This window comes from Ralstonia sp. NFACC01, assembly GCF_900115545.1.
In the GTDB taxonomy this organism is placed as follows: Bacteria; Pseudomonadota; Gammaproteobacteria; order Burkholderiales; family Burkholderiaceae; genus Ralstonia; species Ralstonia mojiangensis.
Genome location: NZ_FOWV01000007.1, coordinates 55,177 through 112,847, shown reverse-complemented (window position 1 = coordinate 112,847; position 57,671 = coordinate 55,177). Strand labels below are relative to the sequence as shown.

Here is a 57,671-nt window from a genome sequence, read left to right as displayed (position 1 = left end):
CACCGGCATCCTGCCCTCCACCGACTGGAAGCGCAAAGCCTACAAGCGCCCCGAGCAGCAGAAGTGGTACGACGGCGAAACCATCTCGCTGGGCATCGGCCAGGGCTACAACAACTTCACCATCCTGCAGCTCGCGCATGCGATATCGACGCTGGCAAACAACGGCGTGGTGATGAAGCCCCACCTGGTGAAGGCGGTCGAAGATTCGCTGTCCAAGTCGCGCTCGCTGACGGTGCCGACGGAAAGCTACAGGATCCCGCTCAAGCAGGCGAACATCGACGTGATCAAGCGCGCCATGGTGGGCGTGAACCAGGCCGGTACGGCGGCCAAGGCGTTCATCGGTGCGCAATACGTGTCGGCAGGCAAGACGGGGACGGCGCAGGTGTACTCGCTTGGCAAGAATGAGAAGTACAACCACCACGCCATTCCCGAAAACAAGCGCGACCACGCGCTGTTCGAGGCGTTTGCGCCGGCGGATCATCCGAAGATCGCGCTGGCACTCATCGTGGAAAACGCCGGCTTTGGTGCCGCGTCGGCGGCGCCAATCGCACGTGCGGTCATGGACTATTACCTGACCGGAAAGTGGCCCACCGAGCTGGCCGCCACCGCGCCCAAGCCCCAGCAGCAACCGCCGGTGGATACGCCCAGCGTGTTCTCGACCGGCAAGACGGCCACCATCGCCAGCGCGACGGCTGCGCCGCAAGTGGCTGCAGAGGCGGCGTCCGGGGTGGCTGCCACTTCTGGCGTAGCAGCCTCCGCTGCCAGTGCTGTGGCCACGGCTTCGGCGCCGGCCGCATCGTCGGTGGCATCAGGCGCCACGCACGGCACGCCGCCGCTGTCGCCCGACCTGGTGGCGCCGGTCCTGCGCGAGGCCGGCACCAGCGCCGAAGCCGTCGCCCCGGCCACGCTGGACGCCCAGGTGCTGCAAGCGCTGTCGCATGCACAACCGGCCCCCGAACTGCCACCGCGCGGACGTGGCAACGCTGCCGCGCCAGCTTCGGCTCCAGCAACCTCGCCCAAGGGTGCGAAGGATGCCAAGCCGGGTAACAAGCCGGCGCCGAAGCCCGCGCAGAAACCGGCCGCCAAGCCGGCCGCGCCCTGATATTTGCGCTTGAGGATCTCGCCATGGACAAACTGGACAAGCGCCGCATATTCAACATCATCAAGTCGCTCTTCACCGGCTTCGATGGCCCGCTGGCGCTGATCGTCTTCCTGCTGCTCGGCACGGGATTGGTCGCCCTGTATTCGGCCGCCATCGACATGCCGGGTCGGGTGGAAGACCAGGTCCGCAACATCCTGCTGTCGTTCGTGCTGATGTGGATCATCGCCAACTTGCCGCAGCAAACGCTCATGCGCTTTGCGGTGCCGCTCTACACCGTCGGCGTGGCGTTGTTGATTGGCGTGGCGGCGTTCGGGCTGATCCGCAAGGGCGCGCGGCGGTGGCTCAATATCGGCGTGGTGGTCCAGCCTTCCGAGATCATGAAGATCGCCATGCCGCTCATGCTGGCGTGGTACTTCCAGAAGCGCGAGGGCGTGATCCACTGGTATGACTATCTGGCGGCAGCCATGCTGCTGCTGATTCCCGTCGGGCTGATCGCCAAGCAGCCGGACCTGGGCACCGCGCTGCTGGTGCTGGCAGCGGGTATCTACGTGATCTACTTTGCCGGCCTGTCGTGGCGGCTGATCGTGCCGGTGCTGGTGGTTGCCGTCACCGCGATCACGCTGGTGGTGTCATTCGAGTCGCGCATCTGCGCCCCGGGCGTGAACTGGCCGATCCTGCACGACTACCAGCAACACCGCGTGTGTACGCTGCTCGACCCGACCACCGACCCGCTGGGCAAGGGCTTCCACACCATCCAGTCGATCATTGCCATCGGCTCGGGCGGCGTGACGGGCAAGGGATGGCTGAAGGGCACGCAAACCCACCTCGAGTTCATCCCCGAGAAACACACCGACTTCATCTTCGCGGTGTATTCGGAGGAGTTTGGGTTGGTGGGCAACGGCGTGCTGCTGTTCCTGTATCTGCTACTGATCTTGCGCGGGCTCTTCATTGCAGCCAACGCGGGGACGCTGTTCGGGCGCCTGCTGGCCGGGTCGATCACGCTGATCTTCTTTACCTACGCTTTCGTCAATATGGGCATGGTGAGCGGCATCCTGCCTGTGGTAGGCGTGCCGCTGCCGCTCATCAGTTATGGGGGGACGGCGCTAGTCACGCTGGGCATGGGCATCGGCATCCTGATGAGCATCGCCCGACAGAAGCGCTTCGTGCAAACCTGACAAAACGGCCGCCAGAACTTGGCGGCCGTTTTGCTTTCAGGCGGCGAGCGCTTCTTCGCGCAGCAACCTTCGCAGCACCTTGCCCGTCGCGGTGGCGGGCAGCGCATCATGGAACTTCACGCGCCGCGGCACCTTGTACGGCGCCATGTTGTCGCGCGACCAGGCAATCAGCTCGGCTTCCGAGAGCGTCACGCCGTTCATCGGCACCACGTGCGCGCAGACGACCTCACCTTTGTCGGGATCGGGGATGGGGGTCACGGCCACTTGGCGGATGCCCGGGTGGCGCGAAAGGAGCGACTCGACCTCTTCCGGAAACACGCTGTAGCCCGACACCTTGATCATCTCCTTGATACGGCCCTGCCATTGCAGCCAGCCGTCGGGCGAGACCTGGCCGATATCCCCAGTGCGCAGAAAGCCGTTGTGCAGGACAGCGCGCGTGGCCTCGTCGCGCTGCCAGTAGCCGCGGAACACGCCGGGGCTGCGGATGGTGATTTCGCCAGCCTGGCCAGGCGGCAGTTCAGCGCCGGTATGCGGGTCGACGATGCGTATCTCGGTCTGTGGGACGATCTTGCCGTGCCAACCCCAGCGCGGGGCATCGGCAGGCGTGATGGCGTCGCAGGTGTGGGTTTCCGACAGGCCATAGGCGGCTTCGTAGATGCGGCACTGCGGGCCGGCAAAGGCACGCCACTGCTCGGCAATCGCTTCGGTCAGCGTGACGCCGAAGCTGGTGCACGGGTTGGCCACCAAGGATTCCATGCGGTACTGCGCCGCGTCCGGATGCGCCATGACCGCCAGGTTCATTGGCGTCATGCTGTACCAGCGTGTCACGCGGTAGCGGTCGATGGCCTGCAGCACGGCCAGGGGATCGAAGCGATAAAGCAGGATGGTCGTGGCACCGGAATACAGCATCACGTTCATGCCCATCAGCATGCCGGCGATATGAGACAGCGGCGCCACCGCCAGCATCACGTCCGAGGCATGGATGCCACTGACCTGCACCGTAACGGCGGTCTTGTACAGCGCGTTGCGGTGCGTGAGCATGGCGCCCTTCGGCCGGCCGGTGGTGCCAGACGTGTAGACCATCAGCGCAACGTCATCCAGGCTCACCTGAATGGCGGCCACGGCGTTGCGCTCGGCCACATCGACGGGCTCGGCCATCAACTGCATGAGGTCGAGCTGCGCGGCACCCGGCTTGTTCTTGAGCGGCGGCGCAGACGAGGCATCGGCGGCAATCAGTTCGGGCGGCACGGCCAGCGCCTTGCGGCACGCGGGCTGCGCGGGCTGAAGATCGGCATAGCGCGTGGTGATAACGGTCGTGACCGCCGTGCCGGGCCTGGCGGCCTCGACAATCGGCATCAGATCGGCCGCCGCCACCAGAATCTTGGCGCCGCAATCGGCCAGTTGGTCGCGCAGTTCGTGCTGACGCGACAACGGCCCGCAGGGCACGACGATGCCGCCCAGCTTGGCGGTGGCCAGATGGGCCACGATGGCTTGCGGACAGTTGTGCAGAAACAGCGCAACGCGATCGCCGCGTGTCACGCCCAGCCGCTGCAACTGCACCGCCAAGCGCGTCGAGGCCTGATCCAGTTCGCGCCAGCAGATCGTACGGCCGTACCACAGCAGGGCGATGCGCTCGGGCGTCTGCTGCGCATGATGGGCGCAATACCGGTGCAGCGGCATCTCGCCCGCCAGATAGTTGACCGGTTCGCGGTTCTGGATGGTCATGTGGTGTCTCCTCGGCCGCCAGCATCGCGGGGCGACACATCGGCCGTGATGGCTGCCCTCGTTGCGGGGCGCTCATGCGGGTCAGGGTTCGCGGCATCCATCGTTCGAGTATGGCGAAGCCATCTGGCCACCGCCGCACCGATTTGCGCAAGACCGCGTTCCACCCACGATTCGGGCCAAACATGACCTCGCGCAAGACGAATCCCACAAAAATCTACCGTTCGGTATAGAGTCTCGGCGCAAATCTGCTGTTGCGTCAATCGGTGAGAAGTCGGATACGCAGCCCTGGCAATAAAACATCGCAAACACAACTGGGGCGGCATTCTCACATGAGCGTGCACTCACATTCAAGGATCGCCCCTAGGCAGTGAATTGCTTGTGCCACTATTAAACATTTGCTGTCACGACAGATTTGTTCTATTTTTGACAACAAATTATGTGAGAGGCTGGAATGGATCGTTTGCAGTCGATGCGGGTGTTTTCCAAGGTGGTGGAGCTTGGCAGCTTCGCCCGGGCGGCCCAGCATCTGTCGATGAGCAATGCCGTCGTCACGCGCTACGTGGCCGACCTTGAGGCGCATCTCGGCACGCGCCTGCTCAACCGCACCACGCGCAGCCTGTCGCTGACCGACGTGGGCGAAACCTACCTGCAGCGCTGTGCGCAGATCCTGCTCGACATTGACGAGGCGGAGTCGCTGGCCACCTCGCGCAGCCAGGCGCTGGTCGGTGGCCTGCGCATCGTCGCCCCTGTCATGTTCGGGCTGCACGTGCTGCCGATGCTGCTCGCTCGCTTCCAGCAGCTTTATCCCGAGGTGACGTTTGACGTGGCGCTGTCCGACCGCCCGATCGACATCGTCGAGGATGGCCGCGACGTCGGCATCATGGTGTCGGAACTCGGCCTGGGCTCGCACCTGGTGGCGCGCCGCATGATTTCCGCCGAGATGGTCATGGCAGCCACCCCCGCCTATCTACGCCAGCATTCCACGCCGCAGCGCGCCGAAGATATTGCCGAGCATCGCGTCATTGCGATGTGGCACCCGCAACTGCGTCACGAGTGGGAGATGAGCACCGCCGACGGCCAGTCGATTTCGGTGCCGGTGCAGCCCTCGCTTGTCACCAGCAATGCCGAACTGATGCACCGCGCCGTGCTCGCCGACATGGGCATCGCGATTCTGTCGTCGTATATGGCCCGGCCCGACCTGGAGTCCGGACGGCTGGTGCGCGTGCTGCCGCAATACAAGCTGCCGCATCGGTCGCTGTCGCTGGTGTATCCGAGCCGCAAGTTCCTGCCGACAAAGGTGCGCACGTTCATCGACTACATGCTGGCCCAGGCGATGGAGGTCAAGCACAGCGAGGCGCGCGCAGGCCGTGGCCTGAGCGAAGCCGCATAAGCCACGCCCCATCGCCAAAGCAAAACGGGAGGACAGTGTCCTCCCGTTTGCGTTGGTGCCTGCGAAACCAGGATCAGGTCTCGCTGGTGCTTTCCTCGTCGGTCTCGGCTTCAGCAGCCTTCTTGCGCGCCGGGGCCTTCTTGGCAGCCGTCTTGCTAGCGGTCTTGGCAGGCGCCTTCTTGGCGGCAGGCGTCTTGGCCGCAGCGGTCGTCTTCTTCGCCGCGGTCTTGGCGCCGGGCTTGCCTTTGCCTTCGCCGCGCGGCTCGAATTCGAAGCCGATCTTGCCATCCGGCTGCTTGACCAGGAACGCCTTGAAGTTGCGGCCCGTGCGCGCCGACTTGAAACCGGTCAGCAGATCGGTCTTGCCCTCGGCCAGCAGCTTGCCCAACTGCTCGCGGCTGATCTCCTGCTGCAAGATGATCTTGCCGGTGGTGAAGTCGCAGGTCTTGGGCTGCGCCACGGCGTTTTCGCAGACGTACTTCAGGCCGTGCTCGTAGACGCTCCCGTTGCACTTTGGGCAGTGGCCGACGCTTTCCTGACCCGAGAAATCGACCGGCTCGCCATCGTCTTCGTCGTTCTGGCCGAAGTCGAACTCCATCTTCCAATGACCATCTTCTTGCGCCAGCTTGAGGATGGCCGCAAACGGACGGCCCATTTTGCTGCGGAAGCCCTGCAGCGGGCCGATGGTCTTGTTGGTCAGCAACTCCTCCACCTCGTCCAGCTCGAACTGGCGGCCCCCCGGAATCTTGCTGATCGAGAAGTCGCAGTGGCTGCAGGCGAAGCGGCGGTAGTTTTCCTTGACCACGTGGCCGCATTGCGGGCACGGCGTGGAAAGCGTTGCGTAGTCGCCGGGAATGGTGTCGCTGTCGTATTCCTTGGCGCGCTTGACGATCTGTTGCGTCATCTGCGCGATCTCGCGCATGAATTCGTCGCGCTCCAGCTGGCCACGCTCGATGAGGGAAAGCTTGTGCTCCCAGCCGCCGGTCAACTCCGCCTGCGTCAGTTCTTCCACACCGAGGCCACGCAGCAGCGTCATCAGCTGGAACGCCTTGGCGGTGGGGATCAGCTCGCGGCCTTCGCGCACGAGGTACTTTTCCGTCAGCAACCCTTCGATGATGGCCGCGCGGGTGGCTGGCGTGCCCAGGCCCTTGCCTGCCATGGCTTCGCGCAACGCATCGTCGTCGACGAGCTTGCCGGCGCCTTCCATGGCGGAGAGCAGCGTCGCTTCGTTGTAGCGTGCGGGCGGCTTGGTGGTGAGGCCCACCGGTTCGATCTTGTCCGTCTTGACCTTCTCGTCCTTGGCGACCGGCACGAGGTTGGCATCTTCGCCCTGCGCCTCGCGGCCGTACACGACCAGCCAGCCCGGGTTCACCAGCACCTTGCCCTCGGTCTTGAAGTGATGCCCGGCCACCTCAGTCACGCGCGTGGTGATCTGGTATTCAGCCGCAGGGAAGAACACCGCCAGGAAGCGGCGCACCACCAGGTCGTACAGCTTCTGCTCCGGCTCCGACAGATTCTTCGGTGCCTGCAGCGTCGGGATGATGGCGAAGTGATCGCTGATCTTGCTGTTGTCAAAGATTCGCTTGTTCGGCTTGACCCACTGATTGGCCAGGATCTTCTTCGCGTGCGTCAGATAGTTGGGTGAGCTTTCGCCCAGCATATCCAGCGTCTGCTTGACCGTGCCCAGGTAGTCTTCGGGCAGCGCGCGCGAATCGGTACGCGGGTAGGTCAGCACCTTGTGCTTTTCATACAGCGCCTGCGCCAGGCCCAGCGTGTTCTTCGCCGAGAAACCGAAGCGGCCGTTGGCCTCGCGCTGCAGGCTCGTCAGGTCGAACAGCGCCGGCGACATCTGCGTCGACGGCTTCGATTCTTCCGTCACGGTGCCCGGCTTGTCGCGGCACGCGGCAACGATGCTCTTGGCCTCGGCCTCGCTCCACAGACGCGAATCGCGCTGCTCGGGATCGAACTCGTTCTTCTTGAACTTCGGGTCGAACCAGCGGCCTTCGTACAGGCCGGCCGCCGCGATGAATTCAGCGCGCACTTCCCAGTAGTCTCGCGGGACGAAGCGTTTGATCTTCTCTTCGCGCTCCACCACGATCGACAGCGTGGGCGTTTGCACGCGGCCCACGGTCGTCAGGAAGAAGCCGCCGCCCTTGCTGTTGAACGCGGTCATGGCGCGCGTGCCGTTGATACCGACCAGCCAGTCGGCCTCGGAACGGCAGCGGGCGGCATCGGCCAGCGGCATCATGTCTTCGTTGCTGCGCAGCTTGCCAAAGCCATCACGGATGGATTGCGGCGTCATCGACTGCAGCCACAGCCGCTTCACCGGCAGCTTGGTGTTCGCGTGTTGCGCGATCAGGCGGAAGATCAGTTCACCTTCGCGCCCCGCGTCACAGGCGTTGATCAGGCCGGTCACGTCCTTGCGCTTGATCAGCCGCGTCAGCACCTTCAGACGCGATTCCGACTTGGCGATCGGGCGCAGGTCAAAGTGCGGCGGGATCACGGGCAGATGCGCGAAGCTCCATTTGCCGCGCTTGACTTCGTATTCATCGGGCGCAGCAATCTCGACCAGATGGCCGACCGCCGACGAGAGGACGTAGTCGTCGCTCTCAAAGTACTCGTCGTGCTTGGTGAAGCCACCCAGCGCGCGCGCGATATCAGCGGCGACCGACGGTTTTTCGGCAATGATGAGGGCCTTGGACATGTGAGCGGATCCTGGCGATCGCAAGTAATCGGGTAAAGAAGAAGTCGCTTTTCTATAGCGACCGTTCGCGTATTTTTTTAGAGTCTTATGGCAACGCCTGCCGACTTCAAGTGCCGCGGGCGCTTGTCAGCGTGCCCGTCAGGGAGCCATCAACCAGCAGTCGGCCCCAAATTTGGCCGCCAATCATAAGCGCGGTTCCTTTTCAGGCGCAATAGAGTGGCGCATGCATCGCTTAGTGTTGTCAAGGCCGGCGATCATGCCGATTCCAGCAGCCAGCCTCGCAAGTCCGGGGCCGCTGGCACTGCGGGAGCAACGCCCAGATCACGCGAAAGCAATCCCTCAACAACACCGGCGTGAGGCAAGACGGGGCCGAAAAACAACACATCGCTCCCACGCTGCACCAGCAAGGTCGGAAAGTTTTCAACGTCGTAATCGCCAAGCGCATCGGCGTGATCTTCCACATCCACCCACACAAAGCAGCATTCCGGATGCCGCTCGGCGAGCTCAGTGAAGGTCTTGCGATAGCTGCGGCACGTGCCGCACCACTCGGCGCACAGGCACGCCACCAGCAGTTGCCCCGAGCGAATGCGCGTGTGCAACGTGGCGGCGTCGGTGTCAGGCGAGAGCAGTGGCATGAAAAAAGGCGCTAGGCGACCAGCGGAGTGACGGAGGGGTCGCGCTTATTGTAGGCACGCTTTCACGGAAGCCGCAGGAAGCGCCCGCCGGGCTGACGCTCCACGCGGCCATCCAACTCCAGCGCCAGAAGCTGTGCAGAGAGGGCGGCAGCAGCTTGGCCGGTGCGTTCACATAGGGTATCCAGATCGACTGGATCAAAACCGAGCGCATCGAGCAACGCGGTTTCGGCGGCACTTGCCGCCGGGCGCGCGGCAAGAACCGGCGCGTCAGCAGGCGCCTCGACCGGGGCCGCGCGCGTCGCACGCTTAGCCGGCGCGGCAGCACGCCCCCAGCCGAGTTCATCCAGGATATCGGCAGCGGTTTCCACCAGCTTGGCGCCTTGCTTGATCAGCAGGTGGCAACCCTTGGCCAGTGGCGAATGGATCGACCCGGGAATCGCAAACACATCACGCCCCTGCTCGGCCGCCAGCCGCGCGGTGATGAGGGAGCCGGACTGCGCCGCCGCTTCCACCACCAGCAACCCGCGCGCCAAACCCGAGATCAAGCGATTGCGGCGTGGGAAATTCTCGGCGCGTGCGCCCATCCCCAGCGGGTATTCGGAGATGATCACGCCAGCCTCGGCAATGCGATGCGCCAGCGCCCGATTGCGTGCTGGGTAAACAATATCGAGCCCGGTACCCACGACTGCGATGGTGCTCCCCGGGCCTGCAAGCGCGCCTTCATGCGCCGCCGCATCGATGCCGAGCGCAAGGCCTGACACGATCGTCACGCTCGCCGCCGACAACGCCTGGGAAAACGCCCGCGCGTTGTCGATGCCGGCTGCCGTAGCGCTGCGCGCGCCCACCACGCCCACCGCCGCTGCGCGCAGCAGCGAGGCGTCGCCCTTGGTGTACAGCAGGGTCGGCGGGTCCGGCAGTTCGAGCAGACGGGGCGGGTAGCCGCGATCGGCCAGCGTGAAGATAGCGTTACCGGGCTCGTTCACCCAGGCGACGGTGCGCTCGATCAGTGCCGCAAGCGTGTCGTCGGGCTCGGCAAGCAACGCGCGCGCTTGCCGCTCGGGCAACACCTTGGCGAGCACGGCATACGGCTGGGCGAAGATGTCTTGCGGCAACCCGAAGGCCGCTAGCAACTGCCGCGCAGCAACGGGACCAACGCCGGGGGTTTCAGTCAGACGCAGCCACGCGGCCAGTTCAGCCGGATCGCGTGTACAGGACAGGGAAGCTGTGGAATCGGCCGCGGCGGACGCCGCGACCTGAGATGCATCGGTCAAATCAAGGACTGCGTTAGCGCGTAGTTCAAGGTTGCGGCGACATCGGGTTGCTGACGCTGTCGCCCACTTCTACGGCGTTCGATGCGTCCGTCACCAGCGCATAGGCTACGTGCGGGAACACACGGAACACGAAGGCCAGGCCGTAGCGCTCTGCAGGCAGTTGCACGGCCTGATTGCCGGCCGTCGCGTCTTTCACGACGGCGCCAGCGCGCGCCAGCGACAGCACGTGGCCCGGCTCAAGCCCCTGCTGGCTGCCGATGTTCAGCACAACCACCTGGTCGGTGCCGCCGAAGCGCACGCCGCCGGTGACCTTGGCGACCGCGCCGTGCACGTCGCCTTCCGGCGCATGCGGCACATAACGCACCGGCACGCGCGGGGGCAGTGGCATCAGTTGCGAGCCGACGCCCATCTCTTCCTTGGACGACAGCACTTCCACCTTGGTCACTGCCTGCGGCCCGGTCGCTGCGCGCACCACGCGCAGCGTGCCGAGGAAGTCGGCTTCATAACCGAGCACGTTGCCGGTCACCGGGTCCTTGAGCGGCCGGACCGGGCGGTACGCCTGCCATTCGGTGCCGGCCTGGCCGCCTTCGCCTGCGGGCAGACCGCGGGCGTAGGCGTTTTCGCCCTTGCCCAGATAAACACGGCCCTCCGGCAGTGAGAAGATGCGTGCCGGCGTGGCCAGCGTTTCTTCATCCACCACGATCGGCTGGGTCAGGAAGGGCTCGATGGCGGCGGAAGGAATGCTGGAGATGGCATCACCATCCTGCCCCGACACGCGGGTATGCGGCGACAGGCGGACCGTGCTGCCATCCGCAGATGCCGGTGAACTCGACAACCAGGCACGGCCATTGGCGTGATGCAGATACAGGATCTGGCCCGGATAGATCAGATGCGGGTTGCGGATTTGCTCACGGTTCGTACCCCAGAGTTCGGGCCAGCGGTAGGGCCGCTTGAGGTACTTGCCCGAGATTGCCCAGAGCGTGTCGCCACGGCGCACGGTGTACTGCGCGGGCGCGGTGGCGGACAGTTCGGATTCGGGGATGCCCGCTTGGGCAGCCGTCGCGGCCTGCGCCTGTTGCGCCGGCGTCACAGTGCGCTCGGCGGCGTGGGCGGCGCCCATGCAGAAAAGCGCTGCCGCGGCAACCGCCGACAGGGCGCAAACGTAAGGCTGGCGCGCTTTCGTGGCGGTTTGCATGGCGGGCTGAGAGTGCATCTGTGTGTTACGATGGCGCATTATTCTATGAAGAATCGGCGAGTGGTCCGCGTGCCTGTTCGACGCCTCACCGCCGCAGCTGTACGCAGTTCTGCGTCGCAGCAAGAGGGGTATGGCATCCAACATTCGTCAGGCTTTTTCCTAAGCCATGTGGCGGATAGCGCCCCCGATTCTGCATGACATTCCAAGCGATCGCAATTGAAGGCAACCCCTCGTTAGCGTGGCCTTCTGCAACCGTTGTTGCCAAGCATCATGGCCCTACTGAATATCCTGCAATACCCTGATCCGCGGCTGCACAAAGTCGCCAAACCGGTTGCCGTCGTGGATGACCGCATCCGCAAACTCGTGGCCGACATGGCCGAGACCATGTACGAGGCGCCCGGCGTTGGCCTGGCCGCCACGCAGGTCGACGTGCATGAGCGCGTGATCACCATCGACGTTTCGGAGTCGCGCGACGAGCTGCGCGTGTTCATCAACCCGGAGATCATCTGGGCAAGTGACGAGCACAAGGTCTGGGACGAAGGCTGCCTGTCGGTGCCTGACATCTATGACAAGGTGGACCGCCCGGCTCGCGTGCGCGTGCGTGCACTGAACGAAAAGGGTGAAACCTTCGAGCTGGAGGCCGACGATCTGCTGGCCGTGTGCATCCAACACGAGATGGATCACCTGATGGGCAAGGTCTTCGTCGAATACCTCTCGCCGCTCAAGCAGACGCGCATCCGTTCCAAGCTCAAGAAGCACCAACGCGACGCGGTACCGCAGCGTTGAATGCGTTCCCATGCCTGCCGACGTCGGCGCGCGCCCTCGCTCCATCCCGCTGATGCCGATCGCTCCCGCTGACGCAGGCCCGAACACCAGCCCGCGCCGCCTGTCGGCACTGCTGGTGCGGCATTGGCGCGCCGTCGTCCTGCTGATGCTGTGCGCGTATTTTGTTGCGGGCACGTTCTGGCGCGCACCCTGGAAGGCCGACGAGCCGTATTCCTTCGGCATCGTCATCAACATCATCGAGCGTGGCGACTGGGTCGTCCCCAACGTCGCCTTCGAGCCGTTCGTCGAAAAACCCCCGCTGATGTACTGGACCGGCGCGCTGGCCGCCCTGGCGCTGCCCGACATGCCGCCGCACGAAGCGGTACGCGTGGCGGTGCTGTTCTGGATGGCGCTGACGTGCTGGGCGGTCTGGCGCACGGCGCGCCTGCTCCGCAGCGAAGCGCGCGACTGGCGCTTGCGCGTCGGCGCAGACCTTGCGCGCGGACGCCCCGGTCTGACGCTGGCTGTACGCCGGGAAGCCGGGCTCGACGCTGGCGGCGCTGCGCTGCGCGACTATGCGCTGGGCGCGCTGCTGCTGTTTGCCGGCTGCGTCGGACTGGCCGAGCACGTCCACAAGTTCATTGCCGATGTCCCGCAATTGGCCGGCACGGCGATCGCCCTGTATGGCCTCGTGCGCTTCGTCAAAGAGAGCGAAGCCGGGGGCGCAAAGGGCGTCGACGTGCTGCGCCCCGCGCTGTGGTTCGGCACGGGCATCGGTGTGGCGTTCCTGGGCAAGGGTGTACTCGTGCCAGGACTGTTCGCGATCACCCTGCTGGCGGCGATCGCACTGCTGCCGAATTTCCGCAACCGCCAGGCATGGCGCTTCTATGGCCTCTCGCTGCTGGTGGCGTTGCCGTGGCTGGTGATCTGGCCGGCCATCTTCTGGCGCGAATCGCCGGACCTGTTCATCGAATGGTTCTGGGTCAACAACCTCGGCCGCTTCTTCGGCTTCTCGCATCTGGGTGGCGAGAAAGGGTCGCTAGCGACGACCATCCGATCGATCTTCCTGACCGGCACGCCGGCGGTATGGCCAGCGGTGGCCGTGTTGGGCGTGTCGCTGTACAAGCTCGTGCGGCAACGCGGGCACGGCGCGCGCACGGCGTGGCTACTGCCGTACCAGGGGCACTTGGTCGTTGCGTTGTTCGTGCTGGCCACGATTGCTGTGGTGCTGCGCTCGGCCGTGCTGCGCGATGTGTACCTGATGCCGCTGCAACCCGCGTTGGCTTTGTTAGGTGCGCCGATGCTGCTCTTGATTGCACCCGCGTGGCGCGCGCGTGCATGGGGCGCGGCGGTGGTGGTGTTTGGCGCGCTGGGCTTGGTGGTCTGGGCCGTGTGGGGCGCGCTCGTGACCAGCGGTGGGCAACTGTTGCCGGGCTGGCTGGCCAAAATGCTGGGCCGCGTGCTGCCGTTGCCATATGACATGCTGATCCACCCCGTCGCCGTGTTGGCAGCGGGGTGCATTACGGCGCTGTGGGCTGCCTGCGTGTGGCTGCGACCAGCGCGCTCCGGCGTGGTGGCGTGGGCGGCAGGCCTGGGCATGGTGTGGGGCCTGCTCGGCACCCTGCTGATGCCTTGGGTGGATGACGCCCGCAGCTACCGCCCGCTCTTCCAGGCGATCAAGCCGGTGCTCGAATCTGCGCAGATCTGCGTGGCCACGCGCGGCATGGGCGAAAGCGAACGCGCACTGATGCACTACGAAACTGGCGTGCGCCCCGTCAAATGGCTGCTAGGTCACAGCGGTGCCGGCGACGATCACCACCCAAACCCGACCGCGCGTACGTGCGACCTGATCCTGGTGCTCGAAAAACGCCCGGAACACGCCCGACGCCGCCCTCACGGCAACAATTGGGAAATGGTGTGGCGCGGCAGCCGCCCGGGCGACACCAACGAAACCTTCTCGCTCTTCCAGCGGCGCAGCAATGGCGTGCCCGAGGCGCTACCGTCGCCCGAGCCCATCGTGCCGCTGACCGACACCCCGCATCGCGGCCGTCGCTAAACCCAATGCGCTACGCTGTCGTGTAGCGCGCCTCCCCTCGTTTTCGGTTCTCCATCCATGACGTCCACCCTTCGCGTAGCGTTTGCCGGCACGCCTGAATTTGCGCAGATTGCCCTGGCGGCGATCCATCAGGCCGGCTTTCCCGTCGTTGCCGTACTGAGCCAGCCGGATCGCCCGGCCGGGCGCGGCATGCAATTGCAGGCGAGTCCCGTCAAGCAGTACGCCGTGACGCATGGGTTCGCACCGATCCTCCAGCCGCCGTCCCTGCGTCGCACGGGCAAGTATCCACAGGAAGCCGCCGAAGCCATCGACGCCCTGGCTGCCCAGCGTCCTGACGTGATGGTCGTTGCCGCTTACGGCCTGATCCTGCCGCAGGAAGTGCTCGACCTGCCGCGCTTTGGCTGCATCAATATCCACGCGTCGCTGTTGCCGCGCTGGCGTGGCGCTGCGCCCATCCACCGTGCGATCGAAGCGGGCGACGCCGAATCGGGCATCACGCTCATGCAGATGGATGCGGGCCTGGACACCGGCGACATGATCGCCATGGAACGCGTGCCCATCGGCCTGACCGACACGACAGCAACGCTGCACAACACGCTGGCCGCGCTCGGCGGGCGCATGGTGGTAGACGCCCTCGCCAAGCTGGCGCAAGACGGCAAGCTGGCCGCCACGCCGCAGCCCGCCGAAGGCATCACCTATGCAGAAAAAATCGCCAAGGACGAAGCCACGCTGGACTGGTCGCACCAAGCCGCCGCGCTGCTGCGCCAGGTGCATGCGTTCAATCCGTTTCCCGGCGCATCGGCCGCGCTGGATGGCGTGACGATCAAGTTCTGGCAAGCGCAGGCGCTGGCCGACCGGCCGGCGGATGCCGAACCCGGCACGGTCCTGGCGGCCAACGCGGAGGGCGTCACCATCGCCTGCGGCGCCGGCGCGCTACGCGTGACCCAGTTGCAGAAGCCCGGCGGCAAACGCCTGCCCGCACGCGAATTCCTGCAAGGCCTGGCCATCGAGCCCGGCCAGCGCTTCGCATCGCGGGGCTAACCGCGCCATCTATATAGAAGAGGATTTCGCCATGACTGCGCTGGGCATCGTCAATCTGCCGCTCTTCATGCTGGCGGTGTTTCTGCTGAATGTGACGCCTGGGCCCGACACGGCCTACATCGTCGGGCGCAGCGTTTCGCAAGGACGGGCAGCGGGGCTGCTGTCGGCGCTGGGCGTATCGGCGGGCTGCTGCGTGCATGTGCTGGCGGTCGCCTTCGGCCTGACGGCGCTGCTGGCGGCTTCCACCGTGGCGTTCACGGTCATCAAGGTGGTGGGCGCGGCGTACTTGATCTACCTGGGCGGCCGCATGCTGCTGGCGCCGCCCGAGCGCGACGACGCCCCCGTCCAGCAAGCGGAAGCTTCTGCCGTCAAGCGCCCACGTCCGCTCAAGTCGCTGTTCATGCAGGGTTTTCTCACCAATGTGCTGAATCCGAAGGTCGTGCTGTTCTTCCTGTCGTTCTTCCCGCAATTCGTCGATCCACACGCCAGCCACAAGGCGCTGGCATTCCTGGCATTGGGCGCGGTGTTCATTGTCATGTCGACGATCTGGAACAGCCTGGTGGCTTGGGTGGCTGCCAGCGTCACGCGCCGCGTGGCGGGCAAGCCGGGCATCAAGCGCTGGCTCGATCGCGTGGTCGGCACGGCATTCATTGGGCTTGGCGCGCGGCTGGCGTTCACCACCCGTTGATGCGTCAAGCGACATCTGCGGCGAAATATCGCGCAAGTCCCGCGCAAACCCTTGAATTTTCAGCGATTATCGCGATCTAACGAACTCGTCAAACCCTAGACCCACAGGAGCCACGCCCCTATGTTCAACTGGATCAAGACCTTCATGTTGATGGCAGCGATCACTGCGCTGTTCATCGTCATCGGCGGCATGATCGGCGGACGCAGCGGGATGATGCTGGCGCTGCTGTTCGCGCTGGGCATGAATTTCTTCTCGTACTGGTTCTCCGACAAAATGGTCCTGCGCATGTACAACGCGCAGGAAGTCAACGAGACCAGCGCGCCGCAGTTCTATCGGATGGTGCAGGAGCTTGCCGGCCGCGCCGGCCTGCCGATGCCGCGCGTCTACCTGATCGATGAAGCGCAGCCCAACGCCTTCGCCACCGGCCGCAACCCCGAGCACGCCGCCGTGGCCGCGACCACCGGCATCCTCAATATCCTGTCGGAACGGGAGCTGCGCGGCGTGATGGCGCACGAGTTGGCGCACGTGCAGCACCGCGACATCCTGATCTCGACCATCTCGGCCACGATGGCTGGGGCAATCTCGGCGCTGGCCAACTTTGCCGTGTTCTTCGGCGGGCGCGACAGCGAAGGCCGTCCGGCCAACCCGATCGCCGGGATTGCGGTGGCGATCCTAGCGCCGCTGGCGGCAGCGATGATCCAGATGGCAATTTCCCGCGCGCGTGAGTTCGAAGCCGACCGCGGCGGCGCGACCATCAGCGGCGACCCGCAGGCATTGGCTTCGGCGCTGGACAAGATCCACCGCTATGCCGCCGGCATTCCGTTTGCCGCTGCTGAAGCCCACCCGGCCACCGCGCAGATGATGATCATGAACCCCCTGCACGGCGGCGGCTTGGCCAACCTGTTCAGCACGCACCCGGCCACGGAAGAGCGCATCGCGCGCCTGATGCAGATGGCGCAGACGGGGCAATATCCGGCGTAAAAGCGGCAGCCCGACGGGGCGCTTCCTTTATACTTCCGCAGTCCGCACGAGCCCGCCCACCGCGGGCTCGTTGCATTTTGTCTGCCTGATTTCCTGCTGCCCGATGCGCCTGCCGCCCGATTCCCTCGCCCACGCCTTGTCGCTTGCCGCCGCCGCCCTGGGCAAGCTGCGGCAGGGCATGGCATTGCCCCAGGCCATCGACGCCGTATGCCAGGGCCAGCCCGCCCCGGTGCGGGGTGCCGTCCAGGATCTCGCCTACCGCGCTACGCGCTGGCTCGGCAGCACCGACTGGCTGATCCGCACGCTGATCCCGCGCCCGCCCGCCGAAGGCGCCGCCAATCTGCTGCGCGTGGCGCTCGCACAATTGCTGGACGACCCGCTGCCGTACGCGCCATTCACCGTGGTCGACCAGACCGTGACGGCGGCCTCGGCTGATCCGAAGCTTTCGCACGGCAAGGGCATGGTCAACGGCGTGCTACGCCGCTTCCTGCGTGAGCAAGATGCGCTGGTGGCGGATATGCAGGCGGATCCGTCGGCCGCCACCAACTACCCAACGTGGTGGATCGACGCCGTACGCAGCGCGTATCCTGACGCGTGGCAAGCCATCCTGGCCGCCGGCAACCGCCGCCCACCGATGGTTCTGCGCGTGAACCCGCGCCGCATTGCCATCGACGCGTATCTCGCACGCTTGGCTGAGGCCGGCATCGACGCCGAGCGCATCGGCGAACAGGCCGTACGCCTTGCGCGCGCCGTCCCCGTTTCCGAACTGCCGGGTTTTGCAGACGGCGATGTCTCCGTGCAGGACGCCGGTGCGCAACTGGCGGCAACGCTGCTCGACGTGGCACCCGGCCAGCGCGTGCTCGATGCCTGCGCCGCACCCGGTGGCAAGACCGGCCATCTGCTTGAGCTGACTGACCGCCTGGACGTGACGGCGCTCGAGTCGGATGCCGTGCGCGCCGTGCGCATTAGCGAGAACCTTGCGCGCTTGCACCAGACCGCCACCATTTGCGTCGGCGATGCGGCCCAACCCGACACCTGGTGGGACGGCCGACCGTTCGACCGCATCCTGGCCGATGTGCCGTGCTCGGCCGCCGGCATCGTGCGGCGCCATCCGGACATCCGCTGGCTGCGCCGACCCGCCGACCTCAAGGCGCTGGCCGGGCTGCAGCGCGACATCGTGCGCGCCTTGTGGGCATGCCTGAAGCCGGGTGGCAAGTTGCTTTATGTCACCTGTTCGATTTTTCCGACGGAAGGCGAGGACCAGGCCCGATGGTTTGAACGCCATCTGGAAGATGCGATACGATTGCACGCGCCCGGCCAGTTGCTGCCGGTCTCGCCCGACGCGGCGCAGACCAGCGGATTCGACGCCGGCGCGTCGCCCTTGCCGCTCGATCACGACGGCTTCTTTTACGCGGTTTTCCAGAAACGGCCTTGATGCACCGACCGTTGTGACTGTCATCCTTCGCCCATCGATCCGGCTGCTGCAAACCCGGTTCCGGCAGATTCTGCAACGGCTGGTCGCGCTGGTCGTATTGGGCATGCTGCTTTGGTGGCCGGTCGCGGCGCCCGCACAGTCCATCGAAATCAACCGGGCCCAGCTCGAATACGCCGACGGCGGCTGGAACCTCTCCGCTGATTTCGACTTCGACCTGCCCAGCAACCTCGAAGACGCAGTGAACAAGGGCATCGCGCTCTACTTCCTCGTCGAATTCGAACTGATCCGCCCGCGCTGGTATTGGTTCGATGACCACGCCATCAGCGCCACGCGCGTGGTGCGACTGTCGTATCACCCGCTCACACGCCAATACCGGGTATCGACCGGCGGCCTGCAGGTGCCGTTCTCGCGCCTGAAAGACGCCGTCGACTTCATGCAGCATGTACGCGGCTGGCGCGTGTTCGAACAGCGCGCCGTCAAGGCCGGCGAAACCGTGCAGGCGGAAGTGCGCATGCGCCTGGACGTGACGCAGTTGCCCAAGCCGTTCCAGATCAACGCCGTCAACACGCGTGACTGGAATCTCAGCTCCGAATGGAAGCGCTTCAACCTGCTGGTGCCGAATGAGCCGCCGCCGGCCCCGGCGCCCGTGCCTGCTGCGCCACCGGCCAGCACACCGGCATCGTCCCCGCCGGCTTCCGGTTCGTCTGGCCTGTCGCCCAATCCGGGCTGGGGCATGAGCGCCGGCCCGTCCAGCACCGGCCCGCTGCTGGCTCCCGCCAAATGATCTTCGATCGCAGCTACAAGCGGCTGCTCTATCAGGTGGTGGCGGGCACCATCGTCTTCCTGGCGATCGTGCTGGTGGGCCTGCTGGCTGCCGCATCGGCCAACACCGAGTTCTTCGACCGGTATTTCACGCTGCTCTACAAGGTCAACCTCGTCATCGGGGTGCTGCTGGTGGTCATCATCGGTGGGCTGATGCTGGCGCTCGCGCTACGCGCGCGGCGCGGCAAGTTCGGCACGCGGCTGATGACCAAGCTGGCGGTATTCTTCGGCGTGGTGGGCGTCCTGCCGGGGGTGCTGATCTACCTGGTGTCGCTGCAGTTCGTGTCGCGCAGTATCGAGTCATGGTTCGACGTGAAGGTCGAATCGGCGCTGGAGGCGGGCCTGAACCTCGGCCGCTCGACCATGGACACGGCGCTGGCCGATCTGCAGAACAAGGGTCGCCTGATCGCGGAGCAGGTGGGCGATGGGTCCGCCTCGGCTACGGCCATCACGCTCAATCGATTGCGCGAGCAGTTCGGCGTACAGGAGGCGACTATCTTCACGGCCAGCGGCCGCGTGATTGCCACCGCGTCAAACACCTACGACACGCTCGTCCCCAACCTGCCCGGCCAGGCTGTGCTCGAGCAGGCCCGCGCGCCGGGCGGCTACGCCAGCCTGGAAGGCGGCAGCGATACCGAAACCGATAGCGCCTCCGCGCCGGCCGCCTCCGCACCCACGCCGCGCAACAACGGCCACCGCAGCGATCTTTACCAACTGCATGTGGTGGTGGCACTGGGCACGTCGTCCCGCGACGAGTCCGCGCTGGGGCTGAGCACGCCGGCACGCAAATGGGCCGGCACGGGCCTGCTGGCAGACCGCCGACCGGAAGATGGCGGCAGCACCTCGCGCGGCTTCGGCCTGATCGGCGAGAGCGGCCGCGACGAACGCTTCCTGCAGCTCGTACAACCGGTGCCGCAGGCGCTCGCCCGCAATGCCGATGCCGTCCAGCGCGCCTACCAGGAATACCAGGAGAAAGCGCTCGGCCGCACCGGTCTGCGCAAGATGTACATCGGCACGCTTACGCTCACACTGTTCCTGGCGGTGTTTATCGCGGTGATGCTCGCCCTGCTGCTCGGCGCACAGCTGGCACGGCCGCTGCTAATGCTGCTCCAGGGCACGCGCGAAGTGGCCGAAGGCGATCTCTCGCCCAAGCGGGAACTGCATACGCGCGACGAACTCGGTGTACTCACCCAGCAGTTCAACCAGATGACGCGCCAGCTCGCCGACGCGCGCCGCGCCGTTGAGCAGAATCGGGCGGCACTCGAGCAATCGAAAGCCTATCTTGAGAGCGTGCTGACCAACCTGACCGCGGGCGTCTTCGTGTTCGACCATCGCTTCGTACTGCTGACTGCCAACCCGGGTGCCGAGCGCATCTTCAAACAGCCCTTCGGCGCATGGGTCGGCCAGGCGCTGACCAGCATCACGCCGGTGGCAGCCTTCGCGCCGGTGGTCGAACAGGCCTTCGCTGAACAAGACGCAAGTACAGCCGCCGGCGGCGTAGTGGCCCACTGGCAGAAGCAGGTCGAAATTCCGCTCGAAGACGAAGACGAACCCCTCACGCTGCTGGTGCGCGGCACGCGCCTGCCCGGCCCGTCGGTGGGCGCGCACGGCACCGAGCGCGGCTATGTGGTCGTGTTCGACGATATTTCCGACGTGATCTCCGCGCAGCGCTCGGTGGCGTGGGGCGAGGTTGCGCGGCGCCTCGCGCACGAGATCAAGAATCCGCTCACGCCCATCCAGCTCTCGGCCGAGCGTCTGGAGATGAAGCTTTCACCCAAGCTGTCGGACGCCGACGCCGAGGTGTTGCGACGCGGCGCCACCACCATCGTCAACCAAGTGTCGGCGATGAAGCGGATGGTCGATGACTTCCGCGACTACGCCCGCACGCCGCCGGCCATGCTGCAGGAGCTGGACCTCAACGCGCTTGCCGCGGAGGTGCTGCACCTGTACGGCATCGATCACCCTGACCGCCGCGATCACCCCGTCATCGAGGCCAAGCTGGGCGCCAATCTGCCGCTCATCAAGGGTGACCCGACGCAACTGCGCCAGGTCATCCACAACCTGCTGCAGAATGCGCAGGACGCCGTAGCGGAGAATGAAGCGGCAGGGCGACCCGCTCCGCATGTCACGTTGCAAACTGACACGGTAGAATACGACGACGCTTCGGGCGCGCGGCGGCAGGCCGTGCGGCTTGCGATCGCGGACAACGGCGGCGGGTTCTCTTCCCGCATCCTCAACCGCGCCTTCGAGCCGTACGTCACGACCAAAGCCAAGGGCACAGGATTGGGCTTGGCCATGGTGAAGAAAATCATGGATGAGCACGGGGCGCGTATCGAATTGCGCAACCGCCAATCCAACACAACATCGGGCACATCGGGTACCGACACCGTCGGCGCCCAGGTTTCCATACTATTCGTAAAACTCGCGTAGCGCGGACGGCAATCCCGCCGCACATAGAGGAAAAGCATGGCCACCATCCTCGTTGTCGACGACGAAATGGGTATCCGGGAGTTGCTCTCCGAAATCCTCGGAGACGAAGGGCACGTTGTTGAAGTCGCCGAGAACGCGCAGCGCGCGCGCGAATACCGCGCGAATGCAACGCCCGACCTCGTCCTGCTCGATATCTGGATGCCGGATACCGACGGCGTAACGCTGCTCAAGGAATGGGCGTCGCAAGGTCTGCTGACCATGCCCGTCATCATGATGTCGGGCCACGCCACCATCGACACCGCCGTTGAGGCGACCAAGATCGGCGCGCTGAATTTCCTGGAGAAGCCCATTGCACTGCAGAAGCTGCTGACGGCGGTGGAGCAGGGCTTGTCGCGCAGCAAGGAAAAGCCGCGCTCGGCAACGCCGGCTGCCACACCGGCGGCAGGCCTCGCAGGTGCCATGCCCAACGCCGCAGCAGCAGGTACGCCTGCCGCGCTCGATCGCACCGATATCAATGGCGTACCGACCCGCGCAGCCGAAGGCGGCGGCATGCAGTTTTCGTTCGACATGCCGCTGCGCGAAGCGCGCGATCTCTTTGAACGCGCCTACTTCGAATACCACCTGCAGCGCGAAGGCGGCAGCATGACGCGCGTGGCAGAAAAGACCGGCCTGGAGCGGACCCACCTGTACCGCAAGCTCAAGCAACTGGGCGTCGAACTCTCGCGCAACAAGGGCGAACCAGCCGCGTAATCATCAAAGTGCTCAGAGATGCTTGACGGCAGGGCCCAACCCCTGTCATACTTGCTTTTCTTTGCTTGGCCCGGTAGCTCAGTTGGTAGAGCAGCGGATTGAAAATCCGCGTGTCGGTGGTTCGATTCCGCCCCAGGCCACCAAAATTCTTCGCACTTCAAGATCGATCGATTTTGCAGGGCAACAAAAAAGACCTCCCCGCGAGGTCTTTTTTCATTTCTGCGGTGCAATTCGCCCGCACCCGCCATCTCCCGATATGCCGCGCCAGTCGCCGATCTGCGGCGCAGTGTCGCACTGACAAAAAATGTGCCGCAGCCTCTTGACGCAGCGCAGCTCAGGGTATACCTAGCGGCGTAAACTGCGCCAAACTGTCGCAGGTCTCGGTATAGTGACTCAACGCTATCAAACGGCAAGCACAAGGAGATTCTCCATGGCACTCGTTGGCACCGGTCACCACCACTTCCATTTCCACGCTTTCGACGGCATCAGCCGCAAGACGCGGTTGACGTGGTTGCGCAATGCCGCAGCGCTGACGTGTTTGATGGCTCTGGTCGCGGCCATGTGGGTTGGCGGCAATTTGTCGGCGTTGATGCATACGCCGCTCATGAGCGGGGTGTCGTCCTTGGGCGCGGTCATGATTCTGGCCTGCACGTGCATGGCGCTGAGCCTGCTTGGGCTGATCGGTGCCGGCTTCTTCCAGTTCCGCATGGAACAGCTCGACGCCCCGGCAACCTGAGACGCGCATCACCCACACCTGACGGAGGCTTCGGCCTCCGTTTTTGTTTGCCCACCACGGCCGCACGTCTTGAGGTGCGGCCGTTTTGTTTTCGTGCGCGGCCCCAAGGGTGAATCCGATATTGACTCAACTGTTTCAGTTGCGTAGTTTACGAAACAGTTGAATCAAGGCGATCACCTTATGACGTTCGATGGGCTCATGCAAACGCTGCGCGACCGCGCCGGCGATCTCTCTCCGCAACTGCAGCGTGCCGCCATGTTGCTTGAGACGCACCAGCACGACATCGCCCTGCTTTCGATGCGGGACCTGGCGCGCCGCTGCGACCTGCCGCCGGCCACGTTTTCGCGCTTGGCGCGCGCGCTGGGCTTTGATGACTTTGCCGCGCTGCGTGATATCTGCGTGACCCACCTGCGCCAGCAGGCCGACGGCTTTGCCGGCCGTGCCACTGCGCTGCAGGGCGACGATGGGGCAGGCGCATCAGAGGCCGAGCGCATCGGCATGACCATCGGTGCGCATGTGCAGTCGGCGTTTTCGCCAGCAAACCTCGCGGCGCTGGATAGGGTGGCCGCCGCGCTCGGCAAGGCCCGCCGGGTCTATCTGCTGGGCGCACGCAGTTGCCTGGCGCTGACGCATGCATTCGGCTATGCCGCACAGCTGTTCGACGACAAAGTCACGCTGTGCACCGGCAGCGGCAACACGCTGGCCGACCCTCTGCGCTTTTGCGGCGAGGACGACATCATCGTAGCCGTCACGTTTGATCCATACACCCGCGAAGTCATTGAGGCGATGCAGTACGCGCATGCGCGCGGTGCACGCATCGTGTATGTGACCGACAGCGCCATCGCCCCCGGCGCAGAACTGGCCTGGCAACAGCTCGTCGCGCCCGTCGCCATCCCGTCGTTCTTCCATTCGCTGGCTGCACCGCTTGCGCTGCTCGATGCGCTGCTGATGACATGGTTCCGCCACGCCGGCCCAAGGGCGCTCGCCCACCTGGCCGACAGCGACGCCCAGCTCAAGCAACAAGCCGCCTACGTACGCAGTGCCCGCCGCAGCGAAGCGGCGGTCGCCGTGCCGCCCACTCAACGTTGAACCCTCCCGACCGTCCATGACACCGTCCACCACCTCCGTCTTCCATCGCGACCCGCGCAAGATGTTGCCCACTGCTGTCGGCGGCGAAGGCATGACCCTCATCGATTCCGACGGCAAGCGCTACCTCGACGCCTGCGGCGGCGCCGCCGTTTCGTGTCTCGGTCACGGCCACCCGCGCGTAGTGGACGCCATCTGCAAGCAGGTGCGCGCGCTGGCCTATGCGCACACGTCGTTCTTCACGACGGACGTGGCAGAAGAACTGGCCGCGCGCCTCGCCGCTGCGGCGCCGGGCGATCTGGACCACGTGTATTTCGTCTCCGGCGGTTCGGAAGCGATTGAAGCGGCGCTGAAACTCGCACGCCAATACTTCGTTGAAATCGGCCAGCCGCAGCGCCGGTACTTCATCGCGCGGCGTCAGAGCTATCACGGCAATACGCTGGGCGCGCTGGCGATTGGCGGTAACGCATGGCGCCGCGAGCCGTTCCTGCCGCTGCTGGTGCCGGCTCACCATGTTTCGCCGTGCTATGCGTATCGCGAGCGCCTGGATGGCGAGAGCGACGCGCAATACGTGCAGCGCCTGGCCGACGAGCTGGACGCGAAGATCGTTGAACTCGGCGCAGAAAATGTCGCGGCCTTCGTCGCCGAAACCGTGGTGGGCGCCACGGCCGGCGCGGTGCCGCCGGTGGGCGATTACTTCCGCAAGATGCGGGCCGTGTGCGATCGCCACGGCGTGCTGCTGCTGCTCGATGAGGTGATGTCCGGCATGGGTCGCACGGGCTACCTGTTTGCATGCGAGGAAGATGGCGTGGTGCCAGACATGGTCGCCATTGCCAAGGGGCTGGGCGGCGGGTATCAGCCGATCGGCGCGACGCTGGTGAATCGCCGCATTTACGACGCCATCACGAACGGCAGCGGCTTCTTCCAGCATGGCCACACTTATATTGGTCACGCCACGGCATGCGCGGCGGCGCTGGAAGTGCAAAAGGTGATCGAGGAAGACAACTTGCTCGCCAATGTGCAGGCGCGTGGCGAACAACTGCGTGCGGCGCTGCGCGCGCGCTTTGCAGACCACGCACACGTGGGCGACGTACGCGGGCGTGGGCTGTTCGTCGGCGTGGAACTGGTGGCGGATCGCGCGACCAAGGCGCCGCTGGCACCTGCATGCAAGACGCACGCACGCGTGAAGGCCGAAGCCATGCAGCGCGGCCTGATGGTGTATCCGATGGGGGGGACCATTGACGGCCGGCGCGGCGACCACATCCTGCTGGCGCCGCCGTTCATTGCCAGCGCGCAGGACATCGACGCGATCGTCGAACGCCTGGGCGATGCGGTTGACGCCGCCACTGCCAAGGCCCAGGAGGCCGCATGGTGACCCGGCCTATCGCCATCGCCGTTGCGCCCAACGGCGCGCGCAAGACGCACGCCGATCACCCCGCACTGCCGATCACGCCCGACGAACTGGCCGCCTGCGCGCGCCAATGCGTGGAGGCCGGCGCGGCGATGCTGCATCTGCATGTGCGCCGCCCAGACGGCACGCATAGCCTGGAGCCTGGCGACTACCGCCCGGCCATCGCCGCCGTGCAAGGCGCCGTGGGCGATGCGCTGGTGATTCAGATCACCACCGAGGCCGTTGGCATCTACACGCCCGAACAGCAGATGGCCTCGGTACGCGTGCTGCAGCCGGAGACGATTTCCGCCGCGCTGCGCGAGCTGGTGCCCGATGCCGCGTACGAGGCGGAAGCGGCACGCTTCTTTGGTGAGCTTGCTGCCACGCGCACAGCCATCCAGTACATCCTCTATTCCGCCGACGACGTGGCGCGCTACCGCGACCTGCGCACACGCGGCGTGCTGCCCGATACGCCGCACTGGGTGCTGTTCGTGCTCGGCCGCTACAGCGCAGGCCAGCGCTCAGACCCCACCGACCTGCTCCCGTTCTTGCAGGCGTGGGCCGATGGCGGTGACGTCACCGCCAACGTGCCATGGGCGATGTGCGCATTCGGCCCGCGTGAAGCCGAATGCGCGCTCACCGCAGCGTTGCTCGGCGGCCATGCGCGCCTGGGATTCGAAAACAACATGGCCCTGCCCGACGGCAGCACAGCGCCCGACAATGCGGCGCTCGTCACCAACCTGCGACGGCATCTCGACGCGCTGCACCGGCCGCTGGCCAGCGCCGCAGATCTGCGTAACTGGTTCAAGCGCTAGGACGCAGCGCATTCATCGCATTCATCACCACGAAGCCAAAGCACAGACGGCCGCAACACAACAGGCCGCGCACCACAACCATTGGAGGAAGTATGCGTTTGACCACCCGCTGTATCCGGATCATCCCGCTTGCGCTGACGAGCCTGCTCGCGATCGGCGCGCACGCGCAAGCCCTCGACGGCACGCTCAAGAAGATCCAGGACAGCAACACGATCCTGATCGGCGTGCGTGAATCGTCCATTCCGTTTTCTTACCGCGACAGCAAGAACGAGATCGTCGGTTTCTCAGCCGATCTCTGCTCGCGCGTGATCGACGCCGTCAAGAAGAAGACGGGCAAGCCCAACCTCGACATCAAGCAGATTCCAGTGACCTCGCAGAATCGGACATCGCTGGTGCAGAACGGCTCGGTCGATCTGGAGTGCGGAGTCACCACGCACCTGAAGTCGCGCGAGCAGCAGACCGCTTTTTCGACGACCTTCTTCATCGCCGGCACGCGCCTGCTGACCAACGTGAAATCGGGGGTGAAGGATTTCCCCGACTTGGCGGGCAAGTCGGTCATCACCAACGCCGGTACCACGTCGGAACGCATCCTGCGCAAGATGAACGACGAGAAAAAGATGAACATGAACGTGATCAGCGGGAAGGATTACGGTGAATCGTTCCTCACGCTGCAGAGCGGCCGCGTGGCGGCGTTCATGATGGATGACGTGCTATTGGCGGGTGCACGCACGCTGGCACAGAAGCCGGACGACTGGGTCGTGACCGGCACGCCACAGTCATTCGAAGCCTACGGCTTCATGCTGCGCAAAGACGATCCTCAGTTCAAGAAGCTGGTGGACGACACGATGACCGGCGTGATGAAGAGCGGCGAGATCAAGACGCTTTACGCGAAGTGGTTCGAAAAGCCCGTGCCGCCCAAGAACCTGAACTTCAACTTCCCGATGAACGATCAGTTGAAGGCGCTGTACGCCAACCCGAACGACACGCCGTTCGAGTAAGCGCCCGCACGGCCGGCGCTGGGTGGCAGCTCAGACGCCGGCCTGCGCGACGGCCTCGATGCGCGCCTGATGCACGGCCTGCTTGATGTGCGCCGGGTTGTCGGCATAGCGCTTGGCGACGGCGCCGGCATCGATCGACGATGCGGCCGCCAGCGCGCGCAGCAGGCGTTCCGTCTGCGGATAGCTGCGATCTTCAAACCCGAGCCGGCCACGCGCGTCGGCCTCGCACGCCTGCAGCGCCTGACGGAACCGGTCCGGCTTGCGCAGCGCATCGCAACGCTCGAGCAGACGCACCAGCGCTGCGGCATCGAAACCATCGCAGCGATGGATGTTGCCGTGCTCGCGCGCGACCACCAGCGCCAGTTCGCGGCACTCGGTCGGTACGCGCAGGCGCTGGCACACCGCTTCGATGAGCGGCACGCTGCGCTCTTCGTGGCCGATGTGTCGCGGCAGGATGTCGTCGGGCGTCGAGCCCTTTCCGAGGTCATGCACCAGCGCGGCAAAGCGCACCGGCAGCGACGTCGCCATCGCTGCGGCCGTTTCGATCACCATCATGGTGTGCACGCCGGTATCGACTTCGGGGTGATAGTCGGCGCGCTGCGGCACGCCCCACAGCCGGTCAAGTTCCGGCAGCAGGCGCACCAGCGCCCCGCAATCCCGCAGCACGGCAAACATGCGCCGTGGGTGGGCTTCCATCAGGCCGCGTGCAATCTCCTGCCACACACGCTCGGGCACCAGCGCATCGACTTCGCCGGCCTGCACCATGCGCTGCATCAGCGCGTTGGTTTCTGGCGCGACATGAAAATCGGCAAAGCGCGCAGCAAACCGCGCCAGGCGCAGGATGCGCACCGGGTCTTCCATGAACGCATCAGATACATGCCGGAACGTGCGCGAAGCCAGGTCAGCCTGTCCTCCATACGGGTCGATGACGGGGCCAACCAGGGTGCCGTCTTCCGCCACGCGCTGCGCCATCGCGTTGATGGTCAGATCGCGGCGGATGAGGTCCTCTTCGAGCGTGACGTCCGGCGCGTAGTAGACCGAGAAACCCTTGTAGCCGGCAGTCGTCTTGCGTTCGGTGCGGGCGAGCGCGTATTCGGCATGCGTGGCGGGATGCAGGAACACCGGGAAATCCTTGCCGACGGCGCGAAAGCCACGTGCCTCCATGGCTTCCGGCGTGGCCCCGACCACAACGTAATCCCGGTCCTGCACCGGCAGCCCGAGCAGCGCGTCACGAATGGCGCCGCCGACGGCATATACATCCAGTCCGTGCGTGGCTGGATCGACGATGGCCTCGGTCTGTGCTGCGCGTTCCGTCATTGATTGGCCGCGACCAGCGTGTCTTCGTCCGGCGCGGTGCGGTACGGCTCGTCGTCGGCCAGGAAGTCATGCTCAGCGCGTGCGCCGTCGATCCATTCCTGCATGGCGGGCAGGTTGAGGATGTAATCGGCGTAGGTCTTGGCGGCCTCCGGCAGACGCACGCCGTACGTGGCGAAGCGGCTGACCACCGGCGCGTAGAACGCGTCGGCCACCGTGAAGTGGCCGAACAGGAACGGACCTTCGGCTGCGTACTTCTGGCGCAGCTCGGTCCAGATCGTGGCAATGCGGTCGATGTCGCGCTGCACGGCCACGTTCCAGCCCATGCCGGGCAGCACGGCGGTCACGTTCATCGGCATGTTGTTGCGCAGGTTGGTGAAGCCGCTATGCATTTCAGCGCAGACCGAGCGGGCGTGTGCGCGGGCCTTCGGGTCGACCGGCCACAGTTGTGCGCGCGGAAAACGCTCGGCCAGCGTCTCGCAGATGGCGAGCGAATCCCATACCGTCATGTCGCCGTCCACCAGCACGGGCACGCGGCCCGCCGGCGAATAGCGACGAATCTCGGTGGAAAACCCTTCGACAAAAAGACGCACGCGAATCTCTTCGAACGGAATGCCGGCCTGCTTGGCGAGCAGCCACGGGCGTAGCGACCACGACGAATAGTTCTTGTTGCCGATGACCAGTTTCATGATTCCCGTCCTTGGAGAGTGCACAGCAATTATTGTGGGAGCCCGCCAGCATCGCGCGGGAATGCCGGGGCGCTCTAGTCTTGTTGTATCGGAAGCGGCGAGCGGCAGCGCGAGGGCGAACGAACCATTCTAGCCTTGCGCTGCAGCGCCACAAAATGAAACGGATTGGCCACGGTTGTGAAGCGGATTCACAAAGAGGGCAGATCCTCCGGGTTTCCGTAGCTTCTAGCGGTGGACCCTTGTGCGTGCAGCACGCAATCCGCGGTCCGGCCCAAAACCGGCCAGCGCGGGCAACATCACCGCCTCCATGCCGAGCGGGTGGATGCCGAGTTCGGGCGCGACCGGTTCCACGCTGACGTTGTCCACGCGCATGGAGTCGAGGTTGTCCCGCGAGATGGGCGCGCCAGGCAGATGCTCGAGCAGCGCGGCCTGCATGCGGCCCAGACCCTCAGGAAGTGGCACGATCCAGCGCGGGTGGCCGCTGGCACGTCCGGCAAAGCGCATCAGCTCCGCCAGGGTGTAGACGCGCGGCCCGACCAGCGGATAAGCATGCCGGATCGTCGCGGGCTTCTTGAGCGCATTGATGAACGCGGCGGCCACGTCGTCCACGTACACGGGCTGGAAGCGCGCGTCGGCACAGGCCAGCGGCACGAACGGCGCCATGCGCTGCATGCTCGCAAACAGATTCAGGAAATGATCCTGCGGGCCGAAGACCACCGATGGCCGGAACACCGTCCAGTCGAGCTCGCTGTTCATGACCACGCGTTCGCCGTCGCCCTTGCTGCGCAGGTACATCGACGGGCCGGCAGGGTCGGCGCCCAGCGCGCTCATGTGCAGCAGCCGGTTCACGCCATGGCGTCGGCATGCGGCGACGATGCGGCGGGGCAGATCGACATGCACGCGCTGGAAGTTCGGCCCGTACGGCATCTCTCGCGCATCCTGCAGCACACCGACGAGGTTGATGACGGCACAGTGCTCGCCGCCGCGTTCGGTGAGCGCCAGGAACAGCGCTTCGAGGGCATCGTCGGCGTAGATGTCGGCGTCCATCACGTCCACACGCGGCAGCAGGGTGAGATTGTGTGCGCGGGCAGACTCAGGATCGCGCGTGGGCACGATCATCCGGCCCTCGGGGAGGCCGGGCGTGGAAAACGTCTCCGTCACCAGCCGAGACAGCAACTGCGAACCGATAAAACCGGTACCGCCAAAGACGAGCAGATTGGAGGGCTGCATAGAGGCATCTCCAAGACGGGAGGGGGCAACACCACAATACATCCCGAAGGCGATCGCCCCCAAGATATGTCGACGCGGCGTGCCGCAAGCCACACTTCTGTGCGCCAGCCAGCGCACGCGCCCATGAAAAAACGCCCGCGTTGCGGCGGGCGTTTGGGTGAGCGGGATAACGATCGAGCGCTTATGGCAGGTCGTCCGGCGTCACGGATTCCGGCGCCACCTTGCCCAGGCGGTCCTTCAGCGACTGCGGGCGGCCGGTCAGCAACGCACTGTAGTACGTCGCGTTCGACAGCACGTTTTTCACATACGTGCGGGTCTCGTTGAACGGGATCGTCTCGGCGAAGATCGCACCTTCCACCGGCCGCGCGAGCGTCGAGCGCCAGCGTTTCGGGCGGCCTGGGCCCGCGTTGTAGCCGGCGGTCGCCAGCGTGAGCGAACTGTCCAGGTTGGTCAGGATCATCGACAGATAGGCCGTACCCAGCAGCACGTTGGTATCGATGTCGCTCATCTGCGAAACACGGAACCCCGGCAGGCCGATCTTCTTGGCGATGTGCTTGGCGGTCTCCGGCATCACCTGCATCAGGCCCGAGGCACCCACCGACGAACGCGCGTCCATGATGAAGCGCGACTCCTGGCGGATCAGGCCGTAGGCCCAGGCAATGTCCAGGCCCACGGCATCGGCGTTGCGCTGGACCACATTGAGATACGGCGTCGGGAAGCGCAGCGAGAAGTCGTGCTCGGCCTTGGTCTTGTCCGCGGAATTGACGGTGCGATCGAGCAGGCCGAGCTTGCGGCCATATTCGGCTGCGGCAAGCAACTCGCGGTCGCTCATGTTGCGTAGCTCCCAGTTCCACTCGCGGTTGCCTTCGAAGCGCAGATTCAGGTCGTACAGCTTCTTGGCACGCCCAAAGCCCGGATGGTTGCGGCCCATCACGTCGATCTCGGCGTCGGCCACGGTCGTGCGGGGTGGCACGGTGATGCGCTGACCGAGTTCTTCCTGCGCCAACTGACCGTAGAAGTTGAACTGGCCGGCAATCGACTGGAACTGCTGGCGGGCTTCGTCGTTGCGGTTGTCGGCCTTGAGCGCGCGGCCGTACCAGTACGCCCAGGCGGGATCACGATCGCGCAGGCTGGGGCGCATTTTCTCAACGGCCTGACGCACCATCTTCCAATCGCCGGCGCGCAAGGCCGTGCGCACGCGCCACTCCTGCGACTCGTCGGAGAGGTAGGCATCGCCGCCGAGCGTCAGTTGGCGACGGTAGGCATCCAGCGCATCGGGCGTCTGCTTCTTGGCGGCGTACTGACCGATCACGCCCCAGCCCGCGCCTTGCTCTTCGCGCGACAGGCCGCCGCTTTGCGCCAGCAGATACGCGGTCGCCTGCGACGGATCATTGCGCGCCATGCGGGTCACGTTGGCCAGCGTGTCGTTGTCTACGCGATCGCCCTCCGGCAGCACCGCCGCAATGCGCGACGCCTGCGTGACGAGGTTCTGCTCCAGCGACAGCCGCGCCGCAAAGGCCACATCCGCACGGGTGAACTGCTTGGACTGCGCGAGATAGCCGATCAGGTCGACACAGCCTTCGCCATAGCCCTTGGGATCCGACAGCGTGCTACGCGCATCGGCGGCCACGTTCTGGCCTTTCATCGCGCGCGAGAGCAGCGCATAGCACTCGACCTGCGTATCGTCCTTCAGCACGAAATTGGGGTACTCGGCATCGAACGTCGCCCAGTCGTGCTTCTTGCCGAGCACGAGCAGCCAATCATTGCGCAACCGGTCGGCAATCGCCTCGCCCTTGTAGCGCTGCAGGAACGAACGGATTTCATCTTCCGGTGCATCGGTGCGGGCATAGCCGCTGGCATCGTACAGCTGCGGCTTGATGCGGAAATACTGCACATAAGACTGGATCGGGTAATCGGAGAGGCTGTCGGCCAGCTCCCAGCTGCGCGACACATCGTTGCGGCGCGCCGCGTTGCGCAGCTCGACAAACGCATCGTCCGGATTGGCCGGAATGCCCTGCGGCGCCTGGCGCTTTGCGGCCACCGCCAGCGGTGCCGGGCCGACCACACTCATGCCCACCACGCCCGCAAAAGCCAGCGCGACCGCGCGATATACTGCCTTGGCCTTCAATGTCATCTCCTGCCCCATCCAATCACTGTTAGGTCTGCCGAATTATCCCATGTCAGCCTTAGGGAACCCGCACGATCCGGCCAATCCCACCACGCCAATCGAATCGCGCCGCACGCTGCGCACCCTGTTGCTCGATGCACGCGCCGCGCTGCCAGATCGCATCGCCCGCGATGCCGCGCTGGCGCATCACCTGGCCGGGTTGCTGAACGCACTGCCCGTCAAACGCCTGGCCGCCTACTGGCCAACGCAGGGAGAGTTCGATGCGTTGACCTTGCTGGGCCATTGGCTGGCGGCTGACGCCACGCGCCATGCACTGCTGCCCATAGTGACTGACAAATTCTCTCCCCTGCAGTTTCGGCGATGGACGCCCGATTGTGAAATGGCCCCCGGCGCTTACAACATCCCCATCCCCCGCTCGGGTGAGATGGAAACGCCCGATGCCTTGCTGATCCCATGCGTGGGCTTTGACGCGCAGCGCTATCGCATCGGCTACGGCGGCGGCTTCTACGATCGCACGCTGGCTGCGCTGCAAGCCGCAGGGCACCGCCCGCGCACGATTGGCGTGGCATATGAAGTGAACCGCGTGGAATCCATCGCGCCGGAACCGCACGACATCGCGCTGGACTGCATCGTCACCGAGCGCGGCGCGTTCTAACCCTGCACAGGAAGCCCATGTCCCACACCCTGAAAACCGTTGCCGACCTTGAAGCCGTGTATGGCGCCCCGAACCCGCGTTCGCTGCTCAAGGAGATCGACCACCTGAACGCCGACTATCGCGCGTTCGTGGAGGCGTCGCCGTTCATCGTGCTGTCATCGGTGGGCGCGCAGGGCACGGACGCTTCGCCGAAGGGCGATGCGCCGGGCTTCGTGCGCATCCTCAACGAACGCTTGCTGGCGATTCCCGATCGGCCCGGCAACAACCGCATCGACAACCTGCGCAACATCGTCGAAGACGGCCGCGTGTCGGTGCTCTTTATCGTGCCGGGTGTGGGTGAAACGTTGCGCGTGAACGGCACGGCGACCATCTCGGCGGATCCGGAATTGCTCGACTCATTTGCGGTGCAGAGGAAGCTTCCGCGCAGCGTGATCCTCGTGCAGGTGCAGACCGTCTACTTCCACTGTTCGAAGGCGCTGGTGCGCTCAAAGCTGTGGGAGCGCGGCGCGCAGGAAACCAAACCGGCCGTGCCCACCGCAGGCAAGATCCTGCAGCGCATCAGCGGTGGCGCATTTGATGGCGACGCCTATGATCGCGAATTGCCCCAGCGCCTGAAGACAACGCTGTACTGAGCGTTCAGCGCTTGGCCGTCTTTTTTGCGGCGACCTTCTTGGTCGCCGTTGTCTTTGTTGCCTTGGGCGCCTTGGCAGTCTTTGCTGCGGCGCGCTTCGGCTTGGCGGCCTTGGCATTGGCGTCACGCAGCGCGGCTTCAATGGCCAGCCGCACCCAGTCGCGCAAGGGCTGTCCACCATCGAGCGCCTCTGCCGGCGTGCTCAGGTAGCCCGTCATGCTGATGGTGCGGCCGTTGCGCTCGTAACTGAACGGCGTGCATTTTTCAGCGAGAAAACGTTCGCGCGTGAGGTCGTCCACGCGCAGATAAGACGTGCCGCGCAGCACCAGCGCAAAGACGATGTCGTCGTAATAGAGCGCCGCACCGCTGAACATCCGGCGGGCGCGGATCTCACCGATCTGTGCGGCGAGCGGCCGGAGTTCGTCAAGCAACCAGGCGATCAGCGGATCGGGTGCGGCTGCCATGACGATCTCCTTTGCTTTGCTGCTTTCTGCTTACAGGCCCAGACGCTGCCAGATGGCACGCGTGGAGCCGGCGGCATTGAGCGTGTAGAAGTGCAGGCCCGGCGCGCCGCCTTGCAGCAGGCGGTCGCACATGGCCGTCACCACGTCCAGGCCGAACGCGCGGATCGATTCACGATCGTCGCCAAAGCCTTCGAGGCGCTTGGCGATCCAGCGCGGCACTTCCGCACCGCACATCTCGGAAAAACGCATGAGCTGCGACGAGTTCGTGATCGGCATGATGCCGGGCACGATGGGCACGTCCACGCCGAGCTTGCGTGCGTCGTCCACGAACTGGAAGTACGCGTCGGCGTTGAAGAAGTATTGCGTGATGGCGGAGTCCGCACCGGCCTTCACCTTGCGGGCGAAGTTCTCCAGATCGTGCCGCGCCGAGCGCGACTGCGGGTGGTATTCCGGATAGGCCGCCACTTCGATGTGGAATGCCTCGCCGGTTTCCTGGCGGATGAACTCGACCAGCTCGTTGGCAAAGCGGAATTCACCGATCTCGCCCATGCCCGACGGCATGTCGCCGCGCAGCGCGACGATGCGGCGGATGCCGTGTTCGCGATACGTGTTGAGAATGCCGCGAATGCTCTCGCGCGATGAACCCACGCACGACAGGTGCGGCGCCGCTTCGATGCCTTCGCGCTGGATTTCCACTACGGCGTCGAGCGTGCCCTGTTGCGTGGTGCCGCCCGCGCCGAACGTCACGGAGATGAAGCGCGGCTTGAGCGGCGAGAGTTGCGCGCGGGTGTTGCGCAGCTTCTCGGCGCCTTCCGCCGTCTTGGGCGGGAAGAATTCGAAACTGAATTGACGGTCTTGCATGACAGAAACCTTAAGCCTCGCGCAGCAGCAAGCTCGAGAGCAGCCACGAGATCACGCTGTACAGGATGGAGCCCAGCAGCGCCGCGCCAAAGCTGGCCACCTGAAAGCCCGCCAGAAGGTTGCCGACAAACAGGAACAGCAGCGCGTTGATGATGAAGATGAACAGCCCGAGCGTGAGCAGCGTCACCGGCAGGGTGAGGATCACCAGGATCGGGCGGATCAGCGTGTTGACCAGACCCAGCACGAGCGCGGCGATCAGTGCGGAGCCGAAGCCGTTGACGTGGATGCCTTTGAGCAGATAGGCGACAAGAAGCAACGCCAGCGCGTTGATGACCCAGACAGCGAGCAGTCTCATGGAGGAGTCCTCGGTTGGAGAGCCGGCGGCGGGGAATGCCGCCGGCAGGTACGGCTTAGTAGCGGTAGTGGTCAGCCTTGTACGGGCCTTCCTTGCTCACGCCAATGTACGCAGCTTGCTGGTCGGTCAGCTCGGTCAGTTGCGCATTCAGCTTCTTCAGTTGCAGGCGCGCGACCTTCTCGTCCAGATGCTTGGGCAGCGTGTAGACGCCCACCGGGTACTTGTTCGAGCCCTTCACCGCTTCGGTCCACAGTTCGATCTGCGCGATGGTCTGGTTGGCGAACGAGCTGCTCATCACGTACGACGGGTGGCCCGTGGCGCAACCCAGGTTCACCAGGCGGCCCTTGGCCAGGATGATGATCTTCTTGCCGTCGGGGAAGATCACGTGATCGACCTGCGGCTTGATCTCTTCCCACTGGTACTTCTCAACGGATGCGATATCGATCTCGTTGTCGAAGTGGCCGATGTTGCAGACGATGGCCTGGTCCTTCATCTTGGCCATGTGGTCGTGCGTGATGACGTGGTAGTTGCCCGTGCAGGTGACGAAGATGTCGCCGTGCTCGGCGGCGTAGTCCATCGTGACCACGCGGTAGCCTTCCATGGCGGCCTGCAGTGCGCAGATCGGGTCGATCTCGGTCACCCACACTTGCGCCGACAGCGCGCGCAGTGCCTGGGCTGAGCCCTTGCCCACGTCGCCGTAGCCGGCCACGATCGCCACCTTGCCGGCGATCATCACGTCGGTCGCGCGCTTGATGCCGTCGACCAGCGATTCACGGCAGCCGTACAGGTTGTCGAACTTGCTCTTGGTGACCGAGTCGTTGACGTTGATGGCCGGGAAGCGCAGCTCGCCGCGCTGGGCCATCTGGTACAGGCGGTGCACGCCCGTGGTGGTTTCTTCGGTCACGCCCTTGATGGCGTCGAGGTTGCGGCTGTAGAACGTTGCGTCCTTGGCCAGCTTTTCCTTGATGGCCGCGAACAGGAAGGTTTCTTCTTCGCTGGTCGGCTTGGCGATCACGGAAGCGTCCTTCTCAGCCTTGGCGCCCAGGTGCAGCAGCAGCGTTGCGTCGCCGCCATCGTCCAGGATCATGTTCGGCGTGCCGCCGTCGGCCCATTCGAAGATGCGGTGCGTGAAGTCCCAGTATTCCTTGAGCGATTCGCCCTTGAAGGCGAACACCGGCGTGCCCGATGCAGCGATGGCAGCGGCAGCGTGGTCCTGCGTCGAGAAGATGTTGCACGAGGCCCAGCGCACGTCGGCGCCGAGTGCCTTGAGCGTCTCGATCAGCACGGCGGTCTGGATCGTCATGTGCAGCGAGCCGGCAATGCGCGCGCCCTTGAGCGGCTGGCTCGCGGCAAACTCGTCGCGAATCGCCATCAGGCCGGGCATTTCGGTCTCGGCAATGGCGATTTCCTTGCGGCCCCAGTCGGCCAGCTTGATGTCGGCGACGAGGTAATCGTGTTTCAGTTCGGTGACAGCGTTCATTGGATCACTCCGGAAAAGATGGGTGACCGCACGCGGGGAGATGACCACTGAGACGGGGCCCATGCTGGGGCCCCGGATAGATGCGTTCTCGCCATCGTGTCAGCCACGATACTGCGAGCGCCGTTTGAACTTCCGAGCCTGGCGGTTGGGGCAGTGCCCACCCGTTGCAACGCTCCTCGGAATGGGCTGGATTGTAGCGGATTCTTGCGACAGAACACCGGGAAAAGAGCAAGGGCGCATGAACCGGATAAACGCCGTCTGGGACCGTGCAGCATTCATCACTCAAGCTGTGTCGATTGGAAGCGGAGGGCGAGCCGGCGCCACGACCACGAAATCGAGGCGGGATGCGGGATTTGGCGAAATATGACAGCTGAGCACGTCGATCCCGTCGCTATAATCCCCACCGTCACCGCCTCACCGGTGACCGGGTTTCGCAGCCCATCTTCTCCTCTTTTTCCCAGACGGACAGCCGCCTTTCGCGCGGCGTTTTCATGTCCGGTGCTTGCGCACGCCTATGCTTTTCATGGCGGGCCGGGCAGGGAGACCTTCGGGTCTGCCGGCAATGCTGGGATAGGAGGCCGGTCTGCGAACCCTGTCGTCAGGCCCGCCACCCTCGTTTCGCAGCGAGCGGCGAGCCTCCCTCTACCTATCCCCGGAGGCCACATGGCTACCGCACTCAGCGGGCATCGCCCCGCGTCTTACCCTTCCCCGCCCCCATGGCGCCCTTTGCTTCCCAAGCAATCGGGAGGTGCCGCATGTCGCTGACCAAAAACCGCCTCTACCTCGACGGTGCAGTCTCGGCCCGCGCGTTTCTGTGCCGGACGCGCTCCGACATGCAGACCCATCGCCACCGGCGACTGGGCATGCTGCGCGAGCAGCTCACGTACTTCTCGGAACATGCGTATCCACCGGCATTCGTGAAGGGCTTTGTCGATGCCATCGATGCGTACCTGTCGATGTCGCTCGGGGGGAGCGACGTGGACCCGCGCACGTGGGAGGTTTTGGCCGCCATCGAGCGGCGGCAGGTCTCCGCCGCATAACAACAGCAAGACCTATCCCCGGGGCGGGCCGGGGGATCGGCAACGCAATCAACGAGACGCCCATCGTCTCTCGCGCGTACCGGCGCACACGCGGCAGTGTCAAGGCGCTGTCACATTCCAACCTTGCGATCCGGTTAGCAAGTGGCGAAGCAGCATCACGGACCTGCAACACGCGGCCACCAAAGTCCGGGCATCGTTCAGGGAGCCAACGATGCACAACCATAAACTCACGAAGTACGCCGCCGCCGCGGCCGCTGCACTGGCCATGGCCGCGTGCGGCAGCGACGGCACGTCCGCCACCGGCAGCGCCACGCCGGACACCACCCCGCCCAGCACCACGCCCGCCAAGAACGTCGTGTTCTTCCTGGGCGACGGCATGGGCCTGACCACCATGACCGCCGCGCGCATCTACAAGGTGGGCGAAGACGGCGAGCTGACCATGGACACGCTGCCCGAAACCGGCTTCGTGCGCACGTTCTCGAACAACGCGCAGGTGACCGACTCGGCGCCGTCGATGTCGGCGTACATGACCGGCGTGAAGATGAACAACGAGGTCATCTCGATGTCGCCCGACACGATGGCCTATGACGCGGGCGGCAAGGATTACCTCTCGGGCGCCGACAGCACCTGCCCGAGCGGCAACGGCAAGCCCGTCACCACGCTGCTTGAGCTGATGAAGGCGGCAGGCTACGGCACGGGTGTGGTCACCACCACGCGCATCACGCACGCCACGCCGGCGGCCACGTATTCGCACATCTGCCACCGCGACGGCGAGAACACCATCGCCGCGCAACTCACGCCGGCCGGCAAGGGCTTCAACGCCGCGCTGGGCGATGGCGTGGACGTCGTCTTTGGCGGCGGGCGCAAGCACTTCCAGCCGAGCACGGCGGGCGGCGCCCGCACCGACGGCCGCGACCTGATCGCCGAACTCAAGGCCGGCGGCTATCGCTACGCCAGCAACAAGGCCGAGTTCGACACGCTGCAGGCCACCGACGGCAAGGTCGTGGGCCTGTTCACCAGCAGCCACATGTCGTATGACCTCGACCGCGATCCGAGCAAGGAACCGAGCCTGGGCGAGATGACCAACAAGGCCATCGACGTGCTGGCCGCCAAGAAGAAGGGCTTCTTCCTGATGGTGGAAGGGGGCCGCATCGACCACGCGCTGCACGAAACCACCGCGCGCAAGGCCCTGCAGGACACGGTGGCGTTCGACTCCGCCATCCGCGGCGCGATCGACAAGCTGAACACGATCGACCCGGGCCTGAAGAACACGCTGATCGTCGTGACGGCTGACCACGACCACACGCTGGTGCTCAACGGCTACGCCAAGCGCACGGGCCCGACCAGCGACAGCAACCCCGGCGTGCTGGGCCTGCTGAAGAACTACGTGACGGGCGCCAACGCCACCGACACGGGCGGCAACCCGTTCACGATCATCGGCTTTGGCACCGGCGAGAACCGCCCGGCCACGCGCGGCGCGCTCACTGACGCGGCCGTGTACGACAAGAGCTACCACCAGGAAGCCGTGATCCCGGTTGCGCCGGGCGGTGAAACGCACGGCGGCACTGATGTCTTCATCGGCGCGCGCGGCCTGGGCGCCGAGCGCTTTACCGGCACGATGGACAACACCGAGGTCTTCGGCCTCATCAAGCAGGCCGTGGGTCTGTAAGAGGGAGAGGGCACATCATGAACACGCAATCGAACCGTATCCTGCGCGCCACGCTGCTGGCGCTGGCAGCCGGTGCCTGCGCCCAAGCGCACGCCGCCGGTGAAGCCAAGAACGTGATCTTCTTCCTGGGCGACGGCATGGGCCCGACCACCGTCACCGCCACGCGCATCTACAAGGTGGGCGAGGCCGGCCGCCTGACCATGGAATCGCTCAAGCGCACGGCACGCATCAAGACATACTCCAACGATGCGCAGACCACCGACAGCGCGCCATCGATGTCGGCGTACATGACCGGCGTGAAGATGAACAACGAAGTGATCTCCATGTCGGCCGACACCAAGGCCAGCGACGCCACGGGCAAGGGTTACGTGAGCGGTTCCGACTCCACGTGCCCGGCGGGCAACGGCACGCCCGCCGTTACGCTGCTTGAGCTGGCCAAGGCGGCCGGCAAGTCGGTGGGCGCGGTGACGACCACGCGCGTCACGCACGCCACGCCGGCCGCCACGTACTCGCATATCTGCCACCGCGACGGCGAGAACCAGATCGCCGCGCAAGGCGCGCCGGGCAACGCGCTGTACAACGCTGCGCTCAAGGATGGTCTGGACGTACTGCTCGGTGGCGGCCGCCGTCACTACCTGCCGCAAGGCACGACGGGCAGCAAGCGCACCGACACGACCGACCTGACCGCGCAGTTCCAGACCGCCGGCTACAGCTACGTCACCACCGGCACGCAGCTCACCGCCATCAATCCGGCCACGACGAACAAGCTGCTCGGCCTGTTCAACCTGGACCACATGAACTACGAGCTGGACCGCAAGAAGAACAACGTGGACGAGCCCAGCCTGGCCGACATGACCGAGAAGGCCATCCGCGTGCTGCAGAAGAACGGCAAGGGCTATTTCCTGATGGTGGAAGGCGGCCGCATCGACCACGCGCTGCACGGCACCAACGCCAAGCGCGCACTGGAAGATGCCGGCGCGTTTGACGAAGCCATCAAGCGCGCGCTGGGCACGGCGGATCTGTCGAACACGCTCATCGTCGTCACGGCCGACCACGACCATACGATGACGATCAACGGCTACCCCCGCAAGGGCAACCCCATCCTGGGCGTGTCGAACGACATCAAGACCGGCCAGCCGCAATTGGCTGCGGACGGCCTGCCGTACACCACGCTGGTGTTCGGCAACGGCGGCACGCCGCGCAAGGCCACGCGCGACAACGTGGCCTCGGTCGACACGGCTGCAGACGATTACCTGCAGGAAGTGGGCGTGCAGCTCGGCACCCCTGGTTCGGAAACGCACGGCGGCGGGGATGTGATGCTGTTCTCCTCTGGTCCGGGCAGCGCACCGCTGAAGGGCACGCTGGACAACACGAAAGTGTTCGGCGTGGTCAAGACGGCCATGGGCCTCTGATTCCTGCGTTTCCATTGACGCGCATGCCGACATGATCGGCATGCGCTTTTTTCGCTTTCTGCCCCATCGATTCCGCATGACCCAATCTGTCCGAACTTTGCTCGCCTTCGCGTTCAGCGCGTTTGCTGCCACGGCACTGGCCGCCGGCCCTGCCGCCACACCCGCGCTGACGGCACTGCGTGTCGAACACCAGCTGTCGTCGCTCGGCGCCGACGGCATCCAGCGCGACGTCCGCTTTGCCGAGCGCGTCTATCGGCAGAGCGACCGCGTCTGGATCGCACGCGAACTGCCGCCCGCATCGGCCCACGCCGAACATGACCACGCCGACACCCACGCCGGCCACAAACACGCCGACACCGACACCGCCCCGCGCTGGATCGAACGCGATGGCAAGGGCGCACTCACCGTGCGCGTGGTGAGCGTTTCGCAGCAGAAGAACTACGCCGTGGAACCCGCCGAATACTCCAACATCGGCTTCGACGGCTCATGGGCCACGGCCTACCACCTGCTCGACCCGGCCGCACTCAAGGGCATGCGCGCCGACGGCCCCGTACGCAATGGCGTGCAGACCTACCGATCTACGCAGGGCGAGCGCACCGTCACCGTCGATTGGGACGTCGCCGGCCAATACCCGCGTCGCGTGGAATCGCGCAACGCCACCGGCACCCAACGCAAGCTCACGCGCGTGACGGCGTTGCCAGCGCCGGCTGCAGCGCCGTGGGACCGCGCCCAGCGCTACGCTGCCGCTGACTACACCGATCTGATGGACTGACGCGCCGCACCTCGCCCTCGGCAGTGGAAGCCTCCCGTTCGCGCCTGAAACTGTCGGGCTCCACTGCTTGTGCCTCACGTTCGAGCCAAAAACCGTCACGTTCCAGTGTTTGAGCCTCGCGTTCGAGCCAAAAACCGTCGCGTTCCAGTGTTTGAGCCTCGCGTTCGAGCCAAAAACCCTCACCCGTGGGGTTCAGAACCCCGCGCGTCAATCCGGCTTCGGTAGCGCTATAGTGCGAACACCCCCATACGTTCGCACCGACATGACGATCACCGACCCGACCCTCGCTGCGTTTGCCGCTCCCGCCTCGCACGTGCCGCGCGTGCTCACCATCGCCGGTTCGGATAGCGGCGGCGGTGCGGGCATCCAGGCTGACCTGAAGACGTTTGCCGCGCTCGGCTGCTACGGCATGTCGGCCATCACGGCCATCACCGCCCAGAACACGCTGGGTGTGACGGCGGTGGAATCGCTCCCCCCCGACATCGTGGCCGCACAGATCGACGCCGTGGCAAGCGACATTGGCGTCGATGCCGCCAAGACCGGCATGCTCGGTACGCCGCAGGTGGTGGAAGCCATCCTCTCTGCGCTGGACCGCCACCCGATCGCCAACCTCGTCGTCGATCCGGTCATGGTCAGCACCAGCGGCGCGCTGCTCGGCAGCGATGCTACGGCGCAGGCCATGGCGAAATGGCTGTTCCCCCGCGCGCTGCTCGTCACGCCCAACCTGCCGGAAGCCAGCGCGCTGCTCGGCCGCGAGGTGCGCACCGCAGAAGACATGCTGCCCGCCGCGCGCGACCTGCTGGCGCTTGGGCCCCGCGCGGTGCTGCTCAAGGGTGGGCACCTGAGCGCCACGTCCACCGCCGGTGAAGACGGCGTGCTGCAAGACGTGCTCGTCACCGCCGACGGCACCGAGCGCGTCTACGCCCATACCTACATCGACACGCCGCACACGCACGGCACCGGTTGCACGCTGTCCGCCGCCATTGCCGCGCACCTGGCGCGCGGTGATGCGCTGGAAGTCGCTATCGAAGCCTCGCTCGATTACCTGCTGCATGCCATCGGCGCGGGCCGGCATCTGGCGCTCGGGCGCGGCGCCGGTCCGTTGAACCACGGGTTCGCACCGCGACCGCTCGCAGCACCGCGTTCGCTCGAAGTGGATGTCGACGAAGACTGATCAGGGGAGCCGCCATGAAACGCCTGCCGATGCTGGTTCGCTGTCTTCCGGTGGCTGCGCTGTGCGCGCTGCTTGGTGCGTGTAATGGCTACATCAGCCTGGGCTCGCCCATCGGCAGCGTCTTCTCGATTGGCGGCACGTTGACCGGGCTGCCCGGCGGCCAATCGATCGTGTTGCTCAACAACGGCCGCGATTCGCTTACGCTGGCGGCCAACGGGCCGTTCGTGTTTGGCGGGCTGGTGCCGTTCGACAATAGCTACGTGGTAACGATCAGCACGCAGCCCGCATCGGCCAACTGCGTGGTGACCAATGGCAGCGGTACGGTCAATGGGGACGTGAACAACGTGCAGGTGACGTGCCAGCCGCGTTGAGCGATCAACGCAGGAAAAAAAAAGCGCGGCTCACGTCCGCGCTTTTTTCTTGACCGCTCCCGATATCAAGCCGATGCCGCAGCCTGCTCCTTCGTCCACTTCTCCATGCGCTTGGCCATCTCATCGGGCGCCACGTCTTCCACATGAGTTGAGACCGTCCACACGTGGCCGAACGGGTCCTTCAGCGTGCCGGAGCGGTCGCCGTAGAACTGGTCCACCACCGGGCGGACTTCCGTGCCGCCGGCCTTCAGGGCATTGGCAAACACAGCGTCGACGTTGGGCACATAGATCATCATCCCGACCGACGTACTCTGCAGCGTCTCGGGGCTGGCGCAGGCCATGTTGGGGAATTCATCGGCCAGCATGATCGGTGAATTCCCGATGCGGATTTCGGCGTGCGCGATGGTGCCGTTGGGGCCGTTCATGCGCATGATTTCTGTGGCGCCGAAGGCCTGCTTGTAGAAGTCGATGGCGCGCGCGGCGCCTTTGATGCTCAGGTACGGGGTGACGCTGTGGTAACCCTCGGGGATGGGCTGGACCGCCATGTCTTGTCTCCTGCAGCGTGTTTTCGAAAACCGCTGCGGCAACGACCGCAGCGGCGCACGAACAGGATAGGTCAGCGAAAACCCGGGTGCGCGGCACAAGCGCGCTTGCGTGCAGCGCGCGATGCTTACGCGCGCACGTGCGCCGCGAACGTCGCTTGCAGTGCGTCCACCGCAGCCGGCACATCGGCCGCCTGGGTGATGGCACGCACCACCGCCACAGAGCCCACGCCGGATTCCAGCACACGCGGCATCGCTGCCTGATCGATGCCGCCGATGGCCACCAGTGGCGGGGCCGGCACGCGCGTGCGCATGGCAGCGGCGTAGGCGAACAAGCGGCCGAGGCCCTGCGGCACGGTGGGCATGGTCTTGGTGGGCGTGGCAAACACGGCACCGAGCGCAAGGTAGCTCGGGTTCAACGGTGCGACGCGGAGCATCTCGGCAAAGCCGTGCGTGCTGATGCCAAGGCGCAGACCTGCGGAACGAATGGCTTCCAGGTCAGCCTCGTCGATATCTTCCTGGCCGAGGTGGATGCCGTAGATGCCGCTGCCAGATACCTCAGCGTGAACATCCAGCGCGACTTGCCAATGGTCGTTGATGAACAGGCGCGTGGCGCTGCCGCGTGCGGCGGCTTCTGCGCGGTGCACCTGGTCGACCACGGCTTGCGCGTCGTCCGACTTGAAGCGTAATTGCACCGTCGGCACCTTGAGCGCGACGAGGCGCTCGACCCAGTCCGCATCCGGCACGACAGCGTAGATGCCGAGTTGCGTCGGGCACGGCGCAAAGGCGAGGTCCGCTGCGGTCGGGCACGGCAATGCCGGTTCGAGCACGCGGGGCAGGGCGTCGAAGCGCGTCGGCCAAGCGAGCGCGTCGGCATTGCCTTCGGCGATCCATGCGCGCGCCACGCACAGCGCATCGCGCGGCTCGAACGCCAGCGCGAGTGCCGCGCCGAAGATGGCGGCAAAGTGCGCATCGAATGCATCGCCTTGTGCCGCAGACGCGAAGCGGTACGTGCCGAGGCGGTCGTACACGGTGTCGATGCGTTGACCGCCTTCCACTGCCGTCAGCACAACAGCCGCGCCAGCGGAGCGAGCACGTTCGGCTTGCGCGGCATCGGTGGTCAGCAGGACCGTGGCGGCGCTCGTGGCTTCGTCAGCGCGGTCGGTCACGCTCCAGGCGTGCGGCGCGCGACCAAACGCTTCCACATGGCGATCGACGATCTGTGCGGCCAATGCAGCCGCTTCCGGCCACGCGGCGGAAAAACGCAAGGCGGATGCACTCATGCCTGCTTCTCTTCCGCATGCCAGAACGGCAAGCCAACAACGGGCGTGCTCGCCTGCGCAACGTCACGCTCGGGCATCGGGCCAGACAGGCGCGCGAGACGGCCGGCCTGCGTGGCCATCGCAAACGCCTGCGCCATCGCCACAGGGTCGCTCGCTTGCGCGACAGCGGTGTTCAGCAGCACGGCGTCATAGCCCCACTCCATGACTTGCGTGGCGTGTGACGGAACACCCAGGCCGGCATCGACGATGAGCGGCACGTTGGGCAAGCGCTCGCGCAGCAGGCGCAGGCCGTACGGGTTGGTGGGCCCGCGGCCTGTGCCGATGGGCGCGGCCCAGGGCATCAGCGCCTGGCAGCCGACGTCGAGCAGGCGGCGGCACAGCACGAGATCTTCGGTGCAATACGGCAGCACCTTGAAGCCATCGCGGATGAGGCGTTCGGCGGCGGCGGGCAGGGCGAGCGTATCGGGCTGCAGCGTGTAGTCATCACCGATGACTTCGAGCTTGATCCAGTCGGTCTCGAACACTTCGCGCGACATCTGCGCGAGCGTGTAAGCCTCGTCGGCGGAATAGCAGCCAGCGGTGTTCGGCAGCACGGGCACGCCGAGCGCGCGCAGCATCTTCCAGAAGCCGGCGCCGCCATCGGGCGAGCCGGCGCTCTGGCGGCGCAGGGCAACCGTCAGCATGGCCGGGTTGGACACGCGCACCGCGTCCTCCAGCGCTTGCGGCGACGGATAACGCGCAGTGCCGAGCAGCAGGCGCGAGGCGAAGGTCTCGTCGTACAGCCGCAGAGGATCCGCCACGGCGGAAAGATTCGTAGTGGTCATCAAAGACTCCTAGCCGCCCACGACGGGCTGCACGAGTGCAATGCGGTCGCCCGCGTTGAGCGCGTGCTGCGCATGGCGCGCCTTGGGCACGAAGTCGCCGTTCACCGATGCGGCAAACGGCGGCGCGATCTGCAGTTGCGGCGCGGCGGCACCAATGGCATCGGCCAGCGTGCTGCCCGCAGGCAGCGCGAGCGACAGATCGTTGAGGGTGACGTTCAGCGTCATGACAAAACAGGTTCGGGGGATACGGCGCCAGCGAACAGCGCAGGCCATTCGCAGTCGTCCGTATCGAAGGCACAGCCGTCCAGCACGTCGCACGCCGCTGCCACCGCGGCTCGGGTGACGGCGGGCGCGATCATGTAGCCGTGCCGGTACAGGCCATTGACCGACAGCGTGCCAGCGCCATCCCAGCGGATGGCCGGACGGTGGTCCGGGAGCGTCGGCCGGCACTGCGTGTTCAGCTCGAGCACGCGTGCCTCGCCAAACGCGGGGTGCACGGCGTAGGCCGCAGACAGCAGCTCCAGCGTGGAACGCACGCTTGCCGGCGACATGTCGTCGGATTCAAGCTCGGTCGCGCCAATCACGTAGACATTGCCCGGCTTGGGCGCGATGTACAGCGGATAGCGCGGATGCAGCATGCGCACCGGCCGCGTGAGCGACACGTCGGGCGCATGGATGCGCGCCACCTCGCCGCGCAGGCCACGCAAGCGCGGCCATTGCGGCTTGGCACCCAGGCCACGGCAATCGAGCACGAGGCGCGCGCCAAGCCCTGCAGCGGCCAGCGCGTCGAGGCTCGGATCAGCAACTTCCGTGTTCCAGCGCAGTTGCACGCCCAGCGCTTCAAGCTCGGTCGCCAGCGCATCCAACACGCCACGCGGGTCCAGTTGGCCTTCGCCCGCCAGATACAGACCTTGCGTGAAGCGCTGCGCGAGAAGCGGCTCGAGCTGGGCAATGCCGGCCGCGTCCACGGCTCGCAGATCGGCGGCCACGCGCTCAGGCGGCGCGGCATTGCGCACGTGGTTGGCAAACAGCGATGCCTCTCCACGGTCTGCCGCATGCCACACCACCAGCGTGCCAGCCTCCTGGAAGAAGACCGGCGTGCGCAGCTTGGGCAACCAATCGCGCCACAGCGCCAGGCTTGCCAACCCCAAATCCACAACAAAACGATCCGCCACGGCGGCTTCGGCCAGCGGTGCCAGCATGGCCGCAGCAACATACGCGGCGGCACCGCTGCCGTCGCGTTGGCCGCGCTCCACCACGGCAATGCGCGCGGGGGGTACCCCCGTTTGCGCGAGCTGCCAGGCACACAGGCGGCCAGCGAGGCCGCCGCCGAGGATCGTTACGTCGAATGAAGTCGAGGTTGGCATTGCACCGGTTGGTTAGCTGTAGATCTTGCTGCCGCTCTTGCGGAACTCGATCGACTTCTCTTCCATGCCCGCAGTTGGGTTAACTGCTGCGGCAGTGGCGTTGGCGTCGAGCGTTGCCGCGTAGTCGCGCACTTCCTGCGTGATCTTCATCGAGCAGAACTTCGGACCGCACATCGAACAGAAATGCGCGATCTTGGCGCCCTCGGCCGGCAGCGTTTCATCGTGGAAGGCGCGTGCCTTCTCCGGATCGAGGCCGAGGTTGAACTGGTCTTCCCAGCGGAATTCAAAGCGTGCCTTGGACAGCGCGTTGTCACGCAGCTGCGCGCCCGGCCAGCCCTTGGCAAGGTCAGCCGCGTGCGCGGCGATCTTGTAGGTGATGATGCCTTCGCGCACGTCTTCCTTGTCGGGCAGGCCCAGGTGTTCCTTGGGCGTGACGTAGCAGAGCATGGCGGTGCCGTACCAGCCGATGTTGGCCGCGCCGATGCCGCTGGTGATGTGGTCGTAGCCGGGGGCGATGTCCGTCACCAGCGGGCCCAGCGTGTAGAACGGGGCTTCGAAGCAGTGCTTCAGTTCTTCGTCCATGTTGGCTTGCACGCGTTGCAGCGGCACGTGGCCCGGGCCCTCGATCATGACCTGCACGTCGTGCTCCCACGCCTTCTTGGTGAGTTCGCCCAGCGTGTGCAGCTCGCCAAATTGCGCGGCGTCGTTCGAGTCGGCAATGCAACCCGGGCGCAGACCATCGCCCAGGCTGAACGACACGTCGTACGCCTTCATGATTTCGCAGATCTCGTCGAAGTGCGTGTACAGGAAGTTTTCCTTGTGATGCGCCAGGCACCACTTGGCCATGATCGAACCACCGCGCGAGACGATGCCCGTGATGCGATCGGCGGTGAGCGGCACGTAGCGCAGCAGCACGCCCGCGTGGATGGTGAAGTAGTCCACGCCTTGCTCGGCCTGTTCGATCAGCGTGTCGCGGAACATCTCCCACGTCAGGTCTTCGGCCACGCCGCCGGTCTTGTCCAGCGCCTGGTAGATGGGCACCGTGCCGATGGGCACCGGCGAGTTGCGCAGGATCCATTCGCGCGTCTCGTGAATGTGCTTGCCGGTGGACAAGTCCATGATCGTGTCGGCGCCCCAGCGGATCGCCCACACCATCTTTTCCACTTCCTCGGCCAGCGACGACGTCACGGCCGAGTTGCCGAGGTTGCCGTTGATCTTCACGCGGAAGTTGCGGCCGATGGCCATCGGCTCCAGCTCGGTGTGGTTGATGTTGGCGGGGATGATCGCGCGGCCTGCAGCGATTTCCGCACGCACGAATTCCGGCGTGATGTCTTCCGGACGCTGCGGCAGGTTGGCGCCGTAGGAGAAGCCCGGATGCTGCTTGAGCAGTTGGCGGTACTCGGGCTTGTCTTGCAGCGCCTGCAGGTTCAGCGATTCGCGCAGCGCGACGTACTCCATTTCCGGCGTGATGATGCCGCGACGCGCATAGTGCATCTGGCTTACGTTGGCGCCGGCCTTGGCGCGGCGCGGGTTCGTCAGTTGTGCAAAGCGCAGGTGGGCCGTGGCCGGGTCGTTGGCACGCGTGCGGCCGTATTCGGACGACAGGCCCGAGAGGATTTCCGTATCGCCGCGCTCGTCGATCCACTTGGCGCGCAGCGGGGCGAGGCCCGCCTTCAGATCAATGTGCACGTCCGGATCGGAGTACGGGCCCGAGGTGTCGTACACCGGCACCGGCGGGTTCAGCATCTCGCCCTTGTCGGTGCGCGTGGCGGTCTGCTTGATGGTGCGCATCGGCACGCGGATGTCCGCGCGGCTGCCGACGATGTAGGTCTTGCTGGAGGCCGGATAGGCGAACTTCTGGTCGAGCTCGGACTGCAGCGAGTCGAACGATGCGGCGGGGGCGTTTTTGGCTTGGGGCATGGTCTCGTCCTAGATTCTGTGGCCTGGTGGAGCAGGCAGTGGACGAAACCGGGAGAGGTGGCGTGACCCGAAGAACTGAGGGGTGGGCTGCCAGAGACTACGCGGTGTTCTGAAACTTCCCACGCCGGTACGAACCGGATCGGGTGCGAAGGGACTCTCTCAGCCGCACGGCCCATCCGTACGGCACCCCTGTTTCATCCAACGAGGCTGAATTTAAGCACAGGGCCGTCGGCGTTGCCAGCACGAAAACCAGTGAGTTGACGGTCGACGGGTCATTTCAGTCCAAACCGCCGCGCAATGTGCGGCGGCGCGCACCGGCGCAACCCGCCTTGATCTTGCGCAACCCCGCTGCGTTTCACCTATGCGACGCTCAGTCCCTTTTCTATTGCATTGCGGCACGGCCGCTGGGAGTTGTCATGCTGGAGCGTCGGTTCACACTCGCGGGGCGCAGCCTCGTACCCATCGTGCAGGGCGGGATGGGCGTGGGTATTTCGGCGCACCGGCTGGCCGGCGCCGTGGCGCGCGAAGGCGGCGTCGGCACCATCGCCAGCATCGACTTGCGGCATCACCACGCAGACCTTGTTGCCGCCACCGAGAAATCGCACGACAAGGACGCCATCAACGCCGCCAACCTCGTCGCGCTGGACCGCGAGATCCGCGCCGCGCGTGAAGGCAGCCAGGGCAACGGCATGATCGCCGTGAACGTGATGAAGGCGGTGGAATCGCACCCCGCGCTGGTGCGTCAGGCGTGCGAGAGCGGCGCCGATGCCATCGTCATGGGCGCGGGGCTTCCGCTCGATCTGCCCGAGATGACCGCCGAGCACCCGAGGGTCGCGCTGATCCCGATCCTTTCCGACTCGCGCGGCGTGGGCGTGGTGCTCAAGCGGTGGATGAAGAAGTCGCGCTTGCCGGATGCGGTGGTGATCGAGCATCCGACGCACGCCGGCGGCCACCTGGGCGCAGCCCGCATTGAGGATTTGCGCGACGAACGCTTTTCGTTCGCGCGGGTGCTGGACGAATGCCGTGAACTGTTCATCAAGCTGGGGCTGGCTGCGGAACAGATTCCGATCATCCTTGCAGGTGGCATCGATTCGCATGCCAAGGTGAAGCATTGGCTCGACAAGGGCGCCGCTGCGGTGCAGCTCGGCACTGCATTTGCGGTGACAGAAGAGGGCGATGCGCACGTGCGCTTCAAGCGGGTGCTGACGGGCGCGGAGCAAGGCGATATCGGCGAGTTCGTCAGCGTGGCCGGGTTGCCGGCGCGGGCGGTGATGACGCCGTGGTTGTCGCGTTATCTGTCGCGCGAAAGCGCGCTGCAGGCGAAAGCCAAGGTGCGGGATTGCCTGCAAGGGTTCGATTGTTTGCAGACGTGCGGGCTGCGGGATGGGATTGGGAAGGTGGGGCAGTTCTGCATTGACCTGAAGCTTGCGCAGGCGCTGCGGGGAGATGTGGAGCGCGGGCTGTTTTTCCGCGGGGCTGGGAAGTTGCCGTTTGGGGAGGCGATTCGGCCGGTGCGGGAACTGATGCATTACTTGTTGACTGGGGAAAAGCCGGCGGAATCCTCGACGGCAACCTGATGCGCTGAGATCGCGGCCGAAAAAAAAGCCAGCCCGAAGGCTGGCTTTTTGTTGGGCGCTTACCGCTTGTTGCTTCAGAACGGTGCAGCAAACGTCAACCGAATCCCCTGCTGCAAACCGCCCATCCCAGCCATCACGCTGTAGTCCAACCCAAACGTGAGCGGCCCGGTGCGGAACTTCGTTCCCAACCCGATCTGCATGCGATCGCGCCCAAACGGCGTACCCGGCACGTAGTAAGCAGGGCCCGCCGATGCCAGATCGGCATACGCCAACCCCGCATTGCTCTGTCCATTGAAGTCGTGCTGGTACTCCACCCGTGCGAACGGCAGGAACGTGCCCCACTTGGTCTTCTGCGTGTATTCCGCACGCAGGCCGAGCGTGCCGGATACCGTTGTCACCGTCTGGTCGAAATACGTCAGCGCGTTGATGCCGGCGCCCGATTCCGTGAACTGATCCAGCGTCGATTGCGAGACCGCCAGGCGCCCGTAAGGCGAGATCAGCCAGGTGCGATCGCGATGCTCATAGCCGGCCGACACGGAGGCGAACACTTGCTTGCCGTTGCGCTTGCCGGTGGCAAAGTCGTTGGAGTCCGTCACCCAGCGGCGCGAGTCGAAACTGAGCGTGCCGAAGCCGGCCACGCCATCGACGAACAACGAAGGCAGCGGGCGATAGCTGCCGTAGAGCGCAAGGCTATAGCTGTCGCCCGTGCTCTTGGTGCCCGCGTTGCCGATGTCGGTGGAGTCACGCCCGTAGCCGAAGCCACCGCCGATCGAGAGCTGATCGGACACGCGGTAATCGGCGCCCGCCGTCACGCCGCCTGTGGTGAAGCGGAAACCGGATCGTTGCGTGCCCGCGTTGGCGAAACCAAAGTCCAGCGTACCGGCGCTCCAGAACGCGAGATTCGGATCGGTGTTGTCCGGGCCCACGCCGGCTGCGTCGGCACCGGGCAGGTCGGGACCGGCATCTGCGTTCGACTTGTCGGTGTTGCCGCTGGCCGCATCGGTATTGCGCTTGCCCCGTGCGAACGGCCGCACGCCTTGGCCCTCACCGCGCATGCAGGCATCGTGCGCGGAAATGCCGACCACATCCTGGCAACGCGCCTGCATGTCCACGCGCTGGCCCGGCATGGCGACTGTCAGACCGTTGCCTGACGGTGCCCGGCCCGTGCCATGCAGCGCTTCCAGACGACGGTTGTAGTTGTCGATCTGCGTGGTGGCAAAGCGGCGCGCGGCCTGCACTTGCGCGTTGATCAGACCTGCCACATCCGGGTCGGCCGAGGGGTCCTTGCGCGGCGCCACGCTCACCTGCACCGTGGCCGGCGCCGAGGTGGCAAACGCGTTGGACAGCGTGTACGTCAGCACGGCCTGGCCGCTGTAGGTGCCCGACGGCGTGAAGTTCATCACATAGGTCGATGCCGCCGCAGCCGGACTCCTCACGCCCGCCGGCGTCTGCACAGCCTTCTGCACAATCGTGGCCGTGCCGGCGTTGGCCGGCACTACCGACACCAGCGTCGCCGCCGTGAAGGGGCCACCCGTGGCGCCTTCGGTCAAGTCCACGCTCACCGCCTGGCCCGACGACGTGGTGGCCTGTTTCTGCGCTACGGCAATGGGCACCGCATTCACGTTGACCGTCACCGGAATCGGCGCAGATGTGCCGGCCGTGTTGATCAGCGCATAGGTGAAGTTGACGGCGCCGGAGGTGGTCGGGGTCGGGGTGTAAACGATGTCCAGACCGTTGACGACGGCAGTGCCGCTGGCAGGCGGACTGACAATCGCAATGGACGAGAACGGACCGCCCGTTGCATTGGCCGTTGCATGCAGCGTGATCGGCGCCGTCGACATGGTGGTGGCCGTGATTGCCGGCGCGGTGCCGATCACCTGGCCCACCGTGATCGTGTAGCTGCGTGTCCCGTTGTACGGGGCGCCGGTGCCTGTGCTGCTGTCAGTGGCCTTCACAGTGAACGTACTGCTGCCCAGCGTAGTGGGCGTGCCCGACAGAACGCCTGTGCTGGCGTTCAGGCTGAGGCCCGCTGGCAACGTACCTGTGGACACGGCGTACGTGTAAGGCGCGGTGCCGCCGGCCGCACTGAAGGTCTGGCTGTAGGCCGTGGTGATCTGGGCCGGGTTAGCGGCCGCAGGACTCACCGTGACCGTGGGCGCACCGATGGTGACGCTGTAGGCACGGCTGGCCGTGAAGCTATTGGCATCCGTCGCCGTGATGGTGAGGTTGAACGTTCCCCCTGCGGTGGGCGTGCCCGAGAGGACGCCGGTGGTGGTGTTCAAGCTCAGGCCTGCCGGCAACGCACCCGCCGTCACAGCGTAGGTGTACGGCGCGGTGCCATTGGCTGCCGAGATGGTTTGGCTGTACGCCGATGCAATCGCCGGGTTGGGCAGCGTGGCCGGCGATACCGTCACGCTAGGCGCGGCGATGATGAGCGTATAGACCCCGCCGACCGCAAATGGGGCACCCGTCCCCGTCGAACTGTCGGTCGCGGTGACGGTAAAGCTGACCGTGCCGGCCGTGGTTGGGGTACCTGCCAGCGTGCCGGTGGCGCCGTTCCAGGTCAGGCCCGCGGGCATGGTGCCGCTGTTGACTACAAGGCCATAGGTGTACGGGCTCGTACCACCACTTGCCGTGAAGTTGCGGCTGTACGCCGTGCCGGCGACACCGCCGAGAGAACCCGAGGCCGGTGTGATGGTCAAGGTGGGCGACCCAATCGTCAGCGAGTAGGCGCGGCTTCCGGTGTAGGGACCGGTTCCGGTGCTGCTGTCAGTCGCGGTGACGGTGAAGTTGAACGCACCACCGGACGTGGGTGTACCCGACAGCGTGCCGTTACTGGACAGCGTAAGCCCCGCCGGCAGCGAACCCGCCGTGACGGCGTACGTGTAGGAACCTGTGCCGCCGCTGGCCAAGATGGTCTGGCTGTAAGCCGTAGCGACGGTAGCGCCCGGCAACGTGCTCGGGCTCACCGTGACGGTGGCAGCACTGACCGTCAGGCTGTACGCACGCGAGCCGGTATAGCTGTTGGCATCGGTGGCCGTGACGGTGAAGTTGAAGGTGCCGCCCGCCGTGGGCGTGCCAGTGATCGCCCCGGTGCTGCTGTTCATACTCAGGCCCGCTGGCAGGGCACCGGCCGTCAGCGCGTAGCTATAAGGCGCGGCACCCCCGCTGGCCGTCGCAGTCTGGCTGTAGGCGGCGCCGACGGTTGCCGCGATCAGTGTGGTGGGCGACACAGTAATGGTGGGCGCCGAGGTGGTCAGCGTGTAGGTGCCAGACGTGCTGTACGGCCCCGTGCCGGTTGCGTGGTCCGTGGTAGTCACCGTGAAATTCACCACGCCCGTGGTGGTGGGCGTACCGGACAACACGCCGGTACCGGTGTTGAACGAGAGACCGGTCGGCATCGTGCCGCTATTGACGGCAAGGCTATACGTGTATGGCGCCAGGCCGCCACTGACTGTGAAGGTCTGGCTGTAGGCCACGCCGGCCGAAGCGCTGAGACTGCCCGACGCCGGTGTGATCGCCAACGTGGGCGCATTGACGACCAGCGTATAGGCGCGGCTGCCTGTATACGGGCCGCTGCCGGTACTGCTATCGGTGGCGGTCACGGTGAAGTTGAACGTGCCGCCTGCCGTGGGCGTCCCCGACAGCGCGCCGCCAGAACTGAGCGTGAGGCCAGCCGGCAACGCTCCGGAAGTGACGGCGTAGGTGTAGGCCGCCGTACCGCCGCTGGCCGTTATCGTCTGGCTATATGCCGTGGCAACGGTGGCATTGGTCAGCGCGGACGGCGAGAGCGTGATCGTCGGTGCAGCGACAGTCAGCGTGAGCGTGCCGCTGGTCGCCGTGAACGGACCGGTGCCTGTGCTGCTGTCGGTGGCCGTAACGGTGAAGTTGAACGTACCGCCCGCCGTGGGCGTGCCCGACAGCGTGCCGTCGCTGGCCAGCGAGATGCCGGCGGGCAGCGCGCCCGACGCAATCGTGTAGGTATAAGGCGCCGTACCGCCGCTGGCGGAAGCCGGCGTTTGGCTATAAGCCGTACCCACCGTGCCGGCTGCAGGCGAGGACGGCCCATACGTGACGGTCGGATTCGACACGGTGACAGTCACGGTGGCGGGCGCAGACGTGCCACCCGCGTTGGTCGCGGTGTACGTGAATGAGTCCGAGCCTGAGTAGGACGCGCTGGGCGTATAGGTGATCGACGTGCCCGACGCGGTGGCTGTGCCGTGCGCTGCCTGCGTTGCGACGGCCACGCCGGTCGGCGCGCCGCCGGTAATGTTCAGCGTGACGGGGTTGCTTGTGCTGCCGTGTGCAACGGTGGTGCTGACCGCGTTCGCAACAGGAGGCGCTACAAAGGTGTATTGGTCGGACGCGTTGGTCGGGCTGGTTCCGTTAGCGTTGGTTACGGTGATGTCAACCGTCCCGGCCGCCCCTGCGGGCGAGGTGGCTGTGATCGACGTTGCGCTGTTGACGGTGTAGCTGGTGGCGTTGGTCGCGCCAAACTTGACCGCAGTGGCGCTGGTGAAATTGGTGCCGATGATGGCGACGGAGGTGCCGCCGGCGGTGGTCCCTGAGTTCGGCGCAATGCTCGTCACCGTCGGCGCAGTCGGGATCACGGTAATGGTCAACGAGCCGGTAGGCGTCCAGTTGCCATTGTTATCTGTCACATAGAACGTCGCGGTATCCGTGCCGCTGAAGGAGGGGTTCGGGGGCGTGTAGACGAAACCGTTCTGGGCACCGCTGCCGCCGGGAACATTGGCGAAAATATAGAAGGTACCGCCTTGCGTGGTTGGTGTAGTGACGGCGCCCGAGGTGTTGTCGAAGTTTTGGTCCCCGAAGGTGTCGAACGCTATCCCTACGTTAAGCGGGTCACATGCGGCATTTTCACCAGCCGTCAGCGAGTAGGTTTTCGTCGTGTTTTGCTGCATCGAAAACGAGACGGAGCATGAGATGTTCGCGAGCGCCCCCTGCGACAACACGGTCAACCAGATCGCCAGCAAGGCCAGTAGGCCCCGGCGCATCCATTTCCGCCCCTGCGCCTCCAGGCACCGGAACATTGACCATCCGGCGACCCCACGCCGGCCATACGGGCTGCTTTGTGTCAGCACGCGCATTTCTCCCTCGTTCCGCCCGCTCTGTCGCGGGCTTTTCTCTTTGTGGCGTAATGGGAAATTCAGTGCCTGATCCCCATCGGGCACTCCCCGGTAATGAGGGGAAATAGCGCGCAGATTTGAACACTTACAATCCATTGCATAGCGTCTAACCATGCAATGATTAAGCGTTAACCCTCACAAATACCCCCCGACAGATCAATGCCCCTTTGTTTCTTTTAAAATGAGCAGGCGCAATGATCCCGACGCGATGCTATGAAAGGTGTCCCGTGTCGTCAATACCAACTTTCGGATGAATTGGCATGATGTGTCGCTTTTGGCACGCTCTGCTGCCTTGACACTGGATTTTCATACGGACAACGCGAAAATCCCGTCCATTATGTTTAGTGATACGCCATGACCAGACTGGCAATCAAATTGAGACGCAGAAACCATTAATAGAAGATTTTCTGCTTCGAAGCGAAGAATTCAAGATCGTGGCGATGCCACATTACGAGGAGGGGTCGTGGATCAATACCTGGGCGAGATTCGCCTCTGTGGATTTCCTTTTCCACCAAAAGGATGGGCCTTGTGCAATGGCGCACTGCTGTCCATCCAGACGAACACCGCGCTGTTTTCGCTGCTGGGCACCCAGTATGGCGGCAATGGCACGACCAACTTCGCGTTGCCGGACCTGCGCGGCCGCACGCCGCTGCACCGCGACCTCCAGGACTACGTGCAGGGCGAGGTAGGTGGCGCCGAGACCGTCACGCTGTCGACCACACAAGTGCCGGCGCACAGCCACCCATTCAATGCATCGACGACGCCCGCCACATTGCCGACGACAGGCATCACGCAGAACCATCTCCTAGCCACCAGCAACATTTACAACCCGGCGAATCCGGGGCCCCCAAGTGCAGGCACCCCTCTTTACGGCGCACCCGGCACGTTGACGCCGCTGTCGAACGAAGCCTGCGGCTCCAGCGGCGGCAACCAGCCGCACGAAAACATGCAGCCATCGCTGGTGCTGAACTACATCATCGCGCTGACCGGCGTGTACCCGTCACGCGGCTAGGAGATCACTCATGGCAGAACCATACGTTGGCGAAATCCGCCTGTTCGCAGGCAACTATGCCCCGGTGGGCTGGCTGCTTTGTCAAGGCCAGATCATTGGCATATCAGAGAATGAGACCCTTTTCACTCTGCTTGGCACCACTTACGGTGGCGATGGCCAGAGCACCTTCGGCTTGCCAGACCTGCAGGGGAAGCTTCCCGTGGGACAAGGGCAGGGCCCAGGGCTGACTAACCGCCTGATCGGAGAGCAGTTCGGCGTCGACGGCGTGACGTTGACGATCAATCAGATTCCGGGGCACAACCACGCCATCAACTGCACCAGCGCGGCCGCCACGACTATTACGCCCGGCCCGAGCGTACTGCTGGCAACCGTATCGAACGCGCAGGGCTTCTACGACGCCGGCACGGCAAATTCGCCGGGCAAGGCCGCGCTGGCCCCCCAGACGATCGGGCAGACCGGCAGCAATCAGGCGCATACCAATCAAATGCCGACGGCCTCCATCAACTACATCATCGCCACCGCGGGCATCTACCCGTCGCAAGGCTGAGTCGAAAGGGGAAACCA

The 57,671-nt window shown here is 65.2% G+C and carries 48 protein-coding genes, 1 tRNA gene and 2 riboswitches (1 of these 51 running past the window's edge); of the genes, 29 read left to right on the top strand and 20 right to left on the bottom strand.

All coding sequences use genetic code 11. From position 1 onward, the window contains the following. Both mrdA and rodA read left to right on the top strand, forming a co-directional pair. Positions 1-1,102 carry the 3' portion of a penicillin-binding protein 2 gene (mrdA, locus tag BM136_RS18755; RefSeq protein WP_092974036.1) on the top strand. 1,304 nt of this gene lie to the left of the window's left edge, so only the last 1,102 of its 2,406 coding nucleotides appear in the window; the start codon falls outside the window, past its left edge; the stop codon is at positions 1,100-1,102. Positions 1,103-1,134: 32 nt separating this feature from the next. Next, on the top strand, positions 1,135-2,277 hold the full coding sequence (rodA, locus tag BM136_RS18750) for a rod shape-determining protein RodA (RefSeq protein WP_092974485.1): 1,143 nt from the start codon (positions 1,135-1,137) through the stop codon (positions 2,275-2,277). A gap of 36 nt (positions 2,278-2,313) precedes the next feature. On the opposite strand, the gene BM136_RS18745 is transcribed toward rodA, so the two are convergent. Continuing rightward, the gene (locus BM136_RS18745; protein ID WP_092974033.1) at positions 2,314-4,002 is read right to left on the bottom strand and encodes an AMP-binding protein; all 1,689 of its coding nucleotides are present in this window, start codon (positions 4,000-4,002) and stop codon (positions 2,314-2,316) included. Between the two features lie 451 nt (positions 4,003-4,453). Between BM136_RS18745 and BM136_RS18740 the strand changes: the two genes are divergently transcribed. Further along, positions 4,454-5,392 (top strand): LysR family transcriptional regulator, encoded by a 939-nt coding sequence (locus BM136_RS18740; RefSeq protein ID WP_024977062.1) that lies wholly within the window; start codon positions 4,454-4,456, stop codon positions 5,390-5,392. A 73-nt stretch (positions 5,393-5,465) separates the two neighbouring features. On the opposite strand, the gene BM136_RS18735 is transcribed toward BM136_RS18740, so the two are convergent. From BM136_RS18735 to BM136_RS18720, 4 genes are all read right to left on the bottom strand, one after another. Further along, positions 5,466-8,096, bottom strand: a complete 2,631-nt coding sequence (locus BM136_RS18735) for a DNA topoisomerase III (protein ID WP_092974030.1) — start codon at positions 8,094-8,096, stop codon at positions 5,466-5,468. A gap of 254 nt (positions 8,097-8,350) precedes the next feature. After that, positions 8,351-8,731 carry a thioredoxin family protein gene (locus tag BM136_RS18730; protein WP_092974027.1) on the bottom strand — a complete coding sequence of 127 codons (381 nt, stop codon included), beginning with the start codon at positions 8,729-8,731 and terminating at the stop codon, positions 8,351-8,353. A gap of 62 nt (positions 8,732-8,793) precedes the next feature. Continuing rightward, a complete protein-coding gene (gene dprA / locus BM136_RS18725; RefSeq protein WP_092974024.1) occupies positions 8,794-10,002 on the bottom strand; it encodes a DNA-processing protein DprA in 1,209 nt (402 codons plus the stop codon). A gap of 25 nt (positions 10,003-10,027) precedes the next feature. After that, positions 10,028-11,215 carry a LysM peptidoglycan-binding domain-containing protein gene (locus BM136_RS18720; protein ID WP_092974021.1) on the bottom strand — a complete coding sequence of 396 codons (1,188 nt, stop codon included), beginning with the start codon at positions 11,213-11,215 and terminating at the stop codon, positions 10,028-10,030. 252 nt (positions 11,216-11,467) lie between these two features. Between BM136_RS18720 and def the strand changes: the two genes are divergently transcribed. From def to BM136_RS18645, 15 genes are all read left to right on the top strand, one after another. Next, positions 11,468-11,983 carry a peptide deformylase gene (gene def, locus BM136_RS18715; protein ID WP_092974019.1) on the top strand — a complete coding sequence of 172 codons (516 nt, stop codon included), beginning with the start codon at positions 11,468-11,470 and terminating at the stop codon, positions 11,981-11,983. Positions 11,984-11,993: 10 nt separating this feature from the next. After that, entirely contained in the window at positions 11,994-14,018 is a 2,025-nt protein-coding gene (locus BM136_RS18710; RefSeq protein WP_092974016.1) for an ArnT family glycosyltransferase, read from the top strand. 57 nt (positions 14,019-14,075) lie between these two features. Further along, on the top strand, positions 14,076-15,059 hold the full coding sequence (gene fmt, locus BM136_RS18705; RefSeq protein WP_092974013.1) for a methionyl-tRNA formyltransferase: 984 nt from the start codon (positions 14,076-14,078) through the stop codon (positions 15,057-15,059). 31 nt (positions 15,060-15,090) lie between these two features. Further along, the gene (locus tag BM136_RS18700; RefSeq protein ID WP_092974010.1) at positions 15,091-15,747 is read left to right on the top strand and encodes a LysE family translocator; all 657 of its coding nucleotides are present in this window, start codon (positions 15,091-15,093) and stop codon (positions 15,745-15,747) included. A gap of 120 nt (positions 15,748-15,867) precedes the next feature. Beyond that, positions 15,868-16,728 carry a zinc metalloprotease HtpX gene (htpX, locus tag BM136_RS18695; protein ID WP_012436834.1) on the top strand — a complete coding sequence of 287 codons (861 nt, stop codon included), beginning with the start codon at positions 15,868-15,870 and terminating at the stop codon, positions 16,726-16,728. Positions 16,729-16,831: 103 nt separating this feature from the next. Next, entirely contained in the window at positions 16,832-18,163 is a 1,332-nt protein-coding gene (rsmB, locus tag BM136_RS18690; RefSeq protein ID WP_092974007.1) for a 16S rRNA (cytosine(967)-C(5))-methyltransferase RsmB, read from the top strand. A 13-nt stretch (positions 18,164-18,176) separates the two neighbouring features. Next, positions 18,177-18,947, top strand: coding sequence for a DUF4390 domain-containing protein (locus BM136_RS18685; protein ID WP_092974004.1), 771 nt, complete (start codon positions 18,177-18,179; stop codon positions 18,945-18,947). Then, positions 18,944-21,415 (top strand): sensor histidine kinase, encoded by a 2,472-nt coding sequence (locus tag BM136_RS18680; RefSeq protein ID WP_092974000.1) that lies wholly within the window; start codon positions 18,944-18,946, stop codon positions 21,413-21,415. The genes BM136_RS18685 and BM136_RS18680 overlap by 4 nt, the downstream gene beginning before the upstream one ends. A 36-nt stretch (positions 21,416-21,451) precedes the next feature. Further along, on the top strand, positions 21,452-22,165 hold the full coding sequence (locus tag BM136_RS18675; protein WP_092973997.1) for a response regulator: 714 nt from the start codon (positions 21,452-21,454) through the stop codon (positions 22,163-22,165). Between the two features lie 67 nt (positions 22,166-22,232). Further along, positions 22,233-22,308 (top strand) — tRNA-Phe (locus tag BM136_RS18670). A gap of 287 nt (positions 22,309-22,595) precedes the next feature. Beyond that, on the top strand, positions 22,596-22,901 hold the full coding sequence (locus BM136_RS18665; RefSeq protein ID WP_024977076.1) for a hypothetical protein: 306 nt from the start codon (positions 22,596-22,598) through the stop codon (positions 22,899-22,901). Positions 22,902-23,081: 180 nt separating this feature from the next. Beyond that, a complete protein-coding gene (locus tag BM136_RS18660) occupies positions 23,082-23,990 on the top strand; it encodes a MurR/RpiR family transcriptional regulator (protein ID WP_092973994.1) in 909 nt (302 codons plus the stop codon). Between the two features lie 16 nt (positions 23,991-24,006). Next, complete coding sequence (locus BM136_RS18655; protein ID WP_092973991.1) at positions 24,007-25,362, top strand: aspartate aminotransferase family protein; 1,356 nt, start codon at positions 24,007-24,009, stop codon at positions 25,360-25,362. Beyond that, positions 25,356-26,192: a beta-keto acid cleavage family enzyme gene (locus tag BM136_RS18650; RefSeq protein ID WP_092973988.1), complete on the top strand. Its 837-nt coding sequence runs from the start codon at positions 25,356-25,358 to the stop codon at positions 26,190-26,192. Before BM136_RS18655 ends, BM136_RS18650 begins: the two co-directional genes overlap by 7 nt. 92 nt (positions 26,193-26,284) lie before the next feature. Further along, positions 26,285-27,190, top strand: a complete 906-nt coding sequence (locus BM136_RS18645) for a glutamate/aspartate ABC transporter substrate-binding protein (protein WP_092973985.1) — start codon at positions 26,285-26,287, stop codon at positions 27,188-27,190. Positions 27,191-27,220: 30 nt separating this feature from the next. Here BM136_RS18645 and BM136_RS18640 read toward each other — a convergent pair whose 3' ends face one another. The 4 genes from BM136_RS18640 to BM136_RS18625 form a co-directional block, all read right to left on the bottom strand. Further along, positions 27,221-28,507 (bottom strand): multifunctional CCA addition/repair protein, encoded by a 1,287-nt coding sequence (locus BM136_RS18640; protein ID WP_092973982.1) that lies wholly within the window; start codon positions 28,505-28,507, stop codon positions 27,221-27,223. Beyond that, entirely contained in the window at positions 28,504-29,193 is a 690-nt protein-coding gene (locus BM136_RS18635; RefSeq protein WP_092973979.1) for a glutathione S-transferase family protein, read from the bottom strand. Before BM136_RS18635 ends, BM136_RS18640 begins: the two co-directional genes overlap by 4 nt. 225 nt (positions 29,194-29,418) lie before the next feature. Then, positions 29,419-30,423, bottom strand: a complete 1,005-nt coding sequence (locus tag BM136_RS18630; protein WP_092973976.1) for a complex I NDUFA9 subunit family protein — start codon at positions 30,421-30,423, stop codon at positions 29,419-29,421. Between the two features lie 181 nt (positions 30,424-30,604). Continuing rightward, positions 30,605-32,557, bottom strand: a complete 1,953-nt coding sequence (locus tag BM136_RS18625; RefSeq protein ID WP_092973973.1) for a lytic transglycosylase domain-containing protein — start codon at positions 32,555-32,557, stop codon at positions 30,605-30,607. Positions 32,558-32,600: 43 nt separating this feature from the next. Here BM136_RS18625 and BM136_RS18620 point away from each other — a divergent pair, with 43 nt between their 5' ends. Continuing rightward, positions 32,601-33,206: a 5-formyltetrahydrofolate cyclo-ligase gene (locus tag BM136_RS18620; RefSeq protein ID WP_092973970.1), complete on the top strand. Its 606-nt coding sequence runs from the start codon at positions 32,601-32,603 to the stop codon at positions 33,204-33,206. Positions 33,207-33,223: 17 nt separating this feature from the next. Then, complete coding sequence (locus tag BM136_RS18615) at positions 33,224-33,838, top strand: pyridoxamine 5'-phosphate oxidase family protein (protein WP_092973969.1); 615 nt, start codon at positions 33,224-33,226, stop codon at positions 33,836-33,838. Positions 33,839-33,842: 4 nt separating this feature from the next. Here BM136_RS18615 and BM136_RS18610 read toward each other — a convergent pair whose 3' ends face one another. From BM136_RS18610 to ahcY, 4 genes are read right to left on the bottom strand one after another with little or no spacing between them, the layout of a single operon-like run. After that, positions 33,843-34,301, bottom strand: a complete 459-nt coding sequence (locus BM136_RS18610; protein WP_092973966.1) for a TfoX/Sxy family protein — start codon at positions 34,299-34,301, stop codon at positions 33,843-33,845. A 30-nt stretch (positions 34,302-34,331) separates the two neighbouring features. Beyond that, positions 34,332-35,162 (bottom strand): methylenetetrahydrofolate reductase [NAD(P)H], encoded by an 831-nt coding sequence (gene metF, locus BM136_RS18605; protein ID WP_015856052.1) that lies wholly within the window; start codon positions 35,160-35,162, stop codon positions 34,332-34,334. A gap of 10 nt (positions 35,163-35,172) precedes the next feature. After that, on the bottom strand, positions 35,173-35,517 hold the full coding sequence (locus BM136_RS18600) for a phage holin family protein (protein ID WP_004628357.1): 345 nt from the start codon (positions 35,515-35,517) through the stop codon (positions 35,173-35,175). A gap of 55 nt (positions 35,518-35,572) precedes the next feature. Further along, complete coding sequence (gene ahcY / locus BM136_RS18595; RefSeq protein ID WP_092973963.1) at positions 35,573-36,997, bottom strand: adenosylhomocysteinase; 1,425 nt, start codon at positions 36,995-36,997, stop codon at positions 35,573-35,575. A gap of 108 nt (positions 36,998-37,105) precedes the next feature. After that, positions 37,106-37,181, bottom strand: a riboswitch (S-adenosyl-L-homocysteine riboswitch). Between the two features lie 571 nt (positions 37,182-37,752). Here ahcY and BM136_RS18590 point away from each other — a divergent pair. From BM136_RS18590 to BM136_RS18565, 6 genes are all read left to right on the top strand, one after another. Continuing rightward, positions 37,753-38,037, top strand: coding sequence for a hypothetical protein (locus tag BM136_RS18590; RefSeq protein ID WP_027678712.1), 285 nt, complete (start codon positions 37,753-37,755; stop codon positions 38,035-38,037). A 211-nt stretch (positions 38,038-38,248) separates the two neighbouring features. After that, on the top strand, positions 38,249-39,706 hold the full coding sequence (locus BM136_RS18585; RefSeq protein WP_092973961.1) for an alkaline phosphatase: 1,458 nt from the start codon (positions 38,249-38,251) through the stop codon (positions 39,704-39,706). Between the two features lie 17 nt (positions 39,707-39,723). Continuing rightward, positions 39,724-41,118 carry an alkaline phosphatase gene (locus tag BM136_RS18580; RefSeq protein WP_092973958.1) on the top strand — a complete coding sequence of 465 codons (1,395 nt, stop codon included), beginning with the start codon at positions 39,724-39,726 and terminating at the stop codon, positions 41,116-41,118. 76 nt (positions 41,119-41,194) lie between these two features. After that, complete coding sequence (locus BM136_RS18575) at positions 41,195-41,890, top strand: hypothetical protein (RefSeq protein ID WP_092974482.1); 696 nt, start codon at positions 41,195-41,197, stop codon at positions 41,888-41,890. 262 nt (positions 41,891-42,152) lie between these two features. Beyond that, on the top strand, positions 42,153-43,064 hold the full coding sequence (thiD, locus tag BM136_RS18570) for a bifunctional hydroxymethylpyrimidine kinase/phosphomethylpyrimidine kinase (protein WP_092973955.1): 912 nt from the start codon (positions 42,153-42,155) through the stop codon (positions 43,062-43,064). 14 nt (positions 43,065-43,078) lie between these two features. Next, the gene (locus BM136_RS18565; RefSeq protein ID WP_092973952.1) at positions 43,079-43,435 is read left to right on the top strand and encodes a DUF4369 domain-containing protein; all 357 of its coding nucleotides are present in this window, start codon (positions 43,079-43,081) and stop codon (positions 43,433-43,435) included. 65 nt (positions 43,436-43,500) lie between these two features. On the opposite strand, the gene BM136_RS18560 is transcribed toward BM136_RS18565, so the two are convergent. The 6 genes from BM136_RS18560 to thiC all read right to left on the bottom strand — a co-directional run bounded on the left by BM136_RS18560 (position 43,501) and on the right by thiC (position 49,371). Beyond that, a complete protein-coding gene (locus BM136_RS18560) occupies positions 43,501-43,980 on the bottom strand; it encodes a VOC family protein (protein WP_092973949.1) in 480 nt (159 codons plus the stop codon). 125 nt (positions 43,981-44,105) lie between these two features. Then, positions 44,106-45,260, bottom strand: a complete 1,155-nt coding sequence (locus BM136_RS18555) for a thiamine phosphate synthase (protein WP_092973946.1) — start codon at positions 45,258-45,260, stop codon at positions 44,106-44,108. After that, on the bottom strand, positions 45,257-46,084 hold the full coding sequence (locus tag BM136_RS18550) for a thiazole synthase (protein WP_092973944.1): 828 nt from the start codon (positions 46,082-46,084) through the stop codon (positions 45,257-45,259). The genes BM136_RS18555 and BM136_RS18550 overlap by 4 nt, the downstream gene beginning before the upstream one ends. Before the next feature lie 9 nt (positions 46,085-46,093). After that, the gene (gene thiS, locus BM136_RS18545; RefSeq protein WP_045205182.1) at positions 46,094-46,309 is read right to left on the bottom strand and encodes a sulfur carrier protein ThiS; all 216 of its coding nucleotides are present in this window, start codon (positions 46,307-46,309) and stop codon (positions 46,094-46,096) included. Further along, positions 46,306-47,451 carry an FAD-dependent oxidoreductase gene (locus BM136_RS18540; protein WP_092973941.1) on the bottom strand — a complete coding sequence of 382 codons (1,146 nt, stop codon included), beginning with the start codon at positions 47,449-47,451 and terminating at the stop codon, positions 46,306-46,308. Before BM136_RS18540 ends, thiS begins: the two co-directional genes overlap by 4 nt. Before the next feature lie 12 nt (positions 47,452-47,463). Then, on the bottom strand, positions 47,464-49,371 hold the full coding sequence (gene thiC / locus BM136_RS18535) for a phosphomethylpyrimidine synthase ThiC (protein WP_092973938.1): 1,908 nt from the start codon (positions 49,369-49,371) through the stop codon (positions 47,464-47,466). A 99-nt stretch (positions 49,372-49,470) separates the two neighbouring features. Beyond that, a riboswitch (TPP riboswitch) is annotated at positions 49,471-49,572 on the bottom strand. Between the two features lie 215 nt (positions 49,573-49,787). Here thiC and BM136_RS18530 point away from each other — a divergent pair. Beyond that, entirely contained in the window at positions 49,788-50,948 is a 1,161-nt protein-coding gene (locus tag BM136_RS18530; protein WP_092973935.1) for an NAD(P)H-dependent flavin oxidoreductase, read from the top strand. Positions 50,949-51,022: 74 nt separating this feature from the next. Here BM136_RS18530 and BM136_RS18525 read toward each other — a convergent pair whose 3' ends face one another. Next, positions 51,023-56,056 (bottom strand): putative Ig domain-containing protein, encoded by a 5,034-nt coding sequence (locus tag BM136_RS18525; RefSeq protein WP_092973932.1) that lies wholly within the window; start codon positions 56,054-56,056, stop codon positions 51,023-51,025. 502 nt (positions 56,057-56,558) lie between these two features. On the opposite strand from BM136_RS18525, the gene BM136_RS18520 reads away from it, so the two are divergent. Then, positions 56,559-57,107, top strand: a complete 549-nt coding sequence (locus tag BM136_RS18520) for a phage tail protein (RefSeq protein ID WP_092973929.1) — start codon at positions 56,559-56,561, stop codon at positions 57,105-57,107. A 10-nt stretch (positions 57,108-57,117) separates the two neighbouring features. Then, positions 57,118-57,654 carry a phage tail protein gene (locus BM136_RS18515; RefSeq protein ID WP_092973926.1) on the top strand — a complete coding sequence of 179 codons (537 nt, stop codon included), beginning with the start codon at positions 57,118-57,120 and terminating at the stop codon, positions 57,652-57,654. Positions 57,655-57,671 lie beyond the last annotated feature (17 nt).

What these genes read in the sequence shown, in the direction of transcription:
- thiD (WP_092973955.1), top strand. Translation starts at nt 42,153, where the DNA reads ATGACGATCACCGACCCGACCCTCGCTGCGTTTGCCGCTCCCGCCTCG.
- BM136_RS18625 (WP_092973973.1), bottom strand. Translation starts at nt 32,557, where the DNA reads ATGACATTGAAGGCCAAGGCAGTATATCGCGCGGTCGCGCTGGCTTTT.
- BM136_RS18575 (WP_092974482.1), top strand. Translation starts at nt 41,195, where the DNA reads ATGACCCAATCTGTCCGAACTTTGCTCGCCTTCGCGTTCAGCGCGTTT.
- BM136_RS18600 (WP_004628357.1), bottom strand. Translation starts at nt 35,517, where the DNA reads ATGAGACTGCTCGCTGTCTGGGTCATCAACGCGCTGGCGTTGCTTCTT.
- fmt (WP_092974013.1), top strand. Translation starts at nt 14,076, where the DNA reads ATGACGTCCACCCTTCGCGTAGCGTTTGCCGGCACGCCTGAATTTGCG.
- BM136_RS18675 (WP_092973997.1), top strand. Translation starts at nt 21,452, where the DNA reads ATGGCCACCATCCTCGTTGTCGACGACGAAATGGGTATCCGGGAGTTG.
- BM136_RS18555 (WP_092973946.1), bottom strand. Translation starts at nt 45,260, where the DNA reads ATGAGTGCATCCGCCTTGCGTTTTTCCGCCGCGTGGCCGGAAGCGGCT.
- BM136_RS18565 (WP_092973952.1), top strand. Translation starts at nt 43,079, where the DNA reads ATGAAACGCCTGCCGATGCTGGTTCGCTGTCTTCCGGTGGCTGCGCTG.
- BM136_RS18585 (WP_092973961.1), top strand. Translation starts at nt 38,249, where the DNA reads ATGCACAACCATAAACTCACGAAGTACGCCGCCGCCGCGGCCGCTGCA.
- BM136_RS18550 (WP_092973944.1), bottom strand. Translation starts at nt 46,084, where the DNA reads ATGACCACTACGAATCTTTCCGCCGTGGCGGATCCTCTGCGGCTGTAC.
- BM136_RS18745 (WP_092974033.1), bottom strand. Translation starts at nt 4,002, where the DNA reads ATGACCATCCAGAACCGCGAACCGGTCAACTATCTGGCGGGCGAGATG.
- thiC (WP_092973938.1), bottom strand. Translation starts at nt 49,371, where the DNA reads ATGCCCCAAGCCAAAAACGCCCCCGCCGCATCGTTCGACTCGCTGCAG.
- BM136_RS18540 (WP_092973941.1), bottom strand. Translation starts at nt 47,451, where the DNA reads ATGCCAACCTCGACTTCATTCGACGTAACGATCCTCGGCGGCGGCCTC.
- rsmB (WP_092974007.1), top strand. Translation starts at nt 16,832, where the DNA reads ATGCGCCTGCCGCCCGATTCCCTCGCCCACGCCTTGTCGCTTGCCGCC.
- BM136_RS18660 (WP_092973994.1), top strand. Translation starts at nt 23,082, where the DNA reads ATGACGTTCGATGGGCTCATGCAAACGCTGCGCGACCGCGCCGGCGAT.
- BM136_RS18610 (WP_092973966.1), bottom strand. Translation starts at nt 34,301, where the DNA reads ATGGCAGCCGCACCCGATCCGCTGATCGCCTGGTTGCTTGACGAACTC.
- BM136_RS18650 (WP_092973988.1), top strand. Translation starts at nt 25,356, where the DNA reads ATGGTGACCCGGCCTATCGCCATCGCCGTTGCGCCCAACGGCGCGCGC.
- BM136_RS18560 (WP_092973949.1), bottom strand. Translation starts at nt 43,980, where the DNA reads ATGGCGGTCCAGCCCATCCCCGAGGGTTACCACAGCGTCACCCCGTAC.
- BM136_RS18720 (WP_092974021.1), bottom strand. Translation starts at nt 11,215, where the DNA reads ATGCACTCTCAGCCCGCCATGCAAACCGCCACGAAAGCGCGCCAGCCT.
- BM136_RS18700 (WP_092974010.1), top strand. Translation starts at nt 15,091, where the DNA reads ATGACTGCGCTGGGCATCGTCAATCTGCCGCTCTTCATGCTGGCGGTG.
- BM136_RS18630 (WP_092973976.1), bottom strand. Translation starts at nt 30,423, where the DNA reads ATGCAGCCCTCCAATCTGCTCGTCTTTGGCGGTACCGGTTTTATCGGT.
- BM136_RS18735 (WP_092974030.1), bottom strand. Translation starts at nt 8,096, where the DNA reads ATGTCCAAGGCCCTCATCATTGCCGAAAAACCGTCGGTCGCCGCTGAT.
- htpX (WP_012436834.1), top strand. Translation starts at nt 15,868, where the DNA reads ATGTTCAACTGGATCAAGACCTTCATGTTGATGGCAGCGATCACTGCG.
- def (WP_092974019.1), top strand. Translation starts at nt 11,468, where the DNA reads ATGGCCCTACTGAATATCCTGCAATACCCTGATCCGCGGCTGCACAAA.
- metF (WP_015856052.1), bottom strand. Translation starts at nt 35,162, where the DNA reads ATGCAAGACCGTCAATTCAGTTTCGAATTCTTCCCGCCCAAGACGGCG.
- BM136_RS18730 (WP_092974027.1), bottom strand. Translation starts at nt 8,731, where the DNA reads ATGCCACTGCTCTCGCCTGACACCGACGCCGCCACGTTGCACACGCGC.
- BM136_RS18590 (WP_027678712.1), top strand. Translation starts at nt 37,753, where the DNA reads ATGTCGCTGACCAAAAACCGCCTCTACCTCGACGGTGCAGTCTCGGCC.
- BM136_RS18635 (WP_092973979.1), bottom strand. Translation starts at nt 29,193, where the DNA reads ATGAAACTGGTCATCGGCAACAAGAACTATTCGTCGTGGTCGCTACGC.
- BM136_RS18680 (WP_092974000.1), top strand. Translation starts at nt 18,944, where the DNA reads ATGATCTTCGATCGCAGCTACAAGCGGCTGCTCTATCAGGTGGTGGCG.
- BM136_RS18740 (WP_024977062.1), top strand. Translation starts at nt 4,454, where the DNA reads ATGGATCGTTTGCAGTCGATGCGGGTGTTTTCCAAGGTGGTGGAGCTT.
- BM136_RS18525 (WP_092973932.1), bottom strand. Translation starts at nt 56,056, where the DNA reads ATGCGCGTGCTGACACAAAGCAGCCCGTATGGCCGGCGTGGGGTCGCC.
- BM136_RS18530 (WP_092973935.1), top strand. Translation starts at nt 49,788, where the DNA reads ATGCTGGAGCGTCGGTTCACACTCGCGGGGCGCAGCCTCGTACCCATC.
- BM136_RS18665 (WP_024977076.1), top strand. Translation starts at nt 22,596, where the DNA reads ATGGCACTCGTTGGCACCGGTCACCACCACTTCCATTTCCACGCTTTC.
- BM136_RS18645 (WP_092973985.1), top strand. Translation starts at nt 26,285, where the DNA reads ATGCGTTTGACCACCCGCTGTATCCGGATCATCCCGCTTGCGCTGACG.
- BM136_RS18640 (WP_092973982.1), bottom strand. Translation starts at nt 28,507, where the DNA reads ATGACGGAACGCGCAGCACAGACCGAGGCCATCGTCGATCCAGCCACG.
- BM136_RS18655 (WP_092973991.1), top strand. Translation starts at nt 24,007, where the DNA reads ATGACACCGTCCACCACCTCCGTCTTCCATCGCGACCCGCGCAAGATG.
- BM136_RS18620 (WP_092973970.1), top strand. Translation starts at nt 32,601, where the DNA reads ATGTCAGCCTTAGGGAACCCGCACGATCCGGCCAATCCCACCACGCCA.
- ahcY (WP_092973963.1), bottom strand. Translation starts at nt 36,997, where the DNA reads ATGAACGCTGTCACCGAACTGAAACACGATTACCTCGTCGCCGACATC.
- BM136_RS18580 (WP_092973958.1), top strand. Translation starts at nt 39,724, where the DNA reads ATGAACACGCAATCGAACCGTATCCTGCGCGCCACGCTGCTGGCGCTG.
- BM136_RS18515 (WP_092973926.1), top strand. Translation starts at nt 57,118, where the DNA reads ATGGCAGAACCATACGTTGGCGAAATCCGCCTGTTCGCAGGCAACTAT.
- thiS (WP_045205182.1), bottom strand. Translation starts at nt 46,309, where the DNA reads ATGACGCTGAACGTCACCCTCAACGATCTGTCGCTCGCGCTGCCTGCG.
- BM136_RS18710 (WP_092974016.1), top strand. Translation starts at nt 11,994, where the DNA reads ATGCCTGCCGACGTCGGCGCGCGCCCTCGCTCCATCCCGCTGATGCCG.
- BM136_RS18615 (WP_092973969.1), top strand. Translation starts at nt 33,224, where the DNA reads ATGTCCCACACCCTGAAAACCGTTGCCGACCTTGAAGCCGTGTATGGC.